This window comes from Ruminococcus sp. B05, from assembly GCF_003628495.1.
Taxonomy (GTDB): Bacteria; Bacillota; Clostridia; order Lachnospirales; family Lachnospiraceae; genus Schaedlerella; species Schaedlerella hominis.
In genome coordinates, this window is sequence record NZ_RBZR01000002.1 from 115,344 (window position 1) to 173,014 (window position 57,671).

Below are 57,671 nucleotides of genomic sequence, written 5' to 3' on the forward strand. Positions count from 1 at the left end.
ATTCTCTATCTGTTTATTTCTTAAAGAAATCCGGAATCTTAATAGACTGCTCTTTTACTCCGCTTGTAACAGGTCTTGACTGCTGCATAGATGGTGCTGTACCACCCATTGGTCTTGCTGTTGTTCTTCCATCATATGAAGGTACTGTTCTTTTTGCACCATCTCCTGAAGGAAGGATAGAGCCCACTTTCTGCTGTCCTTCTAATCTTGCTTTCAATTTTGATGAACTTCCACCTACATTATGTAAACCTGTTGCAATAACTGTGATTGTAGCTTCATCAGATCTTGAATCATCATAAGTAGCACCAAAGATAATGTTTGCATTCTCTCCGGCAAGCTCCTGAACATACTCTGCTGCATCAGATGCATCCATAAGTGTAATATCACCAGATACATTGATAATAACGTGAGATGCGCCCTGGATCGTTGTCTCAAGCAATGGACTTGCAACAGCCTGTTTAACTGCCTCAAGAGCCTTGTCATCTCCACGTCCCTCACCGATACCGATATGAGCAATACCTTTGTCTTTCATAACTGTCTGTACATCGGCAAAGTCAAGGTTGATAAGTGATGGTACGTTAATCAAATCTGTGATTCCCTGAATACCCTGCTGTAATACTTCATCTGCCTTCTTCAGTGCTTCTGGCATTGTAGTTCTTCTATCTACTACTTCCAACAGTTTATCATTTGGAATTACGATTAATGTGTCAACATTCTCTTTTAATTTGTCAATTCCTGCTAATGCATTCTGCATACGTGTTCTTGACTCGAAACGGAAAGGCTTTGTAACAACACCAACTGTCAATGCACCCTGCTCTTTTGCAATACGTGCAACTACAGGTGTTGCTCCTGTTCCAGTACCGCCACCCATTCCACAAGTAACAAATACCATGTCAGCACCTTTCAATGCTGCTGAAATCTCTTCTGCACTTTCTTCTGCTGCTTTCTCTCCAACTTCCGGCTGAGCTCCTGCTCCAAGACCTTTTGTCAGTTTCTCACCAATCTGCATCAGTGTTGGTGCTTTACATAACTGAAGTGCCTGTTTATCTGTATTAATTGCAATAAATTCTACACCTGCGATCTGTTCATCGATCATTCGGTTAACGGCATTGTTACCGCCTCCACCAACGCCAATAACAATTATCTTTGCAGCTGCCTCTGATTCATTAGTTTTAATTTCTAACAAGAGTAGTTCCTCCTTTGTCGTCTTATTAATCTTTATTATTATACATCCCATTTGAAATTGAACGCTATAATCCAATAATTATATAATATATTTTTTTCAGTAAATAATCAATAGATTTTTTTGTATTTTATGTTTTTTTTGCTCAACATCGCAAATTTCATTTTTTATTGTGTGTCCGGCACAAATCGAATTGATGTATCTGACGTCTGATAACTCTCCAAATGCAATTCTCCCGACTGATTTTCATACTGCTCAGACAGTTTTTGCAATATCGGCGAAATCTGTGGAATCTTATCCTCATAGGAAGCACTTCCCAGGGAAACTCTTACGTTGCCAAAAACAACTGTGAGATCACTTCCTGAACATATAATTTTATCTGCTGTCAATTCATTCTCTTGTAACAGTGCTATAAGTTCTGAAAGTTTTTTAAACACATCTTTATCATCTGCCGGTATTTTCTTTCCGAGTTTCACCTTGCTTTCTTCAATCTGTATTCCCTCAATCATAGCAGTTCCTTCGATCAGTTCCTCACTTTTTAATGAAGCGATTCCATCCTTATCAAAATACAGATAACCACTTCCAAGATCAATCCTTCCTGTCATCGTCTTTTCTGTCACTGCCACATTAATCTTCCTCGGTGAAATAAGGCTTACTTTTACCTTCTCAACAGATGGTAATTGTGTGCGGTTTTCCCTGTTAAAATACCACAAATCATACAATGTATTTCCTGAATACGGATTTTGCTTTACCCACTCTTCCACTTCCTGCTGCGTTGTATAAACATTTCCCGTCACCTGAATCTGCTTTAATTTAAAGATCAGAGTCTCCAGATAAACAAGGCCTGCACAAATAATGATAATTATAAATAAATACAAAAATACTTTTCCACTTACATTTCTTCTGTTCTTTTTATGTTTCTTTGATTGTTTTTTATTGTTTTTATTATTTTGTGAGCGTATCTCACGATCATGCAGATTCTCAGAACCTGCAAGGTATATAATATCGTCACGCGAATAATGCCTCGCTGTAGTCCGGTTTCTTCCTCTGTCTGTCTTTCTGTTTTGCTGCTGTGTCATCGACAGCCGCCTCCTTCGTTTTCATTTGATACTGCCAGTCACAGTAATCATATTACTATTGCTATCTTACCAGATTTGATACACTCAACACAAGCCCCATTTCCAGTAATAGAAATAAAACTGATGTACCTCCATAACTGATAAAAGGAAGCGTGATTCCCGTATTCGGAATGCTGTTGGTCACAACCGCAATATTTAGGATTACTTGTATCATCATATGTGCCATCGCTCCGGTAACGATTAATGCTCCAAGCAAATCTTTTGCATTTATCGCAATAATAAAAAAACGCCAGATTAAAACAAGAAATAAAATAATAATCGTACCAGCTCCAAACAACCCCAGTTCTTCACATATAATCGAAAATATCATGTCATTTTGTGCCTCTGGCAAGAATCCAAGCTTTTGAACACTTTGACCAATTCCCCTTCCAAACAACCCGCCTGAACCAATCGCATAAAGTCCTTGTAATGTCTGATATCCTTTTTCGTATTGCTCCGGATTTCTCCATATTGCCAGCCTTTCCAGACGATAACTTTCCAGTGCCAAAAATATTGCCATAAATCCGATTCCAAGAATCCCCATCCAAATAAACTGTATATACTTTGGACTTGCAACAAAAATAAGTACTACAGCAATACCTAATATAATAATCGCTGTACTTAAATTACTTGCTCCCACCAATGCTGTAATCGGAAGCACCGGAAGCATCAGACGCAGCATTGAACGCCAATTATCTACACACTTCTTTTGTCCTGATATCAGACATGCCAGAAACAAAATAATCGCTACTTTTGAAAATTCCGATGGTTGAAAAGAAAGCGGGCCCAAAGAAAGCCATCTTTTGGACCCGTTATATTCTTCTCCCACAAGCATCACCAATACTGACAATATAATTGATACCAGATATCCCAGATTTACAAATGGAATCCACTTATGATAATCAATCTTTGCTACAATTAACATTCCAATCACACCTAAGACTGTAGCAGCACCTTGTTTTTTCACATAATAATATGCATCTTGAAACTTATTCTGTCCGTTATAAGCACTCGTACTGTATAACAATACAAGCCCTGCTCCAATCAGCATGACCAAAACGATCAGTAGCACATAATCTAGATTCACTCTCTTCTCCGGGCGTTTCAAGGAACTTCACTCCTTATAATTCATTTACCAGCTCTTTGAATTTATCGCCTCGTTCTTCATAACACTTAAACATTCCCCAGCTTGCACATGCCGGTGATAAGAGAACCGCATCTCCCGGCTCTGCATATTTCACACATGTTGCCACTGCTTCTTCAAATGTATCTACAAGAATTGTATCTGTAAAGCCTAATTTCTTTGCGGTTGCATCAATCTTTTCTCTTGTTGCACCAAGTAATACAAGTTTTTTTACTTTTCCGTCAAAAGCATTGATCCACTCATCGTATGACGAGTCTTTGTCATATCCGCCTCCGATCAGAAGCGTTGGACGATTCATTGCCTGAATTCCTTTGATTGCCGCATCCGGATTCGTTCCTTTGGAATCATTATAATAAGCTACACCATTCTTCTCTGCTACAAATTCAATTCGATGAGCTACGCCTTTGAAAGACTTAATCATCTCTCGAACCAGGTCCACAGGCACACCGTATGCAATTGCCATCGCAGCTGCTGCCATAATATTTTCATAATTATGTGTTCCCAGAAGCTGAAGTTCCTTCACATTACAGATTGTTACTGCAACATCTGTATCGTAACTATATACAATATCGCCATCATCAAGATAAATACCTCTATCTAATATACGCTGACTACTGAAATATAGAACCTTCGCTTTAATCTCTTCCCCGAATTTTCTTGTCACTTCATCTTCGTAATTTAATACACACACATCATCTGCTGTCTGATTTCTGCAAATATTCTTCTTTGCTTCAATATAAGCTTCCATTGTATGATGACGGTTCAAATGATCTGGAGTAATGTTCAATATTGCACTGACCTTCGGACGAAATGTATGTATTGTTTCCAGCTGAAAACTACTCATCTCTGCTACTGCCACAGAATCCTCTGTCATATCCAGTGCTACTTCTGTATATGGATTTCCAATATTTCCCACTACATATACATGTTCCTGATATTTCTTCATTATCTCCCCAAGTAATGTAGTTGTAGTTGTCTTTCCGTTTGTTCCTGTGATTGCGAGCACCTCACCTTTTCCATATACATAAGCAAGTTCAATCTCGCCCCAGATTGGAATACCCATTTCCCGCATCTGGTTCACAACTTCAAGATCTGTTGGCACTCCCGGACTCATCACAGTAAGTACAAGACTTTCCATCACCTCTTTGGAAAGTTCCCCTAATATAACCTTTACATCGCCGGTCAAAGTTACTCCATGCTCTTCATCATGTAAAATATTTTCTTTGATGGTTTCTGCATCAAGCTTCTCATTTCCATCATATAAGATTACATCAGCACCTTCTCTCAAAAGCAGACGACTTGCTGCTATTCCACTGATTCCAGAACCAAACACCAATACATTTTTATCTCTTATGTCCATCTTTATACCCCCATAAGTGCAATCAAACATAATATTGCCGTAATAATAGAAAATACAGCAACAACTCTCGTCTCTGACCATCCACACAATTCAAAATGATGATGTATCGGAGCCATTTTAAAAATTCGTTTTCCACCTGTCTTTTTAAAATATGTGACCTGAATAATGACAGAAGCCACTTCCACCAGATAGATTAAACCAACAATAATAATAAACAACGGCATCTGCATCATATATGCAGCACCTGCCACAAATCCACCCAATGCAAGTGAACCTGTATCTCCCATAAATACGCTTGCCGGATATACATTAAACAATAAAAATCCAAGTAAAGCACCTACTACCGCGCAAGTAATCGGTTCAATTCCGCTCTTTGTTCCAACTGCAACAACTGTAAAAAATGTTGCAACTAATACAGTTACACTAGATGCTAATCCATCCAGCCCATCTGTAAAGTTTGTTCCGTTTACAGTTCCGATTACCGCAATAAATAAAAGCGGAACAGCAAGCCATCCAATATCCAGATATTTTCCACCCGAAAATGGAATCAGCATTGTAAGCGGAATCTTCGCAATCTTTACTACATAATAAGCAAATATTGCTGTCACTACAATCTGCAATGCCATCTTCTGCTTTGGAAACAATCCATCTGAACGTTTCATAACTACTTTTAAATAATCATCAAGAAAACCTATCAGACCGAAACCAACTGTCAAAAACAATACCGGGATAATCTTCGGATAATCTTTTACATAGAACAGTGAAGTGATCACTACACTTCCTAATATCATAACGCCACCCATCGTCGGCGTTCCTGCTTTTTTCAAATGTGACTGAACTCCGTCAACACGTTCTGTCTGCCCCATCTTTAATCTTCGCAAAAACGGGATTACAAATGGTCCCATGATCACACTTAATGCGAATGATATTAACACTGGAATTACTACATGATTTGCCATACTCACACCTCTTCATCTCTTTGGTTCAGCGAGAAATTTCTCTTTTGTAATTCTCGCCATATCTTATATAGTATAACTCATAGTCTTTGGATTTTCAACCTCACCAGATTATGGACAGCATTTTTGCATTTTATTTTTCCTGTTTTTCCAAATATGGAAGAACATTATCATAAATATCTCTTAGTACCGGAGCCGCAATTGTACCTCCATAATAAATCCCCTTTGGATTATATATAATCACCATTCCAATCACTTTCGGATCATTTGCCGGGGCAAATCCCACAAATGAAGAGATATATTTATTTGAGCTTCGCGGAAGAGTCTGGGAAGTCGCAGTCTTTCCTCCTATGCGATATCCTTCCAAATATGCATTATGTCCGGACCCTTCTGAAACAACACTTTCCAGCAGCATTTTCATAGTTTCTGAAGTTTCTTTTGATACTATTTCCTTTTGCTTTTGATATGTCAGTGTTTTTATTACCTTTCCATCTGAATTATAAACTTTCTTTCCTAAGTGAGGCGTAATACGAGTTCCACCATTTATAATTGAACTTATTGTTGTAAGTAATTGTATCGGTGTGATTTGAAATGATTGTCCGAATGTCATCGTCGCCAGTTCTACTAATCCAATATCTTCTTTTTTATGCATGATTGTTCCTGCTTCTCCCGGCAAATCTACATTTGTCAACTTTAACAGCCCAAACTTTTGAAAATAATCATAAAATTTATCAGCACCTAATCGCAAACCTATTTCCATAAATACCGGATTACATGAATTCTGAATTCCTTGTGTAAATGTTTCCAGACCATGTCCTCCCACTTTGTGGCATCTGATTTTTCTATCCTCCACTATTTTGTACCCCGGACACGAAAAGGTATCATTCACTGTTACAACACCTTCTTCCAGACATGCTGCTGAAGTAATTACCTTAAAAGTTGAGCCAGGCTCATAGGTATCATTAATACACCGATTTCTCCACATTTGATTTAATAAATCTTGCCTTTTTTCATCTGTAAGCTCACTTGTATCAATCTTTGGAGACAATGTAAACGGGTCATTCAAATTAAATTCCGGGACATTTGCCATCGCATAAATCTCTCCATTTTGAGGATCCATCAAAATAATTGCCACCGCATCGGCTTCTTTTTCTTCCATTACTTTCCCTGCCGCCTGCTCACAGTAGGATTGTATATTATAATCCATCGTAATTTCTAATGTATTCCCCGATTTCGGCTCCTTGCGGTCTTCCGCCACTCCTTCCAGATCTATTCCCCTTGCATCTGTCATTGTGAGAATCATCCCATTAATTCCTTTTAGATATTCTTCATATTTCACTTCAAGTCCGATAATTCCCTGATTATCACCGCCTGTAAACCCCAGTACTTGCGATGCCAGTTCTCCATATGGATAATACCGTTTAAAATCCTCATCCACTTTCACTCCGTCTAAACCCAGATTGCGTATTCTGTCTCCAACATCTTTCTCTACATTTGTTTTTATTTTTTCCATAGAAGAAATTTTCTCTACTCTTTTTCGGACATATGCTTCTTCCAGACCTAACTCTTTTGAAAGCATTTGTATTGTCTGTTCCTTATTTTTTATCTGATTATGTATCACCGATATTGTACAAACTGTTTTATTTGTTGCAAGAACCACCCCGTTCCGGTCTAAAATCTCTCCTCTAGCAGCTTTGATCTTACGTTCTCTTTCATGTAATTCTTTTGCTCTTTTCTGATAATATTCTGCATCAAATATCATCAAAAAAATCATTCGGCCAAGCAATGCTATGATCATAATAACAGCCGCGAAAAAAACAATCATTATTTTTTTCTTATTATAAGTACGATTTTTCATAAAAAAACCTTACAAAAGACAGTTTATATAAAATATTATGTCTTCTGTAAGGTTATGCTTCTTCGTTCACATCTCGTAAGCGAATATATTTTATTCTGTATAATAGCCCGAAGTCCAATCTGTAAAATCCGGGGTATATGTGTCATCTATATATGCACCATCCCAATTGCTGTAGGTGTCTGTATACGATGCATCATAATCTGTATACTCATAATCCGAATAATCCCCTGTTTCCTCATCGCTATTTGTTACATCTGATGAATCTTCTGTTTCCTGAGCCGAAGCAGGATCATATCCTTCTACTGTTGTAATGTTTAAATACGGGAATGCCTGTGACATGATTTTTTTTGCCAGCCCAAGCACAAGGGAACTGTCATCCTGTGCCGCAGTATTTGGCTCATCAATCACCACATATACCACTACTTCCGGATTATCCAGCGGGGCACATCCAATAAAGGATAATACATACTTTCCATTGTTACGCGGAAGCTTCTCTGCAGTACCTGTCTTTGCCCCAATATTATATCCTTCCACTTCTGCCGTTTTACCCGTACCATAATCCATAACAGCTTTCAAATACGTCTTTACCTGTTCTGACGTTTGCTCTGAAATAGTCTTTCGAAGTAAAACCGGGTTCTTCGTTTCTATGACTTTTCCATTTTCATCCTGAATTTGTTTTACAATATGTGGCTCGTAGTAATTACCGCCATTTACCAGAGATGAAAACGCTGTTATCACCTGCGTCATTGTAACATTAAAACTCTGTCCAAATGAACTGGTCGCAAGATCAGTATCCCCCATATTATCTTTGGTAAATAATAATCCTGCTGTCGAAGCCTCTCCCGGAAGATCAATTCCGGTATATTCCCCAAAGCCGAAAATATGCTGATATCGAATAAAGTCTTCAACACCTATCGATTCGGCAATTTCCATCAGTGCAACGTTACAGGAATTCGCTACAGCATCAGTAATTGTCTCTGTTCCATGTCCGGAAGTAAGATGACAACGGATATCCCAGTCTCCTACATGCAGATATCCTCCACACACATAAGTTTCATCCCCTTTAATTGCTCCTGTATCCAGGCCTGTTGCCACTGTAAATGGTTTGATCGTCGAGCCTGGTTCAAATGCATCACTAACGCAAAAATTACGCCACAATTCATTCATCGCGTCAAGCTGCTCATCCTCTGTTTTTGCATTCCAGTCTTCCGTCGAATAAATAGCAGACAAATCTCTTGGCTTATTTAAATCAAAATTCGGATACGAAGCCTCTGCAAGAATTTCTCCGGTATTTGGATTCATAATCATCACTGCAGTATTCTTACTTCCCAACTCATCTTCACGTTCTTCACCGGTATGTTCTTCATTAAATTCTTTAATGCACTGCTCTACAATGCTCTGTAATGTCACATCAATCGTCGAAACAACCGTGTTTCCATTTTTTGCATCTTTTACAGTTCTCTCTAATGATGCATTATCAGAAAAATAACCATACTCTCTTCCATTCAATCCATTTAAAACATCATTATATGCACTTTCAATCCCCAGTGCTCCAATATTATCTACTGTAGAAAAGCCAATCACATCACTCGCCAATGTAGCATATGGATAATTACGCTTATAATCGTCCTCAAGCCAGATTCCTTTTACATTTGGATAGTTTTCTGTATCTTCCTCAATTGCCTTAAATTCCTGTGCTTTTTCATAAGTTACATTTTCTGCAAGTATCTGGTATCTGCTATCCGGGTTATCAGAAATAATTTGATCTACATCCCCTTCATTTATCCCAAAACAATCCGATAATACTTTCTTTGTAGGATTGATATATTCTTCTTTGGAAGTCATTACATAAACATCGAGTATTACATTATATACTCTCTCGCTTGTCGCAATCTTAGTTCCGTTTCGATCGACAATATCTCCTCGTTTATATGGAATTACCCTGCTGTCATATGTCTGCTGATCCAAAACAATTTTTGTAAATTTGCTTCCTTTTGAAGCATTGATATATGTAATTTTTGCTATAAGAACAACAAAAGCCAGTATAACTGCCATAAATAGCATTACCAGCTTCTTTTGCATTCTTTTTGGAAATTTTCTTGTTAAAAATTGATAATTGTTTTTTTTATTCTTTTTGACTGCCATCTTCTTACCTTATTCTGACACATCTTTTGATTTTGCTAACACACCATCTTTTGGTATATCACTATACTGCGTTACACTATCACTCTCTGGACCTGTATATTCCACCACGCTCCCCTGGGCTGCATATACCATTCCAAATTCGTTGATTGCTTTATCGCGAACCTCTTCCAGATTCACAGCATCTTCTGCACTTCGGTAAGCTGTATCATTTTCTTCTGTCAGATTTGAAAGTTTTTCTTGTAATGCCGTAATATTTTCCGAACGACTTACAACCTCTGCCTGCAACTGCAAAAACATAACACTGATACATACTGCAAAAATTGCTGCTCCTGTCAGAAAGACAGCATATACAGGACTTATACTCTGTGCACGTTTTCGATTTTTACGCACCTGACGACTAGCTTTCGCACTCTGCTTTTTCGGCTTTTCTATCTGCTTTGGCACTGTTTCCGGCTGCAAAGCTGCACTTCCATAGACATACATTCTTCTGTGCTGTCCAGCATAATATTCTGCTTTACTATACGTCTTCATACGTCCTATATCTGCCATTGCTTTTTGCCTTTCTCTTTCACCAGGCTCTCCCCTCCTGATGAAATTCTATTTGATATACTCCCTTTATTTTGCTAACAGCGTTCAAAAATACGTAATTTTGCACTTTTAGAACGGCTGTTATACTCTAATTCTTCTTCACTTGGAAGAATTGGTTTCCTTGTAATGACCTTTCCTTTTGAAACATTTCCACATACACATACCGGAAAATGCGATGGACATATGCAAGGATTTTCATTTTTTCGAAATGCACTTTTCACAATTCTGTCTTCCAAAGAATGAAATGTGATAATGCATATTCTTCCGCCAGGATTAAGCATCTCGATCATATCATCAAGCGATTCCCTTAAAACATCCAATTCTCTGTTTAACTCAATACGAATTGCCTGAAATGTTCTCTTTGATGGGTGTCCTGCTGTCTTTTGAAATTTCATTGGGATTGCATGACGAATAATCTCGTTAAGCTGTCCCGTTGTCTCAATCGGTGCTTTTTGACGCTCTATTACGATATGCTTTGCAATATTTTTCGCAAACTTGTCCTCTCCATAGTCACGAATCACCCTGAAAAGATCTGCTTCGCTATACGTATTCACGATTTCTCGTGCTGTCAGCTGCTGTCTTTGATCCATTCGCATATCTAACGGAGCATCTACTCGATAAGAAAATCCTCTTTCTGCAGTATCCAGCTGATATGACGATACTCCCAAATCGATCACAATACCATCAACTTTATCTACACCAATTTCATGAAGCCGTGACTTCATCTCACAATAATTGCTTCTTATTATTGTAACCTTCTCCCCAAAGTCACGTAATCTTTCGCTTGCAGCTTCTATCGCTGCTGCATCTTGATCTATACCTATAAATCTCCCCTGTTCGTTCAGACGACTGCAAACTTCAAATGCATGTCCACCTCCGCCTAACGTTCCGTCTACATAGATCCCGTCTGGTTTAATTGCCAGACCATCTACTGTTTCTTCAAGTAATACTGATTTGTGTTTAAATGCCATATCTTCCTCCATCTTTTCGCATCATGTTACCAGCTCTTATGATCACCGTTCGTCATAACCGTACAAACACGCTCCTGACTCACTACCACTCATTATATCCTGATTCCAATTGCTTCCATTCGTTCTGCAATTGCATCCAGATCTTCTTCGCTGACCATACTGCGTTCTTCCCAAAGTCCTTTATCCCAGATTTCCACACGATCTTGAACTCCCACAAGGACAATGTCCTTTTCAAGATGTGCTGCTTTTCTGAGTGACGGCGGTACTAAAACTCTCCCTTGTTTATCGAAACTGCCCTCTGAAGCACTTCCAAAGAAATATCTCTTGAATATTCTGGCATCCTTATTCATCCGTGGTAAGGTTTCCAGTTCTGCTACAAATTTGTTCCACTCATCTTGAGAGTACACAAATAAACAGCCTTCCAGTCCATTGCAGATTACAAAGCTATCGCCCAAATCTTCACGTAACTTGGCTGGTATAATCAATCGGCCTTTTTCATCTATGCTGTGATTAAACTCTCCTAGTAACATTAAGAACTCCTTTTTAGAATTTATGGGCTCCACTTTTCTCCCACTTTATTCCACAATTCACCACTTCCTACCACTTAGAACCATTGTAAACCACTTCCCACCCTTTTTCAACCCCTTATTTTGTGAAAAAAATTAGAACTAAAAAAATGTCCACTGAACCTTTTTGTCGTATACACGACAACAAAAAAAGAGACAGAAAAGATTTTTTTCTTCTCTGTCTCTTCTTTACTTCTTATCTTACTGAGAAATTGTTGATAAATAACTGTTAATCGCATCATAATTAACCGAAGCAACTTCTCTTTCCTGCTTTGACTCATATGTATCATATGCAGAATATCCTAACCATCCGACTAATGCCAAGCCTGCCAGCGACAATACACATGTTCTTACAACACCCATAACCCTCTGTTTGCGGATATTCTTTTTTCTATTTGCTTTTTCCTGTTTATATCGATCTACTTTCTCCTGACTCATATAAACCTTCCTTTCATCTATTAAATCGCAACGATGATTCCACCATCATTTGCATACATAGAACTTATTCCGGCTGTATCCACGATGATGCTCTTCTTTACTTCCATCTTTTCTAATAATATTTTTTCAAAATCTTTTGCTCTCTGTTCACAATTACAATGTGAAATTGCCAGCACTTTTTCTCTTGCATTCTCTGTTTCCTGTTCAACATAATCTGCCATCTTAACTAATGCCTTCTTCATTCCGCGAGCTTTCGCTTTCTGACAAATCGTACCTTCCGGTGTTGATCCCATAACCGGTTTTATGTTCAACGCGCCTGCAACCAGTGATTTGATTCCTGTTAATCTTCCATTCTTACGAAGTGTATCCAGATTCTCCAGTACAAAATAAGTATGCTGCCCTTCTATATAAGCTTCTACTGTATCGATCACTGTCTGAAAATCCATCCCGGCCTCTTCGCACTCCTGAATCTTTAATGCGATCAATGTTTCACCTATGGATGCTGAACGAGAATTAAATACATAGATGTCTTTTTCTCCATACTCTTCAAAGTACAAATTCCTTCCTAACTGAGCACTGTTATAAGAACCACTGAGCTCTGCCGATAATGTAACTACATAAATATGATCTGCATCACAATTATACTTCGCCAGATATTGCTCCGGTGAAGGACAAGAAGACTTTGGGCTTTCCGGACATTCAGCAACTTTCTTTAAAAAATCTGCCTGATCAAATGTCTCATCATCTATAATATGATCTTCTCCCACCTGCATAGTCAATGCAGCTGATACGAACATTCCGCTCTGTTTCATCTCATCTGTCAGTTCTCCGCAACTGTCAACAATCACTCTATAACTCATTGTAGTTCCTCCCAAATCACACTGTGTGTGATAAATTTCTATCACATGTAGTTTTTAATACTACATTATAATATATCATACTTTTAAGTGATTGAAAAGAGCTTTTTCATTCCATTTTGTGAAATTTTGTGAAACCTATCTTATTGCTTCAATTTAATTTTACGAGATATTCCAAGTGCAATTCCCATCTCTGTCATAAGAAACAAAATCGACGTACCTCCATAACTGATAAATGGTAATGTAACTCCCGTTGTCGGCATCATATTGGTCACTACGGCAATATTTAAAATAACCTGAAGCGAAATATGTGCAAAGATTCCGCTTGCAACTAATGAGCCATAGAGATCCGGTGCATTCTTTGCAATAAACATCAACCGATATAAAAGTAGCCCAAACAGTACGAGAACGACAATTACGCCGAACACCCCCAGCTCCTCGCATACGATTGTCAGAATCATATCATTTTGCACTTCTGGGATTACCCCCAGCTTTTGCGTACTATTTCCAAGACCTTTTCCAAAAAATCCACCGGAGCCAATTGCATACAATCCCTGCATTACCTGAAATCCACCTTCATCTGCATGATTTTCCGGATCAAGCCAGGTGATTATTCGTCTCAGACGGAAGTTTTCACTACTTGAAATATTTGCCGAAAGATATGAAAGTCCAACCACAACAACTACAGCTCCTGCAGCAATCAGCTTCAAAAATGGTTTTATCTTAGGATGTGCAACAAATATTAATATCCCTGTAATCCCCGCAACAATAATCGCTGTACTTAAGTTATCTGTCAGAACCATTACACCACCTGCTGCAACTGCTCCAACTGCACAAACTCGTTCAATCCCTTTCTTTGACTGAATCTTAGGACCCAGCCTGCAGATTTCATAAGGGATTAACAAAATAACTGCAATTTTGGCAATTTCTGATGGCTGTAATGTCATCTTGCCGGGAAGCTGAAGCCATCTTCTTGATCCATATGCTTCAACTCCCAGCGGTGTTTTTACCAGCAGCATCAAAAACAAGGAAATATAATAAATCTGCCAGGAAAAAGCACCATACACATGATAGTCTAGTTTTGATACAAACAACATAAATGCAAAACTAACCACGCTTATTATTGCCTGCTTTGAAAAATAGAACATATCATTTCCAAAATCCGCATTTGCACTATATGCACTTGTACTATAAAGCATCACCAGCCCAAAACACATTAAGAAAACCAAAATCATTAATAAATCATAGTCAAAATATTGCGGATTCTGAACAAATAATTTAGACCACTGAAATCTTTTCTTATTTGGTCTTACAGTTCCATTCTCCATATCAACATCCCCTGTTTATTCAAATCATCTTGCTGCCATTTCCGGATGAACCGGTTTGCCATGTTCAAAATATCTGTCATACCATACAAGGAAAATATAAACTGTCCAGATTTTTCTGCTATTGTCTGTTTTTTCATTTTTATTCTTTCCATTCTTATGGTCATCTAACATTTTGATCAGAAGTTCTGTATTAAAGAATTTGTTTGCTGCTTCTGACTGAAACATCTCTTTTACTCGGTTATAATACTTATCCTCTTTTAGCCAGACACGCGTTGGAATTGGGAATCCCAGTTTTTTCTTCTCTGCCGTCTTACTGCGAATCACTTTTTCAGCTGCTCCTCGCAGTGCTACTTTTGTCTTTGGTGCACGTACTTTATAATCTAACGGCAATGTTTCTGCAAGCTCCAGTACTTTTTTATCCAAAAACGGAACACGGACCTCCAAAGAATTTGCCATCCCCATCTTATCACCTTTCATCAAAATATCATGGACCAGCCAAAGATGCATATCAACATACTGCATTTTTGTCACCGGGTCTTTTCCCTGTACACGTTCATACAATGGTTTTGTCACTTTTTGAATCTGAGGTTCACAGCCCTTCTTTAGAATTTTATTAGCTTCACGTTCTGTAAAAATATTCGTTGCATTTGCAAAATAACGCTCTTCCAAGGTTTTTCCATGGCGCATTAAAAAGCCTCTTCCCTTTGTTCCTCTAGGCAGGCAGTACTCTGCAAATTTGCCAAGTGCTCTTCGAATCGGCATTGGAATCTTATTAAAGCTTGTATGTTCCAATGGTTCACAATAAATATTATAACCGCCAAACAGCTCGTCTGACCCTTCTCCCGAAAGCACAACCTTTACTTTTTTCGAAGCTTCCTCACTCAAGAAATATAATGCAATTGCTGCCGGATCTGCTACCGGCTCATCCATATAATACTGAATATCAGATAATTTATCCCAATATTCTTCCGGACTGATCACTTTTGCATCGTTTTGCATATTAATACTTGCAGCAAATTCTTTTGCATCCTGAATCTCGCTGTATTTTCCTTCATCGAAACCAACTGTAAATGTACGGTCAACCTGACCTAAATAGGTTAAATAACTGGAGTCTACACCACTTGAAAGATAGGAAGCAACTTCTACATCACTGATTTTATGCATCTCTACAGATTCTTTCATCACTGCTTCAATATCATCTACGATTTCTTCAAATGATTTTGTCGTATCTCCTGTAAAATTCGGTTCAAAATAACGTGTAATCTCCATCTTTTCATTTTCATAAGTAAAGTAATGTCCCGGCTGTAAGCAGAAAACACCTTTAAAAAATGTCTCATTTGTCGGAACAAACTGAAATGACAAGTAATTTCCAAGTGCATCTTCATTAAAAATCTTATCAAATTTCGGATGCTCCATAAAAGATTTAATTTCTGAGCCAAACATCAATGTTCCATTCATCTGTGCATAATACATTGGTTTAATCCCAAAAATATCTCTTGCCCCAAATAGTTTTTTTGTTTTTGTATCCCAGATTACAAACGCATACATACCTCTCAGACGTTCTACCAGGCTTTCTCCCCATTCTTCATAGCCATGTATCAATGTCTCGGAATCTGTATTCGACACAAATACATGTCCTGCTTCCACTAATTCTTTTCTCAGTTCCTGATAATTGTAGATTTCCCCATTAAATACAAGTACCTTACTTCTGTCTTCGTTATATAATGGCTGGTCGCCAACTTCAGAAAGGTCGATAATACTCAGACGTCGAAACCCCAGCGCCGCATCTTCATCCACATATTTTCCTTCGCTGTCCGGTCCTCTGTGAATAATCGTATTCATCATATTTTCCAGAACCTCTTCACGATTTTCAACCTCTCCTACAAATCCTGCAAATCCACACATATAGTCTTTGTCTCCTTTTGTTGTATCCTGTTTGCTCGTTGTTCTTATTATTTTTACATATAATTCGTTCCTTATTATAGCTTTTTTTCTATCTAAAAACAACTTTTTTCTTTTTATGCCCTTATCTTCATTTCTTTTCACAAAACTTTTCATGAAAAAGGATACATTTTCTCCATGCAATAGGAAATTGTCTGTTCCACACTCAATCCATTTTCTATCGGTCTTTGTATAATAACTAATTTTGTGCCTGTTTTTTGCGCTGCTTCAATCTTTTCATCAAAGCCACCTGCTTTTCCCGATTCTTTTGTCACCAGATATGCTGCTTCTGTATAATGAATCAAAGCAATATTCATTTCTGTTGAAAATGGTCCCTGCATGGCGATTAAATGTCTGCCTTCAAATCCTAGTTTGGCCGCATCTGTCATAGAATTTTTTGTTGAAAGCACACGCGCATAACATCTGTCTTGATAATCCTTAAGCTGAGTATATTTTTGAAGTTCTTTTCCACCTGTCGTAATTAATATGTTTCCTTTCGTCTCCTGCAAATAAGAAACTGCTTTATCGACATTCTCTACCCAGACACAATTTTCATTTTCAAATGCTTCGTTTTCCGTTTCTCTGACACAACGGATATATTTTATTTTTCCATTCTCGCATGCTTTCTGTATATTTTCTGTCACCACTCTTGCAAATGGATGGGTTGCATCGATCACAATATCTATCTTATATAGATTTAAAAATTCCTGAATTTCTTCACTATCCATTCTCCCTGCTATAATCTCAGCTTCGGACTGTTCTTCTGCACACACTTTTCCATACTCAGTTGCAACGCTGACATAAACCTTTGCCGGCAGTCTGCATACTGCTTTTGCGATTTGATTTCCTTCTGTTGTTCCGGAAAATATCAAAATCCTGCACATTTCCATTTCTTCTTTATCGTTCTTATCCACGCCAAAACCTGTTCTTTCTTAAAATAAAACTTCCATCTTTTTCTGTACAATAGCTACCGTCATACTATCCAATTTCAGTTTATCTAATATCATCTTTCCATCCGGGCAACAATATTTTGCAGCTCTCTCACATACATTATCAACACCGGTAACCGATGCCACAAATTCTGAACTGCTACTGACACACTCTACTTTTTTCAGTTCTTCTGCTGAATATGTCAAAAATGGAATTTGATAGTTCTCCGACAGTTTTTGTATCGCCGGTTCTTCCTTCTTTAGATCAATACTTGCAAATGCTAAAATTTCAGCTAAATCAATTTGAACTTGTGCTAATGCAGACTGAAGTCCTTTTTCTAATTTTATATAAGATATGTTTTTTCTGCACCCAAGACCTATAATATATGTTTTCGCAAGCAAATATAATCTATTCGATTTTTGATTTTCTTCTTTTTTTTGAGCTGTCACAATAATTCCATATTCAAATTTATCCAATTCTCTTTCTGATTCACAACACACGACTTCTTTCGGCACTTTCCCTTTATAACCAAGTTCACTGTAAAATCCTATCTTTTTTTCTTCTAAAACAGCTGCCGAAATTTCTTTTGCCAGTTTTCTGTCTGTAATTTGCAGTCTGTTTTTCTTTGCAAACACATCTACTGCAAATTTCTTCTGTACATCTGTCGCTGTCGTAATAACCGGCCTTGCACCCATACAATTTTCTATCATGTGTGCAAGTGCTATTCCCCCTCCGACATGACCGGATAGAACTGGTATGCAATGCTGTGCTTTTTCATCCATCACCAACACTGCAGAATCCGAATATTTATCTTTCACCCACGGAGCGATCAAACGTACTGCAATCCCTATTGCACCAATAAAAATAAAATCTTCTTTCCCCCATTTTTTTCCAATCCATAAGGACAAATATTCTGGCATGGGTTCTAAATCACACTCCACAGAAAAACGTTTTATTGTATATCCAATGCAATCATACTCTTGTTCTGTTAAATAACTACACAGCTCTTTATTTTTTTGACTTCCTTTTTTTGTAAAACTTAATACGTTAATTTTCTTATCCATCTCTGTATATATTCTGAAAATCCTCCTTCTGCATACCATATGCAAAAGGAGGGTTTATTGTAAACATTCTATATTTTACTTACTTTATAAACATCGCATCCCCAAACGAGAAAAAACGATATCTGTCTTTTACTGCTTCTTCATAAGCTGCCATCACATGTTCTTTTCCTGCAAGTGCAGACACCAACATAATCAATGTTGATTCTGGAAGATGGAAATTTGTAATCAGGCAATCTAACATTTTAAATTTATATCCCGGATAAATAAATATTTCTGTCCATCCACTGCATGGTTTCAAATGACCGGTTTCATCTGCTGCTGACTCAATCGTACGACAGCTTGTTGTTCCTACACAAATAACGCGCCCTGCTCCATCTTTGGCACGATTAATTTTTTCAGCTGCTTCTTCATCTACCTGATAAAATTCAGAATGCATATGATGTTCTGTGACATCTTCTACTTTTACCGGACGGAATGTTCCAAGCCCAACATGTAAAGTCACACGTGCAATATCAACACCTTTTTTCTGAATTGCATCTAAAAGTTCTGGTGTGAAATGCAATCCTGCAGTCGGAGCTGCTGCGGACCCCTCGTTTTTTGCGTATACAGTATTATAGCGATTACGATCCTGCAACTGATGTGTGATATATGGTGGCAGCGGCATCTCGCCAAGCTGATCCAGAACCTCTTCAAAAATTCCTTCATAATGGAATTTTATCAGTCGGTTTCCTTCCTCTACCACTTCAATAACTTCTCCAATCAGCAATCCGTTACCAAAGCTCACCTGTGCTCCGACTTTCATCTTTTTACCAGGTTTTACAAGTGTCTCCCAAACGTCTTTTTCTTTACGTTTTAATAAGAGTACTTCTATCTTTGCTCCTGTACCAATCTTTTCACCGATCAGTCTAGCCGGAATTACCTTTGTATCATTGATCACGAGACAATCTCCCGGATTCAGATAATCAATAATTTCTTTAAATATATGATGCTCTGTCTTACCTGTTTCTTTATCTAATATAAGCAGGCGAGAACTAGAACGATCCTCCAGAGGATCCTGAGCAATCAGTTCCTCTGGCAGATCATAATAAAAATCACTTGTTTTCAATGACTTGTCCCTTCTCTTTCTTATTTACGAAGTTCAATTCCCATTTCTTCCAATGCTTTTAAGATCTTATTCATCGCTGTTGTAATATCAGCCTCTTCCAAAGTCTTATCTTTTGCACGGAACACAATTGAATATGCAACAGACTTAAATCCTTCTTTAATCTGAGCCCCTTCATACAAATCAAACAAAGCAAAGCTCTCCAGATAATTTCCACCTTTTTTTGCAATAATATCTTCAATCTGTCCAACCAAAATTTCTTTTGGTACTACCATACTCAAATCACGGGAAACTGCAGGATATTTTGCAATGCCTGTATATTTTCTGTCAAATGTTGCATATTCCAGAACAACCGGCATATCAATCACTGCGACATATGCTCTTTCTCCGATTCCATAAGTATCAGCAACATCCGGGTGAACTTCTCCTAAATATCCAACCACTTTTCCATCATACAAGATGTTTGCCTGTCTTCCTGGATGCAGATAAGTTTTTCCTGCATTTGGATCGTAGCTTTCACGTCCCTTCATTCCAATCTTCTCAAAGAACTCTTCTACAACGCCTTTCATATTGAAGAAATCTCCGTCTCCATACATTCCAAGAGTGAACTGCATTCTTTCATCTGGAAGTTCTGTAACCGGAAGAGCTTTAGGAAGATAGACATTTCCAAGTTCATACAGACGAACATTTTTATTTCTTCTGTTATAGTTTGTAGCAAGTGAAGTTAACATTCCGTTAAGAGATGTTGTTCTCATAATGCTATAATCTTCTCCCAATGGATTCATAATCTCAATTGCCTGGCGCAATGGTGAATCTGCCGGAAGTAATAATTTATCAAACACCTTTGGACTTTCAAATGAATATGACATTCCCTGGCTAAATCCACAGAATTCTGCAATATCTCTTGCAACCTGTTCTACTCTCAGTTTAAATGTCAGCTTACCTGTTGTTGCCTCTCCATTTGGAAGTGTTGTAGGAATGTTATCATATCCATAAAATCTTGCCACTTCTTCTGCAAGGTCTGCAAGACGGAATAAATCATGACGGAATGTAGGTGCGATCACTTCGTTTGTATCTGCATCATATTCCAAATCAATTTTCTCAAAATATGCCAGCATATCTTCTTTTGAAATGTCTGTTCCTAACATTCTGTTGATTTTATTTGCATCAAATGGTACACGAACAGGTTCTTTCTTCTTACTGTATACGTCAACTGTTCCGCCTACAACTTCTCCTGCTCCCAGTTCTTCAATCAGCTGACATGCACGGTCAATTGCCGCTTTTGCATTGTTTGGATCCAGTCCTTTTTCAAATTTTCCTGAAGCATCTGTACGAAGTCCGACTCTCTTGCTTGATTTACGAATATTTACTCCATCAAAACATGCCGCTTCGAAAAGCATTGTCTTTACATCATCTGTGATCATTGAGTTTTCTCCACCCATGATACCTGCAATGCCTACTGCCTTCTCGCCGTCGCAAATCATAAGAACATCTTTATCCATCTGACGCTCCTGTCCGTCTAATGTAACAAACTTCTGTCCGTCTTCTGCATTTTTCACAACGATCTCATGACCTGCAAGTGTATCAAGGTCATATGCATGCATCGGCTGGCCATACTCTTCCATCACATAGTTTGTGATATCTACAAGGTTATTAATCGGACGGATTCCAACTGATGCAAGTCTTCTCTGCATCCATTCCGGAGATGGTCCGATCTTAATATTTTTTACAACTCTTGCACAATAACGAGAACAGAGCTCTGTGTTTTCTACAGTTACTTTTACATAATCATTAACATCTTCCTGATTGCCTGTCTCTGTTACGACCGGTGGCTTAAATTCTTTATTAAATGTTGCTGCCACTTCTCTTGCGATACCTACAACACTATAGCAATCCACTCGATTTGATGTGATTTCATACTCAAATACAACATCATGAAGTCCCAGCACTTCTACTGCATCCGCCCCAACTTCTACATCATCTTTGAAAATATATATACCATTTTCCGGAGCTTCTGGATACATGTCTTTTGTAGAACCAAGCTCCTCGATTGAACACATCATACCGAAGCTTTCTACTCCACGAAGTTTTCCTTTTTTAATCTTAATTCCGCCCTCTACTCTTTGTCCAGGCTCGTGACCGCCTGCAACACGTCCTCCATCAAGAACTACCGGTACCTTTGCACCTTCAAATACATTATGGGCACCTGTTACAATCTGAACCTGTTCTGTTCCTACATTTACCTGGCAGATTATCAGTTTATCTGCATCTGGATGCTTTTCAATCTTATCAATCTGACCTACAACAATTTTAGCCAAATCTGCATCTAATTCTTCAAATCCCTCTACCTTTGTTCCTGATAAAGTCATTGCGTCTGTATATTCCTGCGCTGTGACATCCAAATCTGGCACATACGCTTTAATCCATGATAATGAAGTATTCATGTTTTAAATCTCCTTTTTATTATTTCATTATTCGCTTATTGTTCTGTTCGCCAAAAACAATTTTCCTCTTTATTTATGTTTGTTTTACCTGCCAACTAGAATTGTTTCAAGAAACGAATATCATTTTCATATAATAATCTCATGTCATCAATCTCGTATTTCAATAATGCGATACGTTCCAGACCTACACCAAAAGCAAATCCATTGTATTCTTCCGGATCAATTCCGCACATTTCCAGTACGTGTGGATGAACCATTCCACATCCGAGAATCTCAATCCATCCAGATCCTTTACAGAAACGGCATCCTTTTCCACCGCATTTAAAACAGCTCACATCCACCTCTGCACTTGGCTCTGTAAATGGGAAATGATGTGGACGGAATTTTGTCTTTGTATCTGGTCCGAATAATTCTTTTGCAAATACTTCCAGAGTACCTTTTAAATCTGCAAATGAAACATTTTTATCGATTACAAGGCCTTCAATCTGATGGAAGGATGGAGAGTGGGTTGCATCTACTTCATCAGAACGGAATACCCTTCCAGGTGCGATCATACGGATTGGAAGTTTTCCCTGTTCCATCACTCGTGCCTGTACCGGAGATGTCTGTGTGCGAAGCACGATATCTTTATTAATATAGAATGTATCCTGTTCATCTTTTGCAGGATGATCTGCCGGAATATTCAATTTTTCAAAATTGTACAAATCGTACTCTACTTCTGGCCCTTCAACTACTTCATATCCCATTCCTACGAAAATTCTTTCTACTTCTTCCAATGCGATTGTGTTCGGATGTCTATGTCCTACACTATTTTTCTTAGATGGAAGTGTAACATCGATTACTTCTGCTTTCAACTTTTCCTCACGGATTGCTTTTTCCATCTTTGTTTTTGTCTCTTCCATAATCTGCTCGATTGCAGCTCTTGTCTCATTGACAAGCTGACCAACTTTTGGACGTTCTTCTGGAGCAACATCCTTCATACCTTTCAATACAGCTGTTAACTCACCTTTTTTCCCAAGGAATTTAACACGCACATCATTTAATTTTTCTGGAGCATCAGAAGCCTGAATTGCTTCAATTGCTTCTTTTCTGATCTGTTCCAATCTTTCTTTCATCATTTTTCTCCTTTCAAATGAAAAAAGCTCCATCCCCAAAAAGGGACGAAGCTTATATTTTACTCGCGGTACCACCCTGTTTCCCAAAGTTATAACTTTTGGACACTCTGTTTGTGTAACGTACAACTTACGGTGTTCTCTACTTTATTTTTCAAAAACACAGCTAACGTGGGAAATTCAATTACTATCTGAACTCAAGAAAATTTTCAGCCGATGATTTTCTCTCTCTGGTAGAAGATAGCTCTCTACTGTACACGGTCTTCGCTTTTATGTTCATTTTATTTTTCAAAATCACCCTTATATTTTATCATATTCATACTGTTTGTCAAGTTTGATTTTCTGATGATTCCTCTTCTTTCTCATGTGCAAACATCTTAATTGCCCTTTGTAACAGGGCGTTTACTTCTCCTCCAAGCAAAATTACATACATACACATATAGAGCCAGAGCATAATTAAAATAATCATTGTAAGACTTCCATACATTGTTGTAAATCCGGTAAATATATCAAGATAAATAGAAAATATAAACGAAATCACTTGCCATGCACAAGCTGTAAATATTGCTCCTGGCAATTGTTTCTTCATTGTTGTTTTCCCTATATTCTTTCTGTTTGGCAAATATTTATATACCATATCCCAGAATAATGTAAGAATACCTAATGTAATCAGAGTTCTGCTTCGAATAACCGTATCAATTAATCTGACTAGCACCGGAAAATGCTGATTTAACATAATCGCAATCCGATTACCAAACACAGATAAAGCAAGTGACAAAATAATTGCCACCAAAAATATCACTGTATACAATGATGCTCTGATTCGCAAATATACATAATTACGTGTTTCTCTGCTTTCATATACACAGTTCAGTCCATTTGTAATTGACAGTACTCCTCTCCCTGCCGACCATAACGCCACTAAAACTGTGATTGGAATGATTGTGCCAGACTGGCTGTACACCTGATCCACTATAGATTCAATCAGTCCTTCTACTGTCGTTGGAAATGCCTGCAGTACAGCATTCATAATATAATCCTTTGTTAATGAGGTAAACTGTACCATCGTTAACAATAACAAAATGATTGGAATCATGGATAAGACGAAAAAATAAGCTGCCTGAGCAGCATAAGCTCCTGTATGATGTGAGCTCACCACATCCATAACACGAAGCGCATATCCTTTTATTCGATTAAATTTTTCTTTCATATACTTCCTCATCTATCATTACATTTTATTGTAACAACTCTAAATCTCCTCGCAGCTATGTATTTTTAATCCACACCGCATTCAGTTTTAATAGAATAGCATACCCAATAAAAATATTCAAGTATATCATTTCAAGGACTGTTTTGTAGCTCTTTGCCAGATTTTGTGCCTTAAAAACGGGTTCAGTCAGCATGACCAAACCCGTTTTTGTTATATTTAATATAGAAATAAATTTTTATTTATCGGTTATTGATTGCCGTAATCAATGCATCGATTGATGCATGGATAATATCTGGATTCACTCCTGCTCCCCATGCAAGTTTGCCACTTGGAGTCTGGATTCCTACATAAGCAATTGCCTGTGAACTTGAGCTTTGTTCCAGAGCATGTTCTTGGTAAGTTACCAATGAGAAATCTAAATTATAAGCTTTCTTTAAAGCATTACTTACTGCATCCAATCGACCATTTCCTGTCGCTTCTGTTGTAATTGTTTTTCCTTCATATGTAGAAGTAACCTGAGTTGTAATTCCATCTTTCTGTTGGAAATGTACTTCATTTATGCTGTATGGTGATGTGATATTTTCAAATTTTTCTTTAAATAATTCAAAGATTTCTTCCGGCTGCAGTTCAGCATGCTTGTGGTCCGAAACACTCTTCGTTGCATAACTCATTGCTTCACGCATCTTTGGTGGAAGGTTAAGGCCAAATCGAGTTTCCAGAATATAGCCAACACCGCCTTTACCAGACTGACTGTTGATTCGTATAACATCCGCATCATAACTCCTTCCGACATCAGTAGGATCGATTGGAAGATATGGAACTGTCCAATGATTTGGATCTTTTTCGTCAATCCACTTCATTCCTTTTGCGATTGCATCTTGATGTGAACCAGAAAATGCGGCAAACACCAATGCTCCACTATAAGGACTTCTTTCCCCTACTGTCATACCTGTATATTCTTCGTACTGTTCTACGATTCCCGGCATATCAGAAAAATCAAGTTCCGGATTAACGCCCTGTGCATACATATTCATTGCAACTGTAATAATATCCACATTACCTGTACGCTCACCATTTCCAAACAATGTACCTTCCACACGGTCTGCACCTGCTAAAAGTCCAAGCTCTGTATCTGCGACTCCGCAACCTCTGTCGTTATGTGCATGCTGAGAAAGAATTACATTCTCTCTGTATTTCAAATTCTTTGACATGTATTCCACCTGACTTGCGTAAACATGTGGCAAAGATAATTGTACTGTTACCGGAATATTGATGATTGCTTTTCTTTCCGGTGTCGGCTGCCATACATCCAGCACTGCATTACATACTTCTACTGCATAATCCATCTCTGTACCTGTAAAGCTCTCTGGACTATACTCAAAATAAAGATCCTGCCCTGCTTCATCTGCCAGTCTTTTTAATAATGCAGCTCCATCAATTGCAATCTGTTTTACTTCTTCTTTTGACTTGCGGAATACTTGCTCTCTTTGTGCATAAGATGTTGAATTGTATACATGTACAATTGCTTTTTTTGCACCTTTGATTGCCTCAAATGTTTTCTTGATAATATGTTCTCTTGCCTGTGTCAACACCTGAATGGTTACATCATCCGGGATCAGATTCTGCTCAATCAAAGTACGGCAGAATTCATATTCTGTTTCAGATGCTGCCGGAAATCCGACTTCAATTTCTTTAAATCCAATCTTTACGAGTAATTTGAAGAATTCTACTTTCTGTTCAAGACTCATTGGAATCACCAATGCCTGATTGCCATCTCGTAAATCCACGCTACACCAGATTGGAGCTTTATCTACATATTCTTTTCTCGTCCAATCCAGACATTCAGTTGGCGGCATATAATACTGTCTTTTGTACTTATTGTGATTCATCATGATTCATTTCCTCCTCGTTTTACATACCATTATATTTTTTATGCAAAAGAAAAAGTCCTCCGTCTCGCAAAATATCTTTGCAAGAGACGAAAGACTGCTATTTATCAAGTCCTACGCGGTACCACTCTTATTCATGAATGTTACTTCATACACTTATCAGATACAGGCTTTGTATATTCATATACGAAGCGATATATCTACCCTAGATAACGGTTGGGTTCCGTCTGCGTCTACTCTCCTGAACTTCTCCGTTCAGAATTTGGGGCAGCCGCTCCGAGGCCAGTTCCATCTATTCTTTCAACTGCTTTTCACCAACCAGCAGCTCTCTGGATTCAGATATAAATGTAATAATCCTCTTCATAGCTTTTTTCTATTACATAGCACAAGGTTACCATTATCTGGTACTCTTGTCAATATTTTTTCTGAATTTTTATGCATTACTTATTCACCTAATATACAAAAAAGGCAGCCATTACTGACTGCCTCTTCTTTCGTATATCCCCAAAATGCCGTTCCCTGTCTTCTGACTCCTAGCTTCTGCTAGGTGGGCGTCCGCATCTGCTTTTCTGTCTTCCACTGCATAATGATGGCCTGACATATTACAGAGATTTGAGAGTCCCGTTTAAAGTAATGTAGGTTCAAAACAACAAGGTTATCGAACATCTCAGGTAATTTTTTCTCTGAGAGTATTATAACTCATTTACATACTTTTTACAACATCAAGATATTGGAAATTGTTGCAAATTATAACCACTTCAGATTAAAAATACTGTTTTTTTAATTTTGTAGTATAAACCAAAAAGCCAACAAGTACGATCAAGAATAAAATATTTGCAATTGTATCCACTATTCCAACTGGTTTGACAAATGAATTGATCATATCTATTACACCGTATATTGTTGTAACTATACCAAACACAAGTACTGACGGAAGTGCCTTTTCCAGAAATGCTTTTTTATTTTTACATTTTTTCGCAACATAAGCATTGCCTAACAGAAGGATCTCATTGATCTCGCCTGTTTTTTTCATTTTAATATATGCATATAATGTATATACACCACATCCTAATACGATCAGACTTACAAATCCAAATACGTCATTCATTTTTTACTCCTCTACACCGAGAATTTCTTTTACGGTCTCTTTCATTTTATCTACATCGCACTCTTTTGTATGTCGAATCTGTGCGTTGCGAATTTCTTCAATTGCATTCGGAATCGCTACTCCTGAAACCTTCTCAAGTTCGTCGATCAATGCAAATTCTTCTAATTCATCATATTTCTCATCAATTGCTGTCATTACACTTCTTGCAAATTTATAAGGGCTTGCTGTTGATGCAACCAACATCTTTTTCTGATCCTTGCTTGCATCACGATATGCTCTGCTTACATGCGCTGCAACAGCAGTATGTGTATCCATCACATATCCTGTAGACTTATAAGTTGCACCAATTGTCTCTTTTGTTTCTTCTTCTGTAGAATATCCACCTTCGAAATCAGATAATTTTTCTTTCATCTCAGGAGTGATTTCATATACACCATCTTTTTTCAAAGCTTCCATCAACTCACTGTTTTTCTTAGCATCCTGTCCTGCAATTGTATAAATCAATCTTTCCAGATTGCTTGAAATCAAAATATCCATTGATGGTGATGAAGTCAAAACAAATTCTCTGTTTCTATTATATTTTCCTGTTTTAAAGAAATCAAACAAAACTTTATTTTCATTAGAAGCACAGATTAATTTTGCAATCGGAACTCCCATCTGTTTTGCATAATAAGCAGCAAGAATATTTCCAAAGTTTCCTGTTGGAACTGTAACATTAATTTCTTCGCCATTTTCAATTTCTTCATTTTCAAGTAGTTTTGCATAAGCATATACGTAATAAACAACCTGCGGAACCAGACGTCCGATATTGATTGAATTTGCTGATGAGAACTGATATCCTGCATCTGAGAGTTCTTTTTCTAACTCTTTATCTTCAAAGAGTGCTTTCACTCCACTCTGTGCATTGTCAAAATTACCATGGATTGCAACAACAGAAGTATTATCCCCTTTCTGTGTCACCATCTGTAATTCCTGTACTTTACTTACACCATTCTTTGGATAAAAAACAATAATTTTAGTTCCCGGTACATCTGCAAATCCGGCAAGAGCAGCTTTTCCAGTATCACCTGAAGTAGCTGTTAAAATCACAATATCTTTTGTGACATTATTTTTCTTTGCAGCTGTTGTCAACAAATGTGGCAGGATAGATAATGCCATATCTTTAAATGCAATGGTTGCTCCGTGGAACAATTCCAAATGATATGTATCGCCTACTTTAACAAGCGGAGCAATTACTTCTGTATCGAATTTAGAATCATATGCACTATTAATACAATGTTTCAATTCTTCTTCTGTAAAATCTGTTAAGAACTGTTTCATAACAGCATACGCTGTCTCTTGATAAGACATCGTTTTCAATTCATTCATTGTTACATCTAATTTTGGCAGTTCTGTTGGCACAAATAAACCGCCATCTTCTGCAAGACCTTTTAAAATTGCCTGAGAAGCTGTTATTGTCTTATCTGCGTTTCGTGTACTCTTATATAATAAGTTCATCTTTTCATCCTCACATATTATTTTCTACTATTTGTATAGTTTACAAGTCCGCCCGCGGCGATTAATTTCTGCATAAACTCTGGGAAAGCCTGTCCCTGAAATTCTTTTCCTTTTGTACGGTTATAAATTTTTCCACTGTCAAAATCTACTTCTACTTCATCTCCAGCCTCGATTCCTCTTGCTGCTTCCGGACATTCGATGATTGGAAGACCGATATTAATTGCATTACGGTAAAAAATTCTTGCAAATGTCTCTGCAATAACACAGCTTACACCTGCTGTTTTTAAACAAAGCGGTGCATGCTCTCTGGATGATCCACACCCAAAGTTTTTATTTGCTACGATCAAATCTCCCGGCTGTACTTTTTTCACAAAATCCGGATCGATATCTACCATTGCATGGCTTGCCAGTTCCTGTGCGTCAAATGAATTCAAATATCTTGCTGGGATAATAACATCTGTATCCACGTTATCCCCATACTTAAATACATGTCCTTTTGCTTTCATTATTTGTCACCTACTTTCTCTGGATTAGCGATGCATCCTGCAATTGCACTTGCCGCTGCAACTTCCGGTGATGCCAGATAAATCAATGAGTCAACATGTCCCATTCTACCTACAAAATTACGATTTGTTGTTGAAACACATTTCTCTCCTGCTGCCATAACCCCCATATGACCTCCCATACAAGGTCCACAGCTTGGCGTATTCACAGCACATCCCGCATCTACAAAAATATCAAGAAGACCTTCTTTAATACATTCCTTATAAATCTTCTGTGTAGCAGGGATTACCATCACACGCACATCTGGATGAACCGTGTGTCCTTTCAGAATTGCTGCTGCTTTTCTCATATCTTCCATACGTCCATTTGTACAAGATCCGATTACTACCTGATCAATCTTGATCGGCTCCATTGCTTCAATCTCATCAATTGTCTTGGCATTTCCCGGTAAATGTGGAAACGCTACAGTCGGACGTACTTCTGCAAGGTTGATTTCAACAACCTGTTCATATTGTGCATCTTCATCTGCCGTATACACTGTATACTCTTTCTTTGTATGCTCTTTCAAATACTCTTCTGTCTTATCGTCTACAATAAAGAGACCATTTTTAGCACCTGCTTCAATTGCCATATTCGCCATTGTAAATCTGTCATCCATAGAGAGATTCTTAATTCCATCACCTACGAATTCCATTGATTTATATAAAGCTCCATCAACACCGATTTTACCGATAATATGAATAATAATATCTTTACCGCTTACATATGGTCCTGGTTTTCCTGTTAATACAAATTTAATTGCTCCTGGTACCTTAAACCACAATTCACCTGTTGCCATACCAGTAGCAATATCTGTTGTACCCACGCCTGTAGAAAATGCTCCTAAAGCTCCGTATGTACATGTATGAGAATCTGCACCAATAATACATTCTCCGGCAGCCACTACACCAGCCTCAGGAAGTATTGCATGTTCAACACCAGATTTTCCCTGTTCAAAATACCATTTCAGCCCCTGTTCTTTAGCAAACTCTCGGATTGCTTTTGAATTTTCCGCTGATTTAATATCTTTGTTTGGTGTAAAATGATCTGGTACAAATACAACCTTATCCTTATCAAACACATGATCTGACATCTGTTTTAGGATTGGCAGAGCCATAGGTCCTGTGATATCATTTGCCATCACTACATCTAATTTTGCCATGATCAGCTGTCCTGCCTCTACAGAGTCCAACCCTGCATGTGCTGCCAGGATCTTCTGTGTCATTGTCATTCCCATCGTGACAACCTCCTTTATGCCCAATATTTTCTTTTATCCGTTCTTTATATTCGTTAATACCTCCGGACAAATATTGCCCGAAGGTTCTTTTATAATTATTTTGCCTGAATATAGCCCTTTGCTGTCAAAGCTTCTGCACAAAGGACAGCACCACCTGCTGCACCTCTTACTGTGTTATGAGACAGTCCGACGAATTTATAATCAAACATGCTATCTTCTCTGAGTCGACCAATTGATACGCCCATTCCATTTTCATAATTTACATCCTGTGTGACCTGTGGACGATTATCTTCTTCTAAGTATTGGATAAACTGCTTTGGAGCACTTGGAAGGTTTGCTTCCTGTGGAAATCCCTTGAAATTCACAAGCTTTTCGATAAGCTGTTCTTTTGTAGGTTTCTTTTCAAAATTGATAAATACAGCTGCTGTATGTCCATTTAAAACAGGTACTCGGATACACTGACATGTAATCTTTGGAAGATCGGCTTTCACAATCTGTCCATTCTCTACTTTTCCAAGCACACGAAGCGGCTCCTGCTCACTCTTCTCTTCTTCTCCTCCGATAAATGGAATAATATTTCCAACCATTTCCGGCCAATCCTTAAATGTCTTTCCTGCTCCTGAAATTGCCTGATATGTTGTAGCAACAACTTCTTTTGGTCCAAATTCTTTCCATGCTGCCAGACAAGGTGCGTAACTTTGAATAGAACAGTTTGGTTTTACCGCAATAAATCCACGAGTTGTACCAAGACGTTTTTTCTGATCTACGATTACATCAAAATGCTCTGCATTGATCTCAGGTACTACCATTGGTACATCTGGTGTCCAACGATGTGCACTATTGTTTGAAACAACCGGAGTTTCTGTTTTAGCATAAGCCTCTTCAATTGCCTTGATTTCTTCTTTTGTCATATCTACTGCACTAAATACAAAGTCTACTGTAGATGCAACTTTTTCTACTTCATTTACATTCAATACAACCAGTTTTTTTACTGCTTCCGGCATTGGAGTATCCATTTTCCATCTGTCTCCAACAGCATCTTCATATGTCTTTCCTGCTGAACGTGGGCTTGCTGCTACTGTTACTACCTCAAACCATGGGTGATTTTCAAGAAGCGAAATAAATCTCTGTCCCACCATTCCTGTTGCTCCTAAGATTCCAACTTTTAATTTCTGTTCCATTGTACATCTTCTCCTTTATCTAACTCTTCTATGATTTAACTGCATTATGATTATTCTGCAATCAAATATGCCTCTTCCTGTGCAATAACTTTTTCCATTGCAGCTTTTCCCGGTGCCCCAATCGTATTCCTCATCTCAACACAAGTTTTCATACTGATTACTTCATAAATATCTTCTTCAAATACCGGTGAAATTGCTTTGAACTCTTCCAATGACATATCATCAAGTGCCATATTCTTATCTATACAATATAACACCAGTTGACCTACAATACCATGTGCATCACGGAATGGAACTCCATGGTTAACAAGATAATCTGCTGCATCTGTTGCGTTTGTAAAACCATTCTTAGCACTGTTTTCCATTCTTGTTTTATTGAATTTCATCGTGCGAAGCATTCCTGTAAATAATGCCAGACATCCTTTGGTTGTGTCAATCGCATCAAAAACAAATTCTTTGTCTTCCTGCATATCTTTATTATATGCCAATGGAATTCCTTTCATCGTTGTCAACATAGACATCAATGCTCCATATACTCTTCCCGTCTTACCGCGAACCAGCTCTGCAATATCCGGATTCTTTTTCTGAGGCATAATACTGCTTCCTGTACTGTATGCATCATCAATATCTACAAACTGATATTCATTTGAATTCCAAATAATCACTTCTTCTGAAAATCTGCTCAAATGCATCATCACAGTCGACATTGCAGATAAAAGTTCAATTAAATAATCACGGTCTGCAACAGAATCCATACTATTAAGTGTCGGTCCTTCAAAATCAAGCAGCATTGCAGTATATTCACGATCCAGTGGATACGTGGTTCCTGCCAGTGCCCCTGAACCTAATGGACAATAATTCATTCTTGCATAAATATCTTTCATCCGGGAGCGATCTCTTTTAAACATTTCAAAATATGCTCCCATATGATGTGCCAGTGTAATTGGCTGTGCTTTCTGAAGGTGGGTAAATCCAGGCATATAAGTTTCCGTATTCTCTTTCATAATTTTTAAGAGTACTTCCAATATATCCTTTAACAGCTTATCCAATTCCAGAATCTCATCTCGGGTATATAACTTCATGTCGAGTGCAACCTGATCATTTCTACTTCGCCCGGTGTGCAGCTTCTTCCCTGCATCTCCAATTCTGTCAATTAAATTTGCTTCCACAAAACTATGAATATCTTCATATTTGTCCGTAATCTCTAATGTCCCATTCTCGACATCTTGTTTGATTCCGTTTAATCCTTCAATAATCTGTTTCTTCTCATCTTCTGTCAGGATTCCCTGTTTTGCAAGCATTGTCACATGTGCAATACTTCCACGGATATCTTGCTCATAAAACTTCTTATCAAAGGAAATGGATGCATTAAAATTGTATACCAGCTGATCCGTTTCTTTTGTAAAACGGCCACCCCATAATTGTGCCATAGCCAATTTCCTCTCTTCTTTATTGTATTACTTTGTTCTGTAAGAATAAAATCCAGCCATATTCAGACTTTCTATATCTCCAGAGCGTTACTTTTGCACATTAGTTTAACATACTAAAGTGTTAATGTCTATCTTTTTTTCTGTGAAAGCACCAAAAAATAGATTTCACTCTGTTTTTTATTCTGACAACATAAAGAAATTACACTTTATTTTTTGTTCTTATTTTCCGCTTCTTTTCGTTCTTTCATCGAAAATACGCAGCCGCAATAATCCTGTCTGTACAATCCATATTGCTCAGACAATTCAACCGAACGTTTATATCCATTTTTCTTTTTAAAATCCGACAGCAGATACTCTGTCCCATATTCTTCGGACAAAAGCATACCTATCTCGTTTAATTTCTGGGCATTTTTCAAAGGGCTGATACTTAATGTCGTTGTAAAGAAGTCATATTCCCCATTTTTTGCAATTTTAGCAGCTTCCCTCAATCTTAATTCATAGCATTTGAAGCATCTTTCGCCACCTTCTTTTACATCCTCCAGCCCGCGTGCCATATTATAGAATTTTTCTGAATCATAATTTCCTGCAATAAATGTGACCGGATGTTTAAAACGCATTTCTGATATCAGTTTTTGCTGTTCCAGCACTCTCTTCGTATATTCGCTTTCTGGATATATATTCGGATTATAATAAAATACTGTAACTTCAAAATATTGCGACAAATATTCTAAAACATAACTGCTACATGGCGCACAGCAACTGTGAAGAAGAAGCCGTGGCACTTTTTCTTCTTTTTTTAATTCCAGAATTAATTTATCTAATTCTTTCTGATAATTTACTTTCTGCCCTGCTTTATTGCTCACTTTCCAATTCCATACACTCACGTTTTTTATTCCTCATCTTTTCGTTTTCTATTATTCTTTTCTATCTTATATACTATCTCAATTATACACAGTTCGCAATTGTATCATCCAGCTTTTATACTTTTTTCATATACTCTTCATATTATTTTTCTTTATCTCTTGAGTCGATTCTGATACCAATTTTCCACTGCATTGATCAATGCGTATAATAACATAGAAAAAACACATAAAATACAAATGCTCATCAACAACCAATCCATTTTAAATACCTGGCTCGAATAAATAATCAAATATCCAATTCCACTTCTTGCTGCAAGAAATTCTCCAATGATTACACCGACCAGACATAATCCGATATTTACCTTCATATTACTGATAATTGCAGGAATTGATGATGGAAGTACAACCTTTGTCAAAGCCTGCTTTTTACTTCCATGCAATGTATAAATAAGCCATAATTTTCCTTGATCTACAGACTCAAACGTTGTATATAAACTCAAAACACTTCCAAATATTGCAACCGACATTCCTGCTATAATAATCGTTGTCGTGTTTGCGCCCAACCACACAATCAATAGTGGTGCTAAAGCTGACTTTGGAAGGCTGTTTAAAACTACAAAGTAAGGATCTAATATTTCTGATATTTTTTTGCTGTACCATAGTAATACTGCTATACAGATACTAATTAATGTTACCAGCAAAAAACTGACTAATGTTTCATAAAATGTCGTCCACAAATGAGCAAAAATAAAACCATTTAATATCATATTCAAAAAGCAACGGATTACTTTAGAAGGGCTGCTGAATATAAATGAATCTATCAGACCAGTTGTTGCCGAAACTTCCCACAGCAATAAAAATATCAGTAAAATTGCAATTCTTGATACTCGTACAATCCATCTATGTTTATTCTGCTGTTTTAAATAATTTTTCTGTCCATCAGATAATTCATTCATAACCATTTAACTCCTCCCATATTAAATTGAAATAGTTCTTAAATTCTGATGCATTTCTTCGATGCATCGGTGTATCATTTTCTAATTCAAAGGAAATATCAACGATTTTTGAAATTGTAGCCGGGCGTGGTGTCAAGATTAAAACTCGATCTGCCAGACTGACTGCTTCTGACAAATCATGTGTAACAAAAATCGCTGTTTTATGTTCATGTTTAAGAATCTGACCGATATCATTTCCCACTGTAAGGCGAGTCTGGTAATCAAGTGCTGAAAATGGTTCATCCAACAAAAGTAATTCTGGTTCCAGGACCAATGTTCTTATAAGTGCCACCCTTTGACGCATACCGCCAGACAATTGAGAAGGTCTGGAATTTTTAAATTGTTGCAGGCCATATTGTTCTAATAATTCCAGTGCTTTTTTCCTTGTCTTTGCAGACAACATATGCTGAACTTCCAACCCTAATAAGACATTATGATAAACTGTACGCCATTCAAACAAATGATCATGCTGTAACATATAGCCGATATTTGTTGTACTTTGTTTGAGATTTTTTCCATTCATTTTGATAACCCCTTTTTCGGGCTTTAAGATTCCACAAATAATAGATAGAAGTGTTGATTTTCCACAACCGGAAGGACCGACAATCGCAATAAATTCTCCTTCTGAAACGCTGAAAGAAACATCCTCTAAAGCTTTTGTCTCACCTTCCGTTGTGTGATATGAATATGTGATGTGTTGCATTTCTAAAATCGGTTCCATTCAGCCACTCCATTTTTTCTATATTAATAGTGTATGACAGAACCTAAAATCAGTGAAACTCCTTGATTTAAAAAATTGTTTCACTGAGATGTTTATATACCCGTTCACAACGGATGATATCGTCAATATCCACCCATTCATCCGGCTGATGTGCACATTCAAGATTTCCCGGACCATAGGACATACAATTATGATTGCCTAATTTTCCTGCTATAACAGCAGTGTCGGTATATCCCGGAAATGGTGCGATCTCAGGCTCTTGTTTTGTAACAACCAGACAAGATTTTTTAAGCGCTTTAAGCATCGGCGAATTATCATCTTTTTCTATGTAAGGACGGTCTCCTGTAATTGTATATGTAACTGAAATTCCTGATACAACCTCTTTTGCTCTCTCAATTGCTTTTTCTAAAAGCTCTGTAGTTTTCTGCGTGTTTGTCGGCGGAACCAGTCTCAGATCAATCCACAATTTACATGCATCCGGTACAACATATGGTCGATATCCTCCTTGAATCTGCCCGAATGTCACTGTTGATTTTCCAAGATCCGGATGTGTTGGAACCTGTTCTATCTCTTCATGAAATGTATGTATGATCTCTGCCATAGCTGCAATGGCATCTGCTCCCTTCCATGGTGTACTTGCATGTGCTGTATGTCCCTGCACATCCACCTCGTACCAGGTACGACCCTTATGGGCCACTTGGATCATCCCATTTGTAGGTTCTGCATCAACAATCCAGTCATCTTTTCCTACCCAGCCTGATTTAATGCATTGTTCCGATCCTCTCATAAAATCTTCTTCATCTACTGTACAGATTAATTTTAATGTACGTTTAGGTTTTTTATGTTTCTGCTGCACTAATGTAGCCGCATGTATAAATGCTGTCGTACAACATGCAAGACCGGATTTCATATCACATGCACCTCTGCCATAAATTTTATTATCCTGTTCTAGTGCACGAAATGGTGGCAATGTCCACCCATCTCCTACAACCACTGTATCCATATGGCAAATAAATATAAGAGCCGGCAATGTTTGATCTGTTCCTAAAAGCTCTGCACATAAATTAAATCTGCCCGGCAACACTTCCTCTTCTTTTAATTCTACTCCCGGTAATTTCAATAGTTCTTTCAGATAGTCTTTGATTTCTCTCTCGTATGTACCTGGATCTGTACTTTCAATCTGAACAAGTTCTTTTGTTAATTGAACTGCCTGAATCTGTTTCATTTTACTTCCTCCCATTGAACGCCCTGTTTTTATCTTCATAAGATAACTATAGAATCTTAAATAATAAAAGGCAAGAGGTTTTATCAAAATGCTGTCCGCTCATCTATAACTATACAATTTACTACCAACCTTTCCGGTGTCACTTCGTATCCGATACAAGTTGCCAATGTCACAATCTGACCTTCTGACCCCTCCCACTGTTTTTGGAAAATATCATTTGTATTTTCACAAACAAATACATTTTCTATTTGAAGTTTTTTTGTTTTGGAAGGAGTATACAAATATAATTCACGATTGGATTCTGCAAATACACTATCCTGAAATTCGTTTAATCTTCCGAACATTTGCCCGGATGCGGTATTATGTCCAAACAGACAGATGTGTTTATCTGTCAACATATCATCTGTATATGCCCATGTAAAAATAGAACCAAGCGGACTATATTCTCCTTCGAAATTTCTTGTCAAATATATTGTATCATTTTCTCCTTTTAAAACCGGCGCATCTACTTCAATCTGAGGAATATAAAGCCATCCCACAATATCTTTGTTGATTTTTTTCAATGCTGCAAAATCTACACTTCTTCTCATAGGGTTTTCCGGTAATCCTGTATCAATTACATTTTGAATAATCTCTTCTTTTTTTATCATCTCTTCTATATACGGCTGATACTCCTTCACTGCAATGCTAAAAAACAAAAGACCGCCGACAAATAAAATACCGATTATACTCATTGTAATTTTATTCCTCATTTTTCCTTTCTTTTCTCCATTCAACAGCTACAATAGTTCCTGCTGTGATAAAACCTATTCCTACTATAGCCCATTTCCATGCGCTTGTTTCCAATCCTGTCTGCGGTGCCATATCCTTTCCGACCTTTTCCATCGGTACATGCTTTGGCGACACCTTTATTTCATAAGACATTTTTCCTTCTGTTTCATCCCAACTTGGCAATGCTACGAGCATCGGAGTAATCAAATCATATTCATTACTTTTTTCTGCCTGTATGAAATAAATTCCTTCATCTAATTGTTCAAATACCACTTTTCCTGTTGCATCTGTTTGTCTGTTTTGTTCCGGTTCTACCCCAAATGCTTCCAGCTGTTTAGATATACGCTCTAACTCTAAAGATGTTTTTATGTTATTTAAATCAATTCCTGCCGAATCATAAATTGGAAGTATTTTATACTCTCCATTTTCAATATCTCCGATTTTTGTACACCCAAGAATAATTCCTTCTTTTTTCATGTTTTTCCAATCTTCCGGCAATGTCATCTGTATCATTCCTGTCTGCTCTTGCTCAAATGCCGCCAATACCGGAAATGACTGAAATACTGCAAATAACATTGTAATTCCAGCACATAATATTTTTCTTTTGTGTTTCATCTATTCCTATCCCTCCTCTTTCTTCTCCTCTGTCTTCTCCTCTGTCTTCTCCTCTGTCTTCGATATGTCTGTATTCTATTTTTAATTTGTATTACTCCTACACTGACCACAAATAGGATGGGAAATACTGTAACTATAATTTCCCGTACAGAAGGAAACTGTGGTTTAATTTTTTTATATTCTTTTTCTTTGTAATATACCCTGCGTCCTGTGACAACCAATCTGTGACTGTTTATTCCAAAAGGCGTACACGTAACAAGCGATACCAGATCTTTTTCACCTTTTATCTCCATCCATGCAATATCTTCTGGTTTTACAACCATAATTTCTTCTACCTTATAAGCCATCACTTCTTTGTATGTATGTATAAAAAATAAATCTCCTATCTTCATTTCATCAAGACGAACCAGTAATTTCGAACTTGGAAGTCCTCTGTGCCCCGTCAATACGCTATGTGTATTTTCTCCTCCTATCGGAAGACTTGTACCTTCCAGATGTCCGATTCCATTAGATAAAACTTCATCCTCAGTTCCGTGATATATTGGAAGTTCTACTTGGATTTTAGGAATTTCAAGACTTCCCATAATATCTGTCCCATGAATATTTAGTAACTCTTCATATTTCTTCTCTTCCGTTTCCTCTACAATTCCCCCCTTTGCCTGAAACAACATTTCATTATATTCATTTGCCTGTCTCCACTTCTCTTCTATTTCTTTTTCATCCTCTTTTTCCATTGTCTGTCGATATGTTGCGACAGCATCTGCCTGACGCTGCCGCTCAACTATATTACTGATAACCGGAAATATACAGATTAAAAAACCAGCCCAAAACAGTAAGTTTCGAAACTTTTTTCCTTTCTTTTCTGATTGTCTGTTTGTCTTCATCATATCTTATCGTTTTCGTTTGCTGCTCAATACTGCAACTGTCATTAAAATACTTCCACTTAAGACCATAATCAGAACAACGGGTGTTCCTGTAACCGGAAGCTTACTTCCAACCTGATTTATTACTGTCAGATTAATTGTTCCTTCTTCGGCATTTGTTTTCAATTCCTTCTCTTCACTATGCATAATACCACTGTAAAATGAATCTACTTTAGCCGTCACATTTAGATTTTTTAATACTGTATCATTTGCTCCGCTTCCCTTCACATAATGATCTCTATCATCTGTAAATATTGCCTTTATCTCAAGTTTAACCGGATCCTTTAACAATCGATAGCCTGCAGGTGCCTTTGTTTCTTTTAGGTAATACGTTCCAGAATCCAAACCGTAAATTTCAAATTGTCCATTTTCCGGTGAAACCATCTCGACAGCACGTTCAAATTTATTTCCACCGACATGATCCGTTCCTCCGACTGCATCTCGATTTACAACTGCGTACCCGTCTTTTTCCTTTCTTACATACACTTCATTTTGACAAGCTTCATCACTATATAAACGGAATTTTGCACCTGCCAATGTTTTCTGATAATTATTCACTTTTTGCACCTGCAATTTATATGTAAAACATATAACGGTATCCCATGGTGTAAATCCTCTGCTGCTTCCTCCATCGTTCGAATCCGGATTATTTGAAAATTCTAAACGGACATCATTTTCAATTCCCGGTCTTCCTATTTTCTGTACTGCCCTGTCATTTAATATTGCCTTATAACTCAGAGTAACTTTTTGATCATAAATATTTTCCTGTCCAGAATTAAATCTTGGAAATTCTCTATCTACAATACTTTTTATATCTGGTATTAAAATTTGAAATGTGTCGCCATTACTCGGCATCGTATTGAGCAGATATTCAGATTCTTTTAATGTATATTCTTTTTTCCGAGTATCGGAAATGTTTCCTGAGATTGTGATTTTTACAGTGTCTTTAAGAAATGTTAATGCATCATCCATTCTGTCATGCCATGCATAATAGTATGTACGATAACCATTCATATTAGAAATATTAGATTCATATCGATATGGTACAAATTGACCGATTTCAAAATCCCCAATGTCATTCCATCGGTTTGGATCTTTTATATTTTCATTTGCCTCATCTTCCTGTACTTGTTTAGCAATTACCGGATAATCTGATTTAATTGATATGCTTGCTGTCGGATTTGCTGTATTGACCATGCATAATGAACTTGCTGAAGATGTATTACTCACTTCTGTCACCTCATCAATAATATAATACCCATATGCCATTCCTCTGATTTGAATAACATTATCCGGTCTCACCCCTCTTACTTCTACGCAATCTGAATTTACCGAAAGCTTCTCTAATTCATCTCTTAACTCTTCAACAAAGTATCGAAATTCACTGTAGGTTCCTTCTTCTTTTTGTTCTGCCTTCGCTCCCTCTACTTGATTTGCATTTAATGACTGTATATAATCGATTGCCATATACTCTGTCACCTGTTCCGGGATTGTTTTCTTTCCCTTTTTTGTCAATTCTTTTGCTGTCACATTCTTCAGTGCTGCCTCGCAATTAGGATTCCATGTATAGTTAACCGATTCTCCATCTCTGGCGTTCTCTGCTAAAAACAACTGATATATACGGAATTTTTTTCCAACCAGATTCTGCCCTTCATTTCCTTTTATCGTAATCACTGCTTCTCTGTTCCCTAGAACTGCAACCCCACCCTGGGTGTAAATTGGACTTTTATCCTCAGCCTTTACAATTGGTACCAGTTCTTGTAATGCAGTCCCAGGTATCATGGGTGCTATCCCACTTAATAACATCACTCCTGCCATTCCTAGTACAATATTTTTTCTCATTTTCATAATTTTTATCTCACTTTCTTGTTTATCTTATTTTTTACAAGGCATCTTCCACCATATCGCTCCTAACACATACACAATACCTGCAACCAAAAATAAAAGATTCCAATTACTTCCTGTTTTAGGCAATTTATTTCCTTTATAATTTACAACCTCGATCGTTACAACCCGCTCCTCTTTTGTTCCTGATATAATGCTTTTACTATCCTCCAGCTGATATATTTTCCGATCAATCTGACAGGTAAATATATTTTCCATCGGATTACTTGCTACTGATATTTCGTATATTTTATCGCTTCCATCTACATTTACCGGAATTCTGTATCCTTGTGGAGCCTTTGTCTCCTTTATAAAATATGTTTCTCCTACTGCAAGTCCTTCAAACTTTGCTTCTCCGTTCTCATTAGTTTTACTACATGCAATTTTCTTTTTACATTCTTTATCCTGATACAAAGTGAATTCAACATCTTTTAACTTTTTACCATCTTCATTTTTCTTATCTATCAAAAGCTTATATGGAGCACAAACGTCTTCTACCTGTATTGCAGCTCCCGCCACCGTCTTCTCAAACTGCATTTTTCCATTTTGTACTGTCGAAGTATTTTCCTTTAATTCAATTTGATTATTTCCTGAAATTTGAAATCTAATTTTCCCCGGATTCCTTGTATAACCATCTGGTACAAAAGATTCTTCCACCATATGTTCACCATGTGTCAATCCTTTTAGTACAGCCTTTCCTTGCCCGTCCGTCGTTACTTCTTCTTGGCTTCCATCAGGCATTGTATGAATAAATTTTGCCCCGGATATCGGTGTTTTTGTTTCTTTTTGGATCTTAACGATATCCAATGTTAGAACCTGTTCCGAAATCTGAGCATTCTGATAACTGTCTACGATTTCTTCTCCTTTATTCTCACTTGTTATTTTCCGCACAATTACTTCTGGATTTATCTGATATCCTTCCGGAGCAGCAATTTCCTGTATTACAACCGTTCCTAATGGAAATGCAATTTCACCATTGTCCATTATGTAAAATTCATCGCCTGATTCTCGATATTCATTTCTTAATTTTCCAACACCTTCTGAATCTGTCCTTATCACCCACGAACGAGCAGGTTTAATTCCCTGTTGTTGCGGGTCCGATTCATAATTCCCAGCATAAAACTTCACATCAAACAATGCTCCTTCGAAAGTCCCATAGCCTTGTGGTACATTTTTCAAAGTCTCTGCATCCACCTTTTTCAATAAAATTTCAACCGGGTTCATCGTTGGTGCGTCCGACACTTTAACAACTGCTGTTTCTCCCGAACGAATTGTCACATTGTATACTGTATGATTCCAGGCATACCCTGTAGGCACTTTAATTTCTTTCACCCAATATGTATTTGCATCCAATTGTGCTACATTTGAATTTCCATCTTTATCTGTCGTTAGAGTTGCCACTTGATTTGTACACGCCTGATCAGTATAGACTCCATAAACTGCACCATTGAGACTATAGCAGGTATTTCCATTTGTAATCCCAGGCTTTGTCGATGTCTTCAACACTCTTATATTTCCTTTTGGTGCACGCTCTACCCACACAATATCCTGCTGTGCATTGTAGGCAACATATGTTTTATACTCCGACATATATCTTTGCAAAGTCCCGTTTGTTGCCATCTGATTTTGGGTTACAGCCACCATGTTTTTAATTCCCTGTGCCATTGAAGCAGATAAGCCTGTCAAACTGCCACAATACGCATACCCAACTGCCGCATGGCAATATGCATAAGTATTTCTATCGCTTTCATTGAAAATATTTTTCCCTAAATTTTCATATAATTCTGGAATTACATAACATAAGATCAATGCTTTAATTATGTCACTGTTTAACTCTGACACACTGAATGTTCCACTTGGTGTCGTCGAATTTGGCTCTGCACAAAATCCAAGATATGTCCCCGTTTGTGTCTTCACGCTAAATTCACAAGTCCCCCAGGACCCATACGAATGTCCTGCTCCCGGAGTAATCACAGCCGGAGATCCCACCGCAGACAATAACATAATTCCTTCATCTGCTTCCTCTGGATTTTTTTCCTCGTGGTAACTTTCCTCTTGATCAATATATGCTTCTCCTATCACCTCACCTTTTCCATATTTTCCCAATTCTTCTTCCGGGATCATCGACTCTAATTCCGCCTTAATGCTTTTTAAATCTTCTGATTCATCAATCGCTACGGCCGGAAGAATTGATTGCAGCAACAAGATAATCGTTCCTGTTATCGCGAATAGAATTTTTCCCTTCTTCATATATTTCCTCCTTCTTCAATTATTAAAACAGTAAGAAAGAGAATCCGACACTCATAGGCATTCCTCCTTTGTCTATTCGTTTTTAATCAAACATTGAAATAAGCTGGCGATCTGCCATAGATATTAGAATTTATTAGAATGTTTGAGTTGTGATTGCATCATAGCATAATAAAAAACATATCACAAGATGCTTTTTTATTTTTGTAAACAATTACTAAAAATCATGAATTGTTTTGGTATATGTTTAATGGACAAAAATGTGCATCCAGCGGGATGCCTTTTATTACAATAGAAAAATATCCTATATAACAAAAAGGGTGTAGATTCAACTTGAATCTACACCTCTATACAGCCGAAAATCGGACTTGAACCGACGACCCCTTCATTACGAGTGAAGTGCTCTACCAACTGAGCTATTTCGGCATTGGTTTTATAGCAACCTCATATATTATATCGTCTTTTCTTAGGAATTTCAACTGTTTTTTATTCTTTTTCTTGCATATGCACAGTCAACTGATTATATGGAATCTCAATTCCTTCTTCATCAAATGTCAATTTTATCTGTTCAAGAAGTTCCCATCTTGTATCCCAGTATTTTTCCATCTTCACATAAGCACGGATTCCTAAAACTACGGAACTGTCTGCCAATGAGTCCACAAACACCTTCCAGTCTTCGTTCGTTAATATATCTTTGTGACTAAGCAATAATCTTTCCAGAATTTCTTTTGCTTTCTTCAAATCTGATTCATATGAAATCCCAACCTTCAAATCCAATCTTCGTTCATCACGCTCTGTCACATTTGTCAGACTGTTATTCATAAGTTTTCCATTTGGAATCACAATTACCTTGTTCTCTATCGTCATCAATTTTGTATAGAAAATTTTAATTTCTTTTACTGTACCTTCGTTCTTATTCGTATCTTCAATAATATAATCTCCGACAGTAAACGGTCTCAATAACAGAATCATGATGCCACCTGCAAAATTTGTTATAAAATCCTGCAATGCCAACGATACACCGACACCTGCTGATGCAAATAACATGGTTATTGATGATAATTCAATTCCCAGATTTCCTGCAATGATAATAATTAATAATATATATAATCCGAATTTTACCAGGGAATCTACAAATGTTGCAATTCCCGCATCTGTCTCTTTTACCTGAAAGGAATAACGGATACTTTTACGAATCCATTTTATAATTACACGTCCTATCATAAATATGATGATTGCAATGATTATTTTTATACCTAAGTTTATCAAATTCGGTATATGTTCTTGTATATAGTTGCTGAACTGACTCATATTTTCAGTCACTTCATTTACGGATGCTTCCGCCGACTGCTGAAGCTCATCTGTTGTTGTCATATACTGCCCTCCTGTCGCCTTACTCTTTTAATGCAAGAAATGCTGCCAGATTTCCTCTTCTGTCTCCACTTGTACGGTGCGAATACAGAATCTCACTGTTGCAGTGTGTACATACATTCGTCACAGCAATATGTTCTGGCAATATTCCGGATTCTTTAAATATGATTTCATTTGCTTTCCATAAATCCAGCTGATATTTTCCATTCTCTTTGCGATAAAACAAATCTTTCCAATATCTTTCTCTAAAATTTTTCTGGAATTCTAAAATCACATCTTCGCTGACTTCATAACAATCCTTACAGATAGACGGACCTACTGCTGCCAGAATATCCTTTGGATCAGACCCATATTGCTCCTCCATCTTACGAATTGTTTCTTTTCCGATTTTCCCCACTGTTCCACGCCAGCCGGAATGACTAAGTCCGATTGCCTTTTGAACAGGGTCTACAAAATATAACGGGACACAATCCGCATAAAACGTCACAAGGCAAATTCCGGGGATATTTGTAACCATCCCATCCACATCTGTATAATCCAATGGTGTCACAATTCCCTTTCCTTTGTCTTTTTCCGTTACTACTCTTACATTAGTTGTGTGTGTCTGTTGGGAAAGTACCATATTCTCACATTTCACCCCGATTGATTTTGCGATTCTATGATAATTCTCACGAACTGCTGCTTCATCATCCCCTCTTGTAAAGCTCAGATTCATCGATGCATAGCATCCTTGACTCACACCACCAAGTCTGGTTGAAAATCCATGATGCACAATTTTTGTATCTGTCAAGAGCGGATATTCCAAATAGGGTGCTTCCTTTTCTATCTCACGAAAAATTTGTCTCTTATCTTTATATATTATTCCAAGACTCATCCTTATCTCCCTTATTCTGTATGATCATTTTATAATTTTCACATATTTGTATTTTATCACAACTCTGTGTATTTTTTATGAATGAAAAGCAAATGCGTTCTGAACAACATTTATCCTATTCTTCTCAATCCCTACTACATCAAAACGATATGCCTGATTCTCTCCAAGATTATGTTCCATAATATAGAATAAGGCACAGCGACAGAGCACCCGCTGTTTCTTTTCATTCACAGCGTCCAATGCATTCCCTGTCCCTCTGCCTTTCCGATATTTCACTTCACAAAATACAATATACGAACCATCTCTCGCAACAATATCAATCTCTCCGGCATGACAGCGATAATTATATTGTAAAATCTCATATCCCTGCTGTTCCAGATAGTAGCCTGCTGCCTGTTCATATACGCTTCCTATTTTTCTATTATTCATAATATCATATCGCATGATACCACTTAAAACAACTTATTTTTCAAGATAGGCTGTTTTTTACTCATCTATAAAATTCTTGATAAATGTTTTTCTATGAATTGGTGTTGGTCCATATTCTTTCAATGCAGCAATATGTTCCTGCGAACCATACCCTTTATGTTTTGCAAATCCATATTCCGGCATAATTTTATCATATTGTAGCATCAGGCGATCCCTCGTCACCTTTGCTAAAATACTTGCCGCTGCAATAGATACACTCTTTGCATCTCCTTTAATAATCGGAACCTGAGCAATTGTAATGTCTGGTATCGTAACTGCATCGTTGAGCAAAATATCCGGCATAATTCCTAAATTATGAATAGCTTCCCTCATTGCCTCATATGTAGCCTGCAAAATATTAATCTCATCGATTCTCGCCGGAGATGCCATACCAATCCCTGTCGCAATTGCTTTCTCCATAATTTCATCATACAATTCTTCTCTCTTTTTTGCAGAAAGCTTTTTAGAATCATTCAGATACAATATCTCGCAATCTTCCGGAAGAATTACAGCCCCTGCTACAACCGGACCTGCCAAAGGTCCTCGGCCTGCTTCATCAATCCCACAAATCCATTTACAGGCAGCATAACAATGCTCATATTCTCGCATCTGCTCTAATCGCGCTCTCTCTTGCTCAAGCTTTTCTTCCTGTTTTTGATATTTACGGATCAGATTCTTAACTCCCGCACGGGAATCGGATTCATATTTTTTATATAATTCCGGATATTCATCTATTTTTGCCTGTTCAAATACAAGCTTTATATCACTGATCTTCTCACTCATGCTTAATCACTCCAAACTTATCAAACGGCCATATTCGAATCCATGCCCTTCCCATAATATCATCTCGATGAAGAACTCCCACCGATGGGTCACGACTGTCTGAACTATGATTACGATTATCTCCCAACACAAAATATTCATCTTCTCCCAGTGTAATTGGCTCTGCTGCAATTCCTGGATCGTCCATAACTTCCAATCCATAATTTTCATCCAGCATTTCTCCATTGATATAAACATATCCATCTATCACCTGCACTGTTTCTCCCGGAAGACCAATGATTCGTTTAATGTAATAAGTATGTTCTTCATACTGAAATGGAAATACGATAATTTCAAATCTCTCTGGATCACGGAATCGGTAACTGATTTTATCTACGATCAGATTATCTCCATCTGACAGTGTCGTCTCCATAGAATGACCGCTCACTTTTGTCCTCTGCCCAATAAATGTAATGATTCCTAATGACAAAATAACAACGATCACAATGTAGATAAGCCAACTAAGCAACTCCCCTAAAATACTTCTTTCTTTCATTGTACGCCCCTTTTATGCATCCATCTCATCCGGAAATTCTAATGTTATTCTTCCAAGTCTGCCATTTCGGAAATCATCCAACATCAGTTTTGCTGCCTTTTCTGTGTCATACTCATTTCCTTTTACAAGGCAATGTCTGCTCTTTGCAATTTCCTGCAACATCGCAAAACCATCGTCTGATTCCTCTATATCATACTTTTCTGCCAATATTCCCGAATATTTATCATTCAAGAACTCACATAATTTTGCAGCCAGTTCTTCTGTATTCAGAATTTCATCCTTGATCGAGCCAATATATGCAAGCTTCAATCCCACACTCTGATCCTCAAATTTCGGCCATAAAATTCCAGGTGTGTCTAATAATTCCACATTTTTATTCAAACGAATCCATTGTTTTCCTTTTGTAACACCCGGTTTATTTCCTGTTTTTGCACAGGCTTTTCCTGCAAGTGCATTAATAAATGTTGATTTACCTACATTTGGGATTCCAACAACCATTGCTCGCACCGGTCTGTTCAAAATTCCTCTTTTTCTGTCTCGTTCAATTTTTTCTTTACAAGCTTCCTGGATCACACCATGTATTGATTTAATCCCTCCGCCTTTTTTTGAATTTACTTTTACAACAGAATATCCTTTTTTCTTGAAATATTCCATCCATGCATCATTGCATCTCTCTTCTGCTAAATCTGACTTATTCAGCAAGATCAGTCTTGCCTTATTTTTTCCTAATTCATCAATATCAGGATTACGGCTGCTGACAGGAATTCTCGCATCAACTAATTCGATCACAAGATCAATCAATTTAATGTTCTCCTGCATCATTCTTCTTGCCTTTGTCATATGACCTGGATACCACTGAAAATGCATATCTTCCTCCTCTATTTTACAAATCCAAAATTCTTTCCTATATTTGTCACAAACCAAACTTTTCCGCCGATATCTTCACGTTTTACATTCCCGATATCTGCAAGCCGACTGTCATCACTACCTGCACTATTATCTCCTAAAACAAAATATTCTGTCTCACCTAATGTAAGCTTTTTTTCTGCAATTCCTGCAAAATCCAGATCTGATGTGTAGACATTTTTCTTTTGTACTTTACCATCAATATAAATCTTTCCATCTTTGATTTGTACCGTTTCACCTGGAAGCCCTACTACTCGCTTTATACAATAATGTGCGTTTTCATTTCCATTTGGACGAAATGCTATAATTTCACCTCTTTTAGGCTTACGGGCATCATAAACAATCCGATTAATTAACACGACATCTCCATTTTTCAACACCGGGCTCATAGAGTCTCCGGCATTGCTTACCCGCTGTCCAAAAAAACTCACAAGCATCCATGCTAAAATAGATACAACAATAATTTCTGTGCCCCATTCAATCGCTGTCTTGACTTTTTCTGTTTTCAGTGAGCGGCATTTCTTTCGGAAATATAATTTCCACTTTTTTCGATCTATCGTATAACTTTTCTTCTTTGCTCTTTTTTTCATCGCCTATCTCTTAATATATCATACCAACAGTTACTTTCATATAATGAAAAAGGGACAAACTACAAATCTGTACTTGTCCCTCTCATCGTTACTATTTTACTAATTCTTTAACTTTAGCTCTCTTACCTACACGTCCTCTTAAGTAGTTCAGTTTTGCTCTTCTTACTTTACCTCTACGAACAATCTCAACTCTTTCTACATGTGGAGAGTGTACTGGCCAAGTTTTCTCAACTCCAACTCCGTTGGATGACTTTCTTACTGTGAAAGTTTCTCTAACTCCACCACCCTGTTTCTTTAAAACAGTTCCTTCGAAAACCTGAATTCTTTCACGGTTTCCTTCTTTGATCTTAGCGTATACTTTTACAGTATCTCCTACGTTAATTTCTGGAGCATTCTCTTTTAACTGCTCAGCTTCAATGTTTTTAATAATATCGTTCATTGTGTGACCTCCTTAATATTTGACGTTCTTAACACACTATTGTGCCAGAGGACCATCGCTCTTCTTTTCACAAACAACTGTTGTAGTTTATCATATTTTTGCTTGTTGTGCAAGTAGTTTTGTACTTTTTCTGTCAGCTTTTTCCCTTTTTATTTTGTTTCTGCTTTTGAGCCTCTACTTCTTCCAGCCATTTTTTCTCTTTTTTTGTCAGCTCACATTTTTCAAATAAATCGGGACGACGTTCTTTCGTTCGAAGAATAGACTGTTCGCGTCTCCATTTTTCTATATTTGCATGATGTCCGGACAACAAAATAGCCGGTACTTTTTTCCCATGCCATTCTTCCGGTCTTGAATACTGCGGATATTCAAGCAGATTATCCTGAAATGATTCAAATTCAGCTGATACATCATTATGCAACACACCCGGAACCAGTCTGGAAATTGTATCAACCATGACCATAGCCGGGAGTTCTCCTCCTGTGAGTACATAATCTCCGATTGAAACATAATCTGTAACAATCTCCTCCAGCACACGTTCATCAATCCCCTCATAATGTCCGCATAAAAGGACGAGGTCTTCTTCCTGTGCTAATTCTTCTGCCATCTTCTGATTAAATGTATCTCCTTGTGGGGATAAATAAACAACTCTCGTTTTCTTTTTATCTAAATTGTTTTCTGTCTGTTCTTCCTTTGCTGAAGTATTTTCAATTTGACTTTCCTTCTTTCTCTTTGCAATGGACTCTTCAATCGACTGATAAGCCAAATAGACAGGTTCCGCCTGCATCAGCATACCCGCCCCTCCACCATACGGATAGTCATCTACGCTTTGATGTTTATTGAAAGCGAAATCACGAATGTTAACAGCTTCTATGGATAATAAATCACGGGAAATTGCTCTTCCAATGATACTTGTATTCAATCCATTCATCACCATTTCCGGAAATAAAGTCATTATATGGAAGTTCATTATACCAGCCCCTCCAACAAATGTACTTTCATGCTCATAGCTTCTATATCCACATCTAATATGCAATCATGAATAGCAGGAATCAGCACCTCGCCATACTTGTCAAATTCCACGACATACACTTCATTTGCACCGGTTTCGATAACATCTACCAGTTTTCCTTCTTCGCCTTCGTCTGTTATAACATCCATACCGATCAGATCTGCAATATAATATTCATCTTCCTCTAATTCTACTGCATCTTCTCTTGTTACAAATAAACTTCTTCTTTTATATCTTTCAATATCATTTATATTATCGATACCTTTAAATTTCAGGATTACAAACTGTTTAAAAAATTTAACCCCCTGAATTTCCAACGGTATCTGTTCTTTTCCTGTGTCAAGTATTACATTTTTGAGGCTTTTAAATCGCTGCGGATCATCTGTTGTAGGAAATACCTTTACTTCACCTCTTACTCCATGTGTAGATGAGATCACACCTACCTGTAATAACTGTTCCATAATCGAACTCCTTATCTAAAATAAAGGGGACAGTCTTAACGGCTGTCCCTCTCTTATCGCTAAGTATATTTCAAAATATTCTATAGCATTTCTTTACTGAACAATATCAACAACCACTCTTTTATTATCTTTTGTAGCTGCTGCTTTCACTACAGAACGGATTGCTTTCGCAATACGACCTTGTTTTCCGATCACCTTACCCATGTCTCCATCTGCAACGCGAACCTCTAACACTGTTGTCTTGCCTTCCTGACGTTCCGTAACAACAACTCCATCCGGGTTGTCCACCAATGCTCTTGCAATAACCTCTACCAGTTCTTTCATTTACGCGCACCTCCGCGAAAATATTGCGTTAAATAATTTTTAATTATTTCTCAATTCCAGCTGCTTTGAAGATTTTAGAAACAACTTCTGTTGGCTGAGCACCATTGTTGAGCCATTTTTTAGCTGCTTCTTCGTCTACTTTGATTGCACTTGGATTGCAGTTTGGATCATATGTTCCGATCTCATCGATGAATCTTCCATCTCTTGGAGATCTAGAATCTGCTACAATGATTCTATAAAAAGGAGCTTTCTTCTGTCCCATTCTTCTTAATCTGATTTTTACTGCCATGTTAAATACCTATCCTTTCTTTTTTACCTTCATAATTTCAGCGAACTATTCGCTTTATTTTTTATCTATGTGTTAAAAAGGAAGTTTAAACTTTCCTTTTTTACCACCCATACCGCCCATGAGTCCCGGAAGCTTTTTCATCATCTTCCTTGTCTCATTAAACTGTTTTACCATGCGGTTCACTTCCGCAATATCTACACCTGCACCTTTTGCGATTCGGTGCTTTCTTGATGGATTCAGCAAATCTGGATTTCTTCTTTCTTCTACTGTCATCGACTGTATCATTGCTTCCATCCTTGCCATCTTCTTCTCGTTTTCTTCCGAGTCAAGTTCCGGCATCTTCTTGTTGCCCATTCCTGGCATACCCGGCAACATTCCCATTATGCTTGAAAGCCCGCCCATTTTTTTCATCTGTGACATACTGTCCAGATAATCTTCATAATCAAACTGAGCTTTCTTCATCTTCTCCATCGTCTTCTTGGCTTGTTCTTCATCTATCTCTGCACCTGCTTTTTCAATCAGCGTCAGCACATCTCCCATACCAAGAATTCGTGATGCCATTCGGTCCGGGTAAAACTGCTCCAAATCAGAAAGCTTCTCACCCATACCTACGTATAAAATCGGTTTTCCTGTCACTGCCTTAATTGACAATGCAGCACCGCCTCTTGTATCACCATCTAACTTTGTTACAATAACGCCATCAATTCCAATTTTGTCATTGAAATTACTTGCTACGTTAACTGCATCCTGTCCTGTCATTGCATCAACAACCAGAATCGTCTGATGTACTGTAACTGCTTCTTTGATTTCTTGAAGCTCAGCCATCATCTCTTCATCAATATGAAGTCGTCCTGCTGTATCCAGAATCACAATGTTATTCTTATTCTTTGCTGCATGTTCCATTGCAGCTTTTGCAATATCAGCAGGTTTAATCTTATCACCCATGGAAAATACTTCCACACCCTGCTTCTCGCCATTGATTTCCAACTGCTTAATTGCAGCAGGTCTATAAACATCACAAGCTACCAGAAGTGGCTTCTTACCTTTTAACTTGAACTTTCCTGCCAGCTTTGCAGTTGTCGTTGTCTTACCTGCACCTTGCAGACCAGCCATCATAATAACGGTAATCGCACTTCCCGGCTGAAGCTTAATCTCTGTTGTCTCAGATCCCATCAGCTTGATAAGTTCTTCATTAACAATCTTGATTACCATCTGTCCCGGATTCAGGCCATTCATCACATCCTGACCGATTGCCCGTTCCTGAACTTCTTTAACGAAACTCTTCACAACTTTGAAGTTAACATCCGCCTCAAGAAGTGCCATCTTAACTTCTTTCAAAGCTGCTTTGACATCATCCTCAGTAAGCCGTCCTTTACTTCTTAAGTTTTTAAATACATTCTGAAGTTTTTCAGTCAAACTATCAAATGCCATTCTACAACTCCTCTATAATCCGATTCAAAATCTGCCTTATCTGTGAAATCATCTCTTTTGTATCTCGTCCTGTCTCTTCATAAGTATCCAGCATTTTATCAATCTGTCCTACCTTTTCTTTAATAGACAAGAATTTCTCCACCAGATGCAGCTTTTCCTCATATCCTTCCAATGTCTTCTGACATCGCTTTACAAGATCATGTACGCCCTGTCTGCTGATTCCTTTTTCCTGAGCAATCTCACTCAAAGATAAATCATCTAACACAAACTGCTCATACACTTCCTTTTGATGATCATTCAGCAACTCGCCGTAAAAATCATACAATAATGATTGTTCTAATATTTCATTCACAATTATCACCTATGCTATCTTACACGAAATATCGTGTAGTGTCAAGTGTTTTTTCTTGACACCTTTTATGTTTTTTATTTCATCAACTTTCTCATATTCAACTTTCCCCATCCCAGCTCCTCTTTTTCTTCTTTTAAACAGCTTTCCCGAAGTCTAAGCTTTACCTCCACATTTGTCATATCCGGATATTTTGACAAAAGACAGGCTATTGCCCCTGCTACTACCGGAGTTGCCATAGACGTCCCGCTCTTTGCTACATAGGGCTTTTTCCAGCGATGTGTATACTGTCCGTTACAGCTTATTACTTTTGTCCCCGGTGCTGTCAGATCCGGCTTAACAACACATTGTTTTGTCGGTCCCCTCCCCGAATAATTCCATTCCTTTTGCGAATGAACATTAACAATTTGTGAACTGCCTGTCACTCCTACTGTAATCACCTTTCTACTGCTCCCCGGAACAGCGATTGTTCCATCCTTTGGGCCATAATTTCCCGCTGACACTACAACCACCAGACCTGCATCCCATAACATCTCCACAGCTGACAACAAGTTTCTTTCTTCTATATTATTTAGTTGTGGCTTTGCCCCTACCGAAATATTTACAATACGGATATTTCTTTTCTTTTTCAATTCCAATATCCAATGGATTCCCTCTTCTACAGCCTGAATTGTTCCATTTCCCTGCTGATCTAATACTTTTCCTACAACCAGCTCACTCTTTGGTGCCATCCCCTGATATATACCATCCGACATCTTCCCGCTTCCTGCGAGTATTCCCGCCACATGCGTACCATGACCGCTGTCATCATATATCGCTTTTTGTTTTCCAACAAAGTCTGTAAATTCTAAAATCCGCCTGTCAAAATCCGGATGTAAAATAATCCCTGAATCCAATATAGCAATACAGATTCCTTGACCAAAATATTTCCCCTTTTCCATATCTTCTGTCCAATATCCGATAGCTTCTTTTACTCGTTTCATAAAAAGAACCTTTTTATTTCAATTTATTCACACTTTCTTATATCCGTTCATACTATAACATTGTAAATGATCATCTTTGGAGGATATATCGAATGAGTGATTTAACTGCTACAAACTGTGGATGTGGTTGCGACAACAATTGTGGAGGAAACTGGGAAAATAATTCTTGCCTGTGGATTATCCTGCTGCTTATCTTCTGTGGCGGATGCGGCAATAACCGAATCGGAGACGGCTGTGGATGTGGTGGAGACAGTTGTCTGTGGATTATCTTATTGCTTATCTTCTGTGGTGGATGTGGAAACAACGGATTTGGATGCGGCAACGGATTTGGATGTGGCTGCTAAGATTTATTCTTTTTGTTTTCTCATACTAACTTCAAAAGGTGCTGTCGCAACTGACAGCACCTTCTCTAAATATCTATAAATTGAATTTACAATTTATTTTAATTCTCCCAAAATAGATTTTCCAATTGTTCCTTCTGGCATCTCCACCTCAAAGTTATCGGTGATTGTTGCTCCGATCACTGCAAATGTATCTGAATCCTGCAATTTTCCATAACCTTCCATAGATGGAGAATAAGCAAAAAATGGAACTTGTTCTCTCGTATGGTCTGTTCCTGTATGTGTCGGATCATTTCCATGATCTGCTGTAATGATCAAAAGATCATCCTCTTTTAACTCCTTCAGAAATTCTCCTAATTTCACATCAAATTTCTCGAGCTCTTCTGCATATCCTTTTACATTTCGGCGATGTCCCCACAATGCATCAAAGTCTACCAGATTCACGAAACATAACCCTTTAAAGTCTCTCTTTGCTATATCGATTGTCTGCTCCATTCCATGAACAGAACTTTTTGACTTATTTGATTCCGTCAAACCTTCCCCATCGAAAATATCAAAAATTTTACCGACTGAAATCACATCATATCCAGCATCTTTCAATGCATTCAATGCGGTTCTTCCATATGGTTTCAGAGCATAATCATGTCTGTTACTTGTTCTCTTAAACTCGCCTTTTTTCTTTCCGACATACGGTCTTGCAATGACACGACCTACTTTCCACTCATCTTTCATTGTAATTTCGCGTGCGATCTCGCAACAACGATAAAGTTCATCTAACCCAAACGTCTCTTCATTTCCACAAATCTGCAATACAGAATCTGCTGATGTATAAACAATCATATGTCCTGTCGCAATTTCTTCCTCAGCAAGTTCATCTAAAATTTCCGTTCCGCTCGCACTCTTATTTCCAATTATTTTATGCCCTGTTCTTTTTTCAAGTTCATCTATCAATTCCTTTGGAAATCCCGTCTCGGTAAATGTTTTAAATGGCTTTGTAATATGAAGTCCCATCATTTCCCAATGCCCTGTCATTGTATCCTTCCCTGTACTTGCTTCTCTTAAGAAAGAATAATATCCCATTGGTCGTTCTACAGGAGTCACCTGCTTAAGAGGATGAAGATTTGCAATTCCAAGTTTTTGGAGATTTGGAATATAAAATTCTTCCACTGATTCGGAAATATGTCCCATTGTGTCAGTTCCGGCATCCCCATAATCTGCCGCATCCGGCATTGCCCCTGCACCAAATGAATCAATTACAATTGTAAAAATTCGATTATATTTTTTCATTAACCTCACTCCATTACATGTTTACAATAACTTTTGTAACAAGTTCCTTAAACGATTTTGCTACGCGGTCAGCTGTCTCCTGCACTTCTTTATGATCCAATGCTTCTTTTGAAAGTCCTGCAGCCATATTTGTAATGCAGGAAATTCCACAGATTTCCATTCCCATGTGACGTGCTGCCATAGCTTCGCAAGCTGTACTCATTCCAACTGCATCTGCACCCCAGTTCTGTGCAAGTCTTATCTCTGCCGGAGTCTCATAGCTTGGTCCTGTAAACTGAACATAAACACCTTCTTGTAGCTCAATACCACATTCTGCTGCGCATTTACGGATTACATCGCGAAGGCGCTTACTGTATACTTCACTCATATCCGGGAATCTCACTCCGAGTTCCTCAATATTTGGTCCGATCAATGGACTTGGTACCGCTGTTGTAATATGATCTGTGATCATCATAAAATCTCCTGGTTTATAAGAAGGATTGCATCCGCCTGCCGCATTTGTAAGGAGAATTTTCTTTGCTCCAAGCATTCCCATAAGACGCGTTGGAAGAACAACATCTGACATCGTATATCCTTCATAATAATGAACACGTCCCTGCATAATCACAACAGGTGTATTCTCTACATATCCAAATACAAAACGTCCTTTATGACCTTTTACTGTAGAAACCGGAAAGCCTTCTATTTCTGAATAATCAATTGTCTGCTCGATCTGAATTCCATCTGCAAAATCTCCAAGTCCGGAACCAAGAATCAATGCTACTTCCGGTTTAAAATCTATTTTCTTTTTTACACTTTCAAGACATGTCATTAATTTCTTATACATAATTTCCACTCCTTTTCACTCAATTTTAATATCCTGTTGCTTCCTCATTCTTCACAATCTTAATGATACGGCTTGTGCCAAGGCGATCTGCTCCAAGTTCAAGGAATTTCTCAGCATCTTCCATAGATGAAATACCACCTGCTGCTTTCATCTTCACATTTGGTCCGATATGCTGTGAAAAAAGTTTGATATCATCAAATGTTGCTCCCGCTCCGCCAAAACCTGTCGATGTCTTAATGTAATCAGCACCTGCGTTTGTTACAATCTCGCACATCTTAATCTTCTCTTCGTCAGTAAGGAAACATGTCTCAATGATAACTTTAAGAATTTTGTCTTTGCAGACAGCTTTTAAAGCTCTGATCTCGTTCTCGATCAAATCATATTTTTTATCTTTAAGCCATCCGATATTGATTACCATATCAATTTCAGAAGCACCATTCTCCAATGCATCTTTTGTCTCAAATTCCTTTGCTTTAGTTGTCATATATCCGTTTGGGAATCCGATCACTGTACAAACCGCCATCTTATCACCCATATATTCTGCGGCTTGTTTTACGTAGCTTGGTGCAATACAAACAGATGCGGTTTCATATTTCATTGCATCGTCACAAATCTGTTTGATTTCTTCCCAAGTAGCCCCCTGAAGAAGAAGTGTATGATCAACATGTTTTAAAATTTCTTTCATATCTATTATATAGTCTTCCTTTCAATTTATAGTATATCATCTTTTTACTATTTTTTATTTATTTTCTGATCTGCTTTAATCAATTTACGAATTGCTTCAACCGCAACCTGAATTGCCATGTCAGTATCATGAGCAACCGGATTCTCAAGCCCAAGCTTCTCTCGCTCCTGGTTTGCTACAACAAGGAAACATGAGCCTGCTCTTGCTCTTAATTTAGATGCACAGATAAACATTGCTGCAGACTCCATTTCTGATGCAAGACATCCCATCATCTTC

Annotated in this window: 56 protein-coding genes, 1 tRNA gene, 1 other RNA gene and 2 other annotated features (1 of these 60 only partly in view); of the genes, 1 reads left to right on the forward strand and 57 read right to left on the reverse strand. The window is 37.7% G+C overall.

Annotation, left to right across the window (positions count from 1 at the left end):
* Positions 1-13: 13 nt before the first annotated feature.
* The 53 genes from ftsZ to D8Q48_RS03800 form a co-directional block, all read right to left on the reverse strand.
* Positions 14-1,186 carry a cell division protein FtsZ gene (gene ftsZ, locus D8Q48_RS03540; RefSeq protein ID WP_117989573.1) on the reverse strand — a complete coding sequence of 391 codons (1,173 nt, stop codon included), beginning with the start codon at positions 1,184-1,186 and terminating at the stop codon, positions 14-16.
* A gap of 164 nt (positions 1,187-1,350) precedes the next feature.
* On the reverse strand, positions 1,351-2,262 hold the full coding sequence (locus D8Q48_RS03545; protein WP_117989572.1) for an FtsQ-type POTRA domain-containing protein: 912 nt from the start codon (positions 2,260-2,262) through the stop codon (positions 1,351-1,353).
* Between the two features lie 61 nt (positions 2,263-2,323).
* Entirely contained in the window at positions 2,324-3,409 is a 1,086-nt protein-coding gene (locus tag D8Q48_RS03550; protein ID WP_117989571.1) for a putative peptidoglycan glycosyltransferase FtsW, read from the reverse strand.
* 13 nt (positions 3,410-3,422) lie between these two features.
* Positions 3,423-4,805 carry a UDP-N-acetylmuramoyl-L-alanine--D-glutamate ligase gene (gene murD / locus D8Q48_RS03555; protein ID WP_121055450.1) on the reverse strand — a complete coding sequence of 461 codons (1,383 nt, stop codon included), beginning with the start codon at positions 4,803-4,805 and terminating at the stop codon, positions 3,423-3,425.
* Between the two features lie 2 nt (positions 4,806-4,807).
* The gene (mraY, locus tag D8Q48_RS03560) at positions 4,808-5,764 is read right to left on the reverse strand and encodes a phospho-N-acetylmuramoyl-pentapeptide-transferase (protein ID WP_117989569.1); all 957 of its coding nucleotides are present in this window, start codon (positions 5,762-5,764) and stop codon (positions 4,808-4,810) included.
* A 130-nt stretch (positions 5,765-5,894) separates the two neighbouring features.
* The gene (locus D8Q48_RS03565) at positions 5,895-7,619 is read right to left on the reverse strand and encodes a penicillin-binding transpeptidase domain-containing protein (RefSeq protein ID WP_117989568.1); all 1,725 of its coding nucleotides are present in this window, start codon (positions 7,617-7,619) and stop codon (positions 5,895-5,897) included.
* 90 nt (positions 7,620-7,709) lie between these two features.
* The gene (locus D8Q48_RS03570) at positions 7,710-9,764 is read right to left on the reverse strand and encodes a penicillin-binding transpeptidase domain-containing protein (protein ID WP_121055452.1); all 2,055 of its coding nucleotides are present in this window, start codon (positions 9,762-9,764) and stop codon (positions 7,710-7,712) included.
* Between the two features lie 9 nt (positions 9,765-9,773).
* Complete coding sequence (locus tag D8Q48_RS03575) at positions 9,774-10,313, reverse strand: hypothetical protein (RefSeq protein ID WP_117989566.1); 540 nt, start codon at positions 10,311-10,313, stop codon at positions 9,774-9,776.
* 74 nt (positions 10,314-10,387) lie between these two features.
* Positions 10,388-11,323, reverse strand: a complete 936-nt coding sequence (gene rsmH, locus D8Q48_RS03580; protein ID WP_022076363.1) for a 16S rRNA (cytosine(1402)-N(4))-methyltransferase RsmH — start codon at positions 11,321-11,323, stop codon at positions 10,388-10,390.
* Positions 11,324-11,415: 92 nt separating this feature from the next.
* Positions 11,416-11,853 carry a division/cell wall cluster transcriptional repressor MraZ gene (mraZ, locus tag D8Q48_RS03585; RefSeq protein ID WP_121055454.1) on the reverse strand — a complete coding sequence of 146 codons (438 nt, stop codon included), beginning with the start codon at positions 11,851-11,853 and terminating at the stop codon, positions 11,416-11,418.
* A 237-nt stretch (positions 11,854-12,090) separates the two neighbouring features.
* Positions 12,091-12,327, reverse strand: a complete 237-nt coding sequence (locus D8Q48_RS03590; protein ID WP_022076361.1) for a hypothetical protein — start codon at positions 12,325-12,327, stop codon at positions 12,091-12,093.
* Between the two features lie 20 nt (positions 12,328-12,347).
* Positions 12,348-13,187, reverse strand: a complete 840-nt coding sequence (locus D8Q48_RS03595) for a DegV family protein (protein WP_117989565.1) — start codon at positions 13,185-13,187, stop codon at positions 12,348-12,350.
* A gap of 140 nt (positions 13,188-13,327) precedes the next feature.
* A complete protein-coding gene (locus D8Q48_RS03600; RefSeq protein ID WP_117989564.1) occupies positions 13,328-14,512 on the reverse strand; it encodes a putative peptidoglycan glycosyltransferase FtsW in 1,185 nt (394 codons plus the stop codon).
* Between the two features lie 24 nt (positions 14,513-14,536).
* Positions 14,537-16,417, reverse strand: coding sequence for an asparagine synthase (glutamine-hydrolyzing) (gene asnB, locus D8Q48_RS03605; protein ID WP_117989710.1), 1,881 nt, complete (start codon positions 16,415-16,417; stop codon positions 14,537-14,539).
* A gap of 149 nt (positions 16,418-16,566) precedes the next feature.
* A complete protein-coding gene (gene cobK / locus D8Q48_RS03610; RefSeq protein WP_330514324.1) occupies positions 16,567-17,367 on the reverse strand; it encodes a precorrin-6A reductase in 801 nt (266 codons plus the stop codon).
* A gap of 18 nt (positions 17,368-17,385) precedes the next feature.
* Positions 17,386-18,447, reverse strand: coding sequence for a cobalamin biosynthesis protein (locus D8Q48_RS03615; RefSeq protein WP_172696953.1), 1,062 nt, complete (start codon positions 18,445-18,447; stop codon positions 17,386-17,388).
* Positions 18,448-18,526: 79 nt separating this feature from the next.
* Positions 18,527-19,552 (reverse strand): tRNA preQ1(34) S-adenosylmethionine ribosyltransferase-isomerase QueA, encoded by a 1,026-nt coding sequence (gene queA, locus D8Q48_RS03620; protein WP_118687637.1) that lies wholly within the window; start codon positions 19,550-19,552, stop codon positions 18,527-18,529.
* A 20-nt stretch (positions 19,553-19,572) separates the two neighbouring features.
* Entirely contained in the window at positions 19,573-21,993 is a 2,421-nt protein-coding gene (pheT, locus tag D8Q48_RS03625; protein ID WP_121055458.1) for a phenylalanine--tRNA ligase subunit beta, read from the reverse strand.
* A 95-nt stretch (positions 21,994-22,088) separates the two neighbouring features.
* Positions 22,089-23,108: a phenylalanine--tRNA ligase subunit alpha gene (gene pheS, locus D8Q48_RS03630; protein WP_022076353.1), complete on the reverse strand. Its 1,020-nt coding sequence runs from the start codon at positions 23,106-23,108 to the stop codon at positions 22,089-22,091.
* A gap of 38 nt (positions 23,109-23,146) precedes the next feature.
* Positions 23,147-23,379: a binding site (T-box leader), on the reverse strand.
* 54 nt (positions 23,380-23,433) lie between these two features.
* The gene (locus D8Q48_RS03635; RefSeq protein ID WP_243116211.1) at positions 23,434-24,315 is read right to left on the reverse strand and encodes a YihY/virulence factor BrkB family protein; all 882 of its coding nucleotides are present in this window, start codon (positions 24,313-24,315) and stop codon (positions 23,434-23,436) included.
* A 239-nt stretch (positions 24,316-24,554) separates the two neighbouring features.
* Positions 24,555-26,207 (reverse strand): 2-isopropylmalate synthase, encoded by a 1,653-nt coding sequence (locus D8Q48_RS03640; RefSeq protein ID WP_191855107.1) that lies wholly within the window; start codon positions 26,205-26,207, stop codon positions 24,555-24,557.
* A gap of 79 nt (positions 26,208-26,286) precedes the next feature.
* Positions 26,287-26,577, reverse strand: a binding site (T-box leader).
* A 124-nt stretch (positions 26,578-26,701) separates the two neighbouring features.
* A non-coding RNA gene (gene ssrS / locus D8Q48_RS03645) (6S RNA) lies at positions 26,702-26,881 on the reverse strand.
* An 86-nt stretch (positions 26,882-26,967) separates the two neighbouring features.
* Positions 26,968-27,312 (reverse strand): hypothetical protein, encoded by a 345-nt coding sequence (locus tag D8Q48_RS03650; protein WP_118687640.1) that lies wholly within the window; start codon positions 27,310-27,312, stop codon positions 26,968-26,970.
* 3 nt (positions 27,313-27,315) lie between these two features.
* Positions 27,316-28,809, reverse strand: a complete 1,494-nt coding sequence (gene thrC / locus D8Q48_RS03655) for a threonine synthase (protein ID WP_121055460.1) — start codon at positions 28,807-28,809, stop codon at positions 27,316-27,318.
* A gap of 17 nt (positions 28,810-28,826) precedes the next feature.
* Positions 28,827-29,315 carry a 3-isopropylmalate dehydratase small subunit gene (gene leuD / locus D8Q48_RS03660; RefSeq protein WP_118723903.1) on the reverse strand — a complete coding sequence of 163 codons (489 nt, stop codon included), beginning with the start codon at positions 29,313-29,315 and terminating at the stop codon, positions 28,827-28,829.
* A complete protein-coding gene (gene leuC, locus D8Q48_RS03665) occupies positions 29,315-30,589 on the reverse strand; it encodes a 3-isopropylmalate dehydratase large subunit (RefSeq protein WP_121055462.1) in 1,275 nt (424 codons plus the stop codon). The genes leuD and leuC overlap by 1 nt, the downstream gene beginning before the upstream one ends.
* Before the next feature lie 95 nt (positions 30,590-30,684).
* A complete protein-coding gene (gene asd, locus D8Q48_RS03670) occupies positions 30,685-31,770 on the reverse strand; it encodes an aspartate-semialdehyde dehydrogenase (RefSeq protein WP_121055464.1) in 1,086 nt (361 codons plus the stop codon).
* A gap of 50 nt (positions 31,771-31,820) precedes the next feature.
* A complete protein-coding gene (gene argH / locus D8Q48_RS03675; RefSeq protein WP_121055466.1) occupies positions 31,821-33,200 on the reverse strand; it encodes an argininosuccinate lyase in 1,380 nt (459 codons plus the stop codon).
* Between the two features lie 206 nt (positions 33,201-33,406).
* Positions 33,407-34,084 carry an epoxyqueuosine reductase QueH gene (locus D8Q48_RS03680; RefSeq protein WP_243116212.1) on the reverse strand — a complete coding sequence of 226 codons (678 nt, stop codon included), beginning with the start codon at positions 34,082-34,084 and terminating at the stop codon, positions 33,407-33,409.
* A 131-nt stretch (positions 34,085-34,215) separates the two neighbouring features.
* Positions 34,216-35,019 (reverse strand): ABC transporter permease, encoded by an 804-nt coding sequence (locus D8Q48_RS03685; RefSeq protein ID WP_121055576.1) that lies wholly within the window; start codon positions 35,017-35,019, stop codon positions 34,216-34,218.
* Positions 35,012-35,779 carry an ABC transporter ATP-binding protein gene (locus D8Q48_RS03690; protein WP_121055468.1) on the reverse strand — a complete coding sequence of 256 codons (768 nt, stop codon included), beginning with the start codon at positions 35,777-35,779 and terminating at the stop codon, positions 35,012-35,014. The genes D8Q48_RS03685 and D8Q48_RS03690 overlap by 8 nt, the downstream gene beginning before the upstream one ends.
* Positions 35,780-35,846: 67 nt before the next feature.
* Complete coding sequence (locus tag D8Q48_RS03695) at positions 35,847-37,004, reverse strand: M20 family metallopeptidase (protein WP_121055470.1); 1,158 nt, start codon at positions 37,002-37,004, stop codon at positions 35,847-35,849.
* Positions 37,005-37,087: 83 nt separating this feature from the next.
* A complete protein-coding gene (locus tag D8Q48_RS03700) occupies positions 37,088-37,756 on the reverse strand; it encodes a class B sortase (RefSeq protein ID WP_130647814.1) in 669 nt (222 codons plus the stop codon).
* Positions 37,746-38,390, reverse strand: a complete 645-nt coding sequence (locus D8Q48_RS03705; RefSeq protein ID WP_121055474.1) for a hypothetical protein — start codon at positions 38,388-38,390, stop codon at positions 37,746-37,748. The genes D8Q48_RS03700 and D8Q48_RS03705 overlap by 11 nt, the downstream gene beginning before the upstream one ends.
* Positions 38,387-39,277 (reverse strand): class C sortase, encoded by an 891-nt coding sequence (locus tag D8Q48_RS03710; RefSeq protein WP_243116213.1) that lies wholly within the window; start codon positions 39,275-39,277, stop codon positions 38,387-38,389. The genes D8Q48_RS03705 and D8Q48_RS03710 overlap by 4 nt, the downstream gene beginning before the upstream one ends.
* Before the next feature lie 3 nt (positions 39,278-39,280).
* Positions 39,281-41,161 carry an isopeptide-forming domain-containing fimbrial protein gene (locus D8Q48_RS03715; RefSeq protein ID WP_279230726.1) on the reverse strand — a complete coding sequence of 627 codons (1,881 nt, stop codon included), beginning with the start codon at positions 41,159-41,161 and terminating at the stop codon, positions 39,281-39,283.
* A 27-nt stretch (positions 41,162-41,188) separates the two neighbouring features.
* Positions 41,189-43,447: an LPXTG cell wall anchor domain-containing protein gene (locus D8Q48_RS03720; protein ID WP_121055476.1), complete on the reverse strand. Its 2,259-nt coding sequence runs from the start codon at positions 43,445-43,447 to the stop codon at positions 41,189-41,191.
* A gap of 350 nt (positions 43,448-43,797) precedes the next feature.
* Positions 43,798-43,870, reverse strand: a tRNA-Thr gene (locus D8Q48_RS03725).
* Positions 43,871-43,930: 60 nt separating this feature from the next.
* Entirely contained in the window at positions 43,931-44,818 is an 888-nt protein-coding gene (locus D8Q48_RS03730; protein WP_121055478.1) for a mechanosensitive ion channel family protein, read from the reverse strand.
* A 19-nt stretch (positions 44,819-44,837) separates the two neighbouring features.
* The gene (pgeF, locus tag D8Q48_RS03735; protein ID WP_121055480.1) at positions 44,838-45,689 is read right to left on the reverse strand and encodes a peptidoglycan editing factor PgeF; all 852 of its coding nucleotides are present in this window, start codon (positions 45,687-45,689) and stop codon (positions 44,838-44,840) included.
* Positions 45,690-45,764: 75 nt separating this feature from the next.
* The gene (locus D8Q48_RS03740; protein ID WP_243116214.1) at positions 45,765-46,118 is read right to left on the reverse strand and encodes a YraN family protein; all 354 of its coding nucleotides are present in this window, start codon (positions 46,116-46,118) and stop codon (positions 45,765-45,767) included.
* 57 nt (positions 46,119-46,175) lie between these two features.
* Positions 46,176-46,940 carry a ribonuclease HII gene (locus D8Q48_RS03745; RefSeq protein WP_121055482.1) on the reverse strand — a complete coding sequence of 255 codons (765 nt, stop codon included), beginning with the start codon at positions 46,938-46,940 and terminating at the stop codon, positions 46,176-46,178.
* A complete protein-coding gene (lepB, locus tag D8Q48_RS03750; protein ID WP_022074878.1) occupies positions 46,933-47,475 on the reverse strand; it encodes a signal peptidase I in 543 nt (180 codons plus the stop codon). The genes D8Q48_RS03745 and lepB (D8Q48_RS03750) overlap by 8 nt, the downstream gene beginning before the upstream one ends.
* 12 nt (positions 47,476-47,487) lie before the next feature.
* The gene (ylqF, locus tag D8Q48_RS03755; RefSeq protein ID WP_117989546.1) at positions 47,488-48,342 is read right to left on the reverse strand and encodes a ribosome biogenesis GTPase YlqF; all 855 of its coding nucleotides are present in this window, start codon (positions 48,340-48,342) and stop codon (positions 47,488-47,490) included.
* 11 nt (positions 48,343-48,353) lie between these two features.
* Positions 48,354-48,971 carry a signal peptidase I gene (gene lepB, locus D8Q48_RS03760; protein ID WP_121055484.1) on the reverse strand — a complete coding sequence of 206 codons (618 nt, stop codon included), beginning with the start codon at positions 48,969-48,971 and terminating at the stop codon, positions 48,354-48,356.
* 91 nt (positions 48,972-49,062) lie between these two features.
* The gene (rplS, locus tag D8Q48_RS03765) at positions 49,063-49,410 is read right to left on the reverse strand and encodes a 50S ribosomal protein L19 (RefSeq protein ID WP_022074881.1); all 348 of its coding nucleotides are present in this window, start codon (positions 49,408-49,410) and stop codon (positions 49,063-49,065) included.
* A 133-nt stretch (positions 49,411-49,543) separates the two neighbouring features.
* Entirely contained in the window at positions 49,544-50,377 is an 834-nt protein-coding gene (gene trmD, locus D8Q48_RS03770; protein WP_117989544.1) for a tRNA (guanosine(37)-N1)-methyltransferase TrmD, read from the reverse strand.
* Positions 50,377-50,880: a ribosome maturation factor RimM gene (gene rimM / locus D8Q48_RS03775; RefSeq protein WP_022074883.1), complete on the reverse strand. Its 504-nt coding sequence runs from the start codon at positions 50,878-50,880 to the stop codon at positions 50,377-50,379. Before rimM ends, trmD begins: the two co-directional genes overlap by 1 nt.
* A gap of 93 nt (positions 50,881-50,973) precedes the next feature.
* Positions 50,974-51,204, reverse strand: coding sequence for a KH domain-containing protein (locus D8Q48_RS03780; protein ID WP_022074884.1), 231 nt, complete (start codon positions 51,202-51,204; stop codon positions 50,974-50,976).
* A 43-nt stretch (positions 51,205-51,247) separates the two neighbouring features.
* Positions 51,248-51,493 (reverse strand): 30S ribosomal protein S16, encoded by a 246-nt coding sequence (gene rpsP, locus D8Q48_RS03785; protein WP_117989543.1) that lies wholly within the window; start codon positions 51,491-51,493, stop codon positions 51,248-51,250.
* 72 nt (positions 51,494-51,565) lie between these two features.
* Complete coding sequence (gene ffh / locus D8Q48_RS03790) at positions 51,566-52,924, reverse strand: signal recognition particle protein (protein WP_117989542.1); 1,359 nt, start codon at positions 52,922-52,924, stop codon at positions 51,566-51,568.
* Position 52,925: 1 nt separating this feature from the next.
* Positions 52,926-53,276, reverse strand: coding sequence for a YlxM family DNA-binding protein (gene ylxM / locus D8Q48_RS03795; RefSeq protein WP_117989541.1), 351 nt, complete (start codon positions 53,274-53,276; stop codon positions 52,926-52,928).
* 74 nt (positions 53,277-53,350) lie between these two features.
* On the reverse strand, positions 53,351-54,256 hold the full coding sequence (locus tag D8Q48_RS03800; RefSeq protein ID WP_117989540.1) for a S8 family peptidase: 906 nt from the start codon (positions 54,254-54,256) through the stop codon (positions 53,351-53,353).
* Positions 54,257-54,348: 92 nt separating this feature from the next.
* Between D8Q48_RS03800 and D8Q48_RS03805 the strand changes: the two genes are divergently transcribed.
* The gene (locus D8Q48_RS03805) at positions 54,349-54,600 is read left to right on the forward strand and encodes a hypothetical protein (protein WP_022074890.1); all 252 of its coding nucleotides are present in this window, start codon (positions 54,349-54,351) and stop codon (positions 54,598-54,600) included.
* 93 nt (positions 54,601-54,693) lie between these two features.
* Here D8Q48_RS03805 and D8Q48_RS03810 read toward each other — a convergent pair whose 3' ends face one another.
* The 4 genes in view from D8Q48_RS03810 to udp are tightly spaced (at most 41 nt apart) and all read right to left on the reverse strand, a layout consistent with a single transcriptional unit that may run on beyond the window.
* Positions 54,694-55,884, reverse strand: coding sequence for a phosphopentomutase (locus tag D8Q48_RS03810; RefSeq protein ID WP_118687700.1), 1,191 nt, complete (start codon positions 55,882-55,884; stop codon positions 54,694-54,696).
* A 13-nt stretch (positions 55,885-55,897) separates the two neighbouring features.
* Positions 55,898-56,710 (reverse strand): purine-nucleoside phosphorylase, encoded by an 813-nt coding sequence (locus D8Q48_RS03815; RefSeq protein ID WP_117989538.1) that lies wholly within the window; start codon positions 56,708-56,710, stop codon positions 55,898-55,900.
* Positions 56,711-56,735: 25 nt separating this feature from the next.
* Complete coding sequence (deoC, locus tag D8Q48_RS03820; protein WP_240577491.1) at positions 56,736-57,401, reverse strand: deoxyribose-phosphate aldolase; 666 nt, start codon at positions 57,399-57,401, stop codon at positions 56,736-56,738.
* 41 nt (positions 57,402-57,442) lie between these two features.
* Positions 57,443-57,671, reverse strand: partial view of a uridine phosphorylase gene (gene udp / locus D8Q48_RS03825; RefSeq protein ID WP_118687703.1) — the 3' end only. It continues 560 nt past the right edge of the window; the window shows 229 of its 789 coding nt (coding positions 561-789); its start codon lies beyond the right edge, outside the window — the gene reads right to left on this strand; the stop codon is at positions 57,443-57,445.

Coding starts and splice junctions, on each gene's coding strand:
- D8Q48_RS03545 (WP_117989572.1), bottom strand. CDS start 2,262: ATGACACAGCAGCAAAACAGAAAGACAGACAGAGGAAGAAACCGGACT.
- murD (WP_121055450.1), bottom strand. CDS start 4,805: ATGGACATAAGAGATAAAAATGTATTGGTGTTTGGTTCTGGAATCAGT.
- mraY (WP_117989569.1), bottom strand. CDS start 5,764: ATGGCAAATCATGTAGTAATTCCAGTGTTAATATCATTCGCATTAAGT.
- D8Q48_RS03565 (WP_117989568.1), bottom strand. CDS start 7,619: ATGAAAAATCGTACTTATAATAAGAAAAAAATAATGATTGTTTTTTTC.
- D8Q48_RS03570 (WP_121055452.1), bottom strand. CDS start 9,764: ATGGCAGTCAAAAAGAATAAAAAAAACAATTATCAATTTTTAACAAGA.
- D8Q48_RS03575 (WP_117989566.1), bottom strand. CDS start 10,313: ATGGCAGATATAGGACGTATGAAGACGTATAGTAAAGCAGAATATTAT.
- rsmH (WP_022076363.1), bottom strand. CDS start 11,323: ATGGCATTTAAACACAAATCAGTATTACTTGAAGAAACAGTAGATGGT.
- mraZ (WP_121055454.1), bottom strand. CDS start 11,853: ATGTTACTAGGAGAGTTTAATCACAGCATAGATGAAAAAGGCCGATTG.
- D8Q48_RS03590 (WP_022076361.1), bottom strand. CDS start 12,327: ATGAGTCAGGAGAAAGTAGATCGATATAAACAGGAAAAAGCAAATAGA.
- D8Q48_RS03595 (WP_117989565.1), bottom strand. CDS start 13,187: ATGAGTTATAGAGTGATTGTTGACAGTTGCGGAGAACTGACAGATGAG.
- D8Q48_RS03600 (WP_117989564.1), bottom strand. CDS start 14,512: ATGGAGAATGGAACTGTAAGACCAAATAAGAAAAGATTTCAGTGGTCT.
- asnB (WP_117989710.1), bottom strand. CDS start 16,417: ATGTGTGGATTTGCAGGATTTGTAGGAGAGGTTGAAAATCGTGAAGAG.
- D8Q48_RS03615 (WP_172696953.1), bottom strand. CDS start 18,447: ATGGATAAGAAAATTAACGTATTAAGTTTTACAAAAAAAGGAAGTCAA.
- pheT (WP_121055458.1), bottom strand. CDS start 21,993: ATGAATACTTCATTATCATGGATTAAAGCGTATGTGCCAGATTTGGAT.
- pheS (WP_022076353.1), bottom strand. CDS start 23,108: ATGAAAGAAAGATTGGAACAGATCAGAAAAGAAGCAATTGAAGCAATT.
- D8Q48_RS03635 (WP_243116211.1), bottom strand. CDS start 24,315: ATGAAAGAAAAATTTAATCGAATAAAAGGATATGCGCTTCGTGTTATG.
- D8Q48_RS03640 (WP_191855107.1), bottom strand. CDS start 26,207: ATGATGAATCACAATAAGTACAAAAGACAGTATTATATGCCGCCAACT.
- D8Q48_RS03650 (WP_118687640.1), bottom strand. CDS start 27,312: ATGAATGACGTATTTGGATTTGTAAGTCTGATCGTATTAGGATGTGGT.
- thrC (WP_121055460.1), bottom strand. CDS start 28,809: ATGAACTTATTATATAAGAGTACACGAAACGCAGATAAGACAATAACA.
- leuD (WP_118723903.1), bottom strand. CDS start 29,315: ATGAAAGCAAAAGGACATGTATTTAAGTATGGGGATAACGTGGATACA.
- leuC (WP_121055462.1), bottom strand. CDS start 30,589: ATGGGAATGACAATGACACAGAAGATCCTGGCAGCACATGCAGGGTTG.
- asd (WP_121055464.1), bottom strand. CDS start 31,770: ATGGAACAGAAATTAAAAGTTGGAATCTTAGGAGCAACAGGAATGGTG.
- argH (WP_121055466.1), bottom strand. CDS start 33,200: ATGGCACAATTATGGGGTGGCCGTTTTACAAAAGAAACGGATCAGCTG.
- D8Q48_RS03685 (WP_121055576.1), bottom strand. CDS start 35,019: ATGAATGAATTATCTGATGGACAGAAAAATTATTTAAAACAGCAGAAT.
- D8Q48_RS03690 (WP_121055468.1), bottom strand. CDS start 35,779: ATGGAACCGATTTTAGAAATGCAACACATCACATATTCATATCACACA.
- D8Q48_RS03695 (WP_121055470.1), bottom strand. CDS start 37,004: ATGAAACAGATTCAGGCAGTTCAATTAACAAAAGAACTTGTTCAGATT.
- D8Q48_RS03700 (WP_130647814.1), bottom strand. CDS start 37,756: ATGAGGAATAAAATTACAATGAGTATAATCGGTATTTTATTTGTCGGC.
- D8Q48_RS03705 (WP_121055474.1), bottom strand. CDS start 38,390: ATGAAACACAAAAGAAAAATATTATGTGCTGGAATTACAATGTTATTT.
- D8Q48_RS03710 (WP_243116213.1), bottom strand. CDS start 39,277: ATGATGAAGACAAACAGACAATCAGAAAAGAAAGGAAAAAAGTTTCGA.
- D8Q48_RS03715 (WP_279230726.1), bottom strand. CDS start 41,161: ATGAAAATGAGAAAAAATATTGTACTAGGAATGGCAGGAGTGATGTTA.
- D8Q48_RS03720 (WP_121055476.1), bottom strand. CDS start 43,447: ATGAAGAAGGGAAAAATTCTATTCGCGATAACAGGAACGATTATCTTG.
- D8Q48_RS03730 (WP_121055478.1), bottom strand. CDS start 44,818: ATGACAACAACAGATGAGCTTCAGCAGTCGGCGGAAGCATCCGTAAAT.
- pgeF (WP_121055480.1), bottom strand. CDS start 45,689: ATGAGTCTTGGAATAATATATAAAGATAAGAGACAAATTTTTCGTGAG.
- D8Q48_RS03740 (WP_243116214.1), bottom strand. CDS start 46,118: ATGAATAATAGAAAAATAGGAAGCGTATATGAACAGGCAGCAGGCTAC.
- D8Q48_RS03745 (WP_121055482.1), bottom strand. CDS start 46,940: ATGAGTGAGAAGATCAGTGATATAAAGCTTGTATTTGAACAGGCAAAA.
- lepB (WP_022074878.1), bottom strand. CDS start 47,475: ATGAAAGAAAGAAGTATTTTAGGGGAGTTGCTTAGTTGGCTTATCTAC.
- ylqF (WP_117989546.1), bottom strand. CDS start 48,342: ATGCATTTTCAGTGGTATCCAGGTCATATGACAAAGGCAAGAAGAATG.
- lepB (WP_121055484.1), bottom strand. CDS start 48,971: ATGAAAAAAAGAGCAAAGAAGAAAAGTTATACGATAGATCGAAAAAAG.
- rplS (WP_022074881.1), bottom strand. CDS start 49,410: ATGAACGATATTATTAAAAACATTGAAGCTGAGCAGTTAAAAGAGAAT.
- trmD (WP_117989544.1), bottom strand. CDS start 50,377: ATGAACTTCCATATAATGACTTTATTTCCGGAAATGGTGATGAATGGA.
- rimM (WP_022074883.1), bottom strand. CDS start 50,880: ATGGAACAGTTATTACAGGTAGGTGTGATCTCATCTACACATGGAGTA.
- D8Q48_RS03780 (WP_022074884.1), bottom strand. CDS start 51,204: ATGAAAGAACTGGTAGAGGTTATTGCAAGAGCATTGGTGGACAACCCG.
- rpsP (WP_117989543.1), bottom strand. CDS start 51,493: ATGGCAGTAAAAATCAGATTAAGAAGAATGGGACAGAAGAAAGCTCCT.
- ffh (WP_117989542.1), bottom strand. CDS start 52,924: ATGGCATTTGATAGTTTGACTGAAAAACTTCAGAATGTATTTAAAAAC.
- D8Q48_RS03800 (WP_117989540.1), bottom strand. CDS start 54,256: ATGAAACGAGTAAAAGAAGCTATCGGATATTGGACAGAAGATATGGAA.
- D8Q48_RS03805 (WP_022074890.1), top strand. CDS start 54,349: ATGAGTGATTTAACTGCTACAAACTGTGGATGTGGTTGCGACAACAAT.
- D8Q48_RS03810 (WP_118687700.1), bottom strand. CDS start 55,884: ATGAAAAAATATAATCGAATTTTTACAATTGTAATTGATTCATTTGGT.
- D8Q48_RS03815 (WP_117989538.1), bottom strand. CDS start 56,710: ATGTATAAGAAATTAATGACATGTCTTGAAAGTGTAAAAAAGAAAATA.